Consider the following 48,508-nt stretch of genomic DNA (forward strand, 5'->3'; position numbering starts at 1 on the left):
ATGGTCCATTGCTAAATCTTCAAATACGCGTTCATATACAGTTGGTGGTACAAATGTAGCTACACCGTCAAATGATTGCACATCAATTGCAGCGTTATAAAATTTCTTTTCCTCTGTCGTCAATGTACGTATGCCTCGTGATGCTAATACAGCATTGTCCCATTGTTGCTCGTTTGCACGATTGGCCTCGCGAATTGTCGTGTTCATTAAATCTTGGAAATGTAGCATATTACTTTCATAATTCTCAACAATTCGAGCTGCTACTTCGTTTGGATCAGCGCTTTCAAATGCTGCTTTTAGAGCGGCCACTTGAGCTTCTTTATTTTCGATAACTTTTGGTTCATTATCTAAATTTTTAATACCTGTCATATAAATGACCTCCTATTTTTGAGTAAAATAAAAACGCCTACTCATCTGAGTTGCGTTGGAATTTTGTTAAAATATTTTGTTTTTGCGCTGGCTCTTGCTTAAAACGGGCAAGAACACTATTTTTAAATGCTTCTGCATCTGTTTTGGTTTTGTCGTCATCGGTTACGTCTTCCACAATTGATGTTGCGGCGAAGCCGATAGCGATAGCTTCATCAGCAGTAAACCATGTCTCATTATTGACCATTTGTTCAATTTCTTCACGTTCTACAATTGCCTTTGTCATATATATGTCTACTAAAGATTTATCAAGCTTAGATAATAACTCCGCTTCTTTTTCTAAATCTTTCTTAGTTCCCCAAATGCCTGTAGATGCTTCGTGAATCATCAACATTGAGCCGGTATTCATCACAAGTTCATCCGCTGCCATCGCTATAATAGATGCTGCAGAACAAGCCCAACCATCCACAATAATTTTTACTTCAGCATTATGATCCTTCAAGCGATTGTAAATTGTAATACCGTCAAAAGCGTCACCGCCAGGACTGTTAATACGAACCGTAATATTGTCAGTCGTTACATCTTTTAATAATGAATCAATGTCACTTGCAGAAATAGAATCGTACCACCAGCTTTCCCCAATGTCGCCATAGATGACAATTTCAGTTGTGGACGCATCAATTTTTTTTGCTGATAGTTGCTTTTTAATTTCTGGAATTTGTTCAGCATATTGTTGATTTTTAAATTTCTTAAAACGATTTTTCATGTTAAGTTTCACCCCCTTTCAGTGCCTGTTCAACTGTTTGATAATTTTTAGTAATATGTCTTATATTCGCAATTGGATCATCTACCGTTTCGCGCCCCATTTCTTCAAAAATTTCATTTAGCGTAAATCCGATTGCAAACATTTTATCTAATGCGGTTGCTAGCTCTGTAATGTCCGATACTTTGATTTTCGACGTATCAATCTTTAAATACGTGCGGTTTAAATATTCTTCTTTGGAGTAAGCCTTGCGATTAATTTCGTCCTCCATCATCTCGGCAGGCGGATTGATGGCAAACATAATAAAATTGTCAGTTTGTTTATCAATATCCGCTAAGTCACCTTTCAACAAACCACGCGGCACATGAAATGCCATCGCTACATAATTAAAAATATCATCCACAAGGTTACTTATATCTCGACTATCTATTGTTAAACCTGTTTTTGAATCAGACATGTCTTCAATCTCAAAACCATCTTGTAATTGGAAAGCAACACTTTTCTTGTCTGGATCAAACCAATTTTTCAATTGATTTTCAAACATGTCATCTATTTTTTTCTGCGTTTCATCATCCTGCGCCCTTAAATAATCACCTTTAACTAATACCCGCTTATTATTTTTTAGCTTGTAATAGCTTTTAGCAGCTTCAATCATTTTTCCATGCGATTCATACAATTCATCGATTACCGATAATATTTTTGTATCTGTAAGTTTTAAACGAATTACTTCGGATTCTTTATATGTTCGGTTTAATGCGAGCTCACCAATTTGTATATTTGAATATACATTTTCATAAAAAGCATATTCCTTCACATCAAAACTATCAGCAATATAGAAGTTGTCATTTTCCATAATGATTAAGCATTCGTTTTCATAGATAAATTTCCGAATAGCTTTATGAAAAAATGCGGTTGCGTTTTGATTTTGATTTGGCTGCACATTCAAAGCATAGTACATGTTTCCCCGTTGTAATTTACCTTCTTTGTATGTTTTAATTTCACATCTGGATAAAGCATTAGCTATTAAGTTGACACATGTTTCTATAGCTAATTTTTTATAATAATACTCAGCTGATAATTCATAATAACAGTCTTTCATACTTTCCAATTGGCCATTTTTAAAAAAGCTTTTAATCCATTGCCACATACTCAAATTCCTCACCTCCTAATAGCTATACGACTTAATTACTTTTGCCACATTTTCTTTTGTAATAATTTTCGTGACGAGTAGTTCATCAGCCCTCCACACTCCTGTAACAAAACAGTCAAATCCGTCTGTCTTCCTACGAATTGGCTCTTTCTTTGAATACTCTTTATTGCCGTCCTTTTTGATAATGACAAGCACATTATTCGTATACCAACGCATTAGTGGGTTATCTCCAAAAATAATTTGTTTATTCGCAAATGCCGTTTCTATTCGAGGCGCAAGTAACGCATCAGCTGCCTTCGGATTACGTATAACTTCTACTTCAAAGCCAGCATCTTCTAACGCCGTTCGTACTAAGTCAGCTCTAAAATTATCAACGATAATCTTTTTAATTTTATAGATTTTCCGCGCTTCCACGAAATAATTCACGATATGGTTAACACCAATTGTCGGCTCGTCAACAACCGTAAGCAGCCCTTTTTCTTCCCATTCGCGAATAGGAGCTAATATTTTTTTGTTATCCTTTTCATTCCGTTTCTTTGAATAAGCATAAAAATTATCTACAAATTCTTTACGGACAAATGAATGGGTTTTAAATGCGTAATTACCTTCCGGTCTGAATAATAATCCACATGCTGCAAAATCTCTAATACTAGCGTAATCTAAACAAGCGATACATTCATGCCCCTTTAATTCAGGCATTTCATTTTCAGTTGCCGCCATGATTTCATCCCATGTAGCCACCGATTTTTGTAAATCAGTTATTGGACAATTCATGCGTTTGGTCATAAATTCTTCACGGTTTGAGGGATCTTCTTCTAAGTCGTCATATTCTTCATAAATTGTGTCGAGAAGACCTTGTGCATATTCACTCAGCGGCTTAGACAACATCGGATTAGCTTTTTCCCAAAGCTCTGGAATATCTACTTCTTTTTCATCATCCAACTTACAGATAAACGGAAATAAAGCATTAGATCGAGCTTCCCCATTTAATACATTCATAGCTCTTTCTTTGAGCTTGTCTAAAAAACCATCTCGAATATAACCATCTGTACCGATATAAAATTCTCGTGGATTCGCCTTTTTTCCAAGACCAGAAATGTGTACACGAACATCTTTATTTGTTTCAAAATAATGTATTTCATCAAATACGACTGCACCATCACGTAAACCGTCTTTTGTATTACCATTAGATGTCCTAAATCTAAAAACACTATCTGTTAATTTGGAAATTATTCTAGTAGCTGTTGCTTTGAAATATTTCTGTAGAGTACTATTCCGTTTGATTGTTTTTTCTGCTTCTTCCACAGATGTTTGTGCCTGTTCTTCAGAATTAGCCACGACTGAAATATTATATTCTCTAATACCATGTAAATCGCTAATCAAGAAATTGCAAATAACCGTGATTAATCCATTCTTACCGCCGCCACGACCAAGCATCCACAAATGTTTTCTGTAAAACACGCGGTCATTCTTTTTGAAAAATAAAAAAACGAAAGCAATTAAGAACTTCTGATAAGCATTCAGAGGAAAGTACCACTTCTCCCCAAAATTTATGCAGTCCTCAATCATTTCGTCATTGAAATACAAGTCATCACGTGACAAAATATCACGCTCTAAATATTTAATTAAAAGTTCTCGCTCTTTATTAAGCTTGATTTTACCCTCTCGATAAAGTGAAATATATTCATCTACATATTTTTGTCGCAACACGTTAAGTCAAATCACTTCTACTATCACTACCACTATTAGTTGTAGTCTGTGACGGTAATGGTTTATCCAAACCTAAATCTTTACCAAGAGCGATTAACGAAGCATTAATTTTATTTTTCTCTGCGATGGCCGGATTAGGTTTGGTGAATTTTTGCGAGCCATTTTCTGTTGTAATCATCACACCAAATTCTTCTATCGCTGCATCTAACATATAATATATCTCTATAAGATTAATATAACGTTCGACCTTCTCAACTTCGATATTTCTATTTTTATCGATGAGCGCCATCAACTCTTTTTTTATCGCATTTAATTTTCTTTTATTCACCATACCCCCCCTTACGCGAGAAAAATTCAAAAAAAAATTTGCGAGTACAGAACCCTACCCGTTGAACGAATCCCTTAAAAAAGCCGGAATTTTTTGACCGGGGGGTATTTATTTTACATATTTTAAATGCTGATCAGCGAAGTCAACGATGTACCAAATTTCTTCGGCCGAAATCGACAACAAATTACATGCGAAGTCAAGTTTGTTATTGTTTTTCAATTGTTCTCGTACCTTCTCAATCGTCATGTGCTTGCACTTACGAGCATTGACACAATCTCTTATCTGTTTGTATAGATAGTAAGCGTAACGAGTAAAGGCGTTCAGCATGTCTCGCTCATACCAATCACGACACTCATTTGTAACTGCAGCATTGATAACATCTGTATCATATGTCCATGTGCCATCAGAAAGTTGCACCCCTACCACCTCTCGTCATTTGCATATTTATTTTTACGTGTTAATTCCAAACGATCATGTACTTCGTTATGGCATTTAATGCATAAGCATTGTAAATTGTTTAGAGTCAATGACAGATGTGGATGAGTCTTTACTTCTTTTATATGATGAACATTCTCTGCTTTGTGATAACGTCCAGCTGCTTTACATAACTGACATTCATAGTTGTCACGCTTTAATGCATCAAGTCGTAAATCCATCCACTCTTTAGACTTATAGAACTTCATAAGCTCACCAGCAAGGATATGCTGTATCAGTTCTTGTTTACGTGCTTCTTTAATCAATCCTAGTCACTACCTTCTAATCGCGTTGGTAAATCATCTTCTGATAATAATGCAACTACATCTTCACGCATTGCAGGTAATGTTTCACCTTTGGCTAACAATCTAATCTCTAGCTCTTTAATATAATCAATCAGTCGTTCCATCTGATTGGACCTCCTTATTTTAGCCCATATTACAGATTGTTCTAAATTCGTTTGAGCAATAGATTTCTCACGACTTTCTGGACATAGTTCATCAATCATATGAGCCAATTCTTTTGCTTTGTCCCTAATTGCTTCATATCGTTGTGGTTGATCATTCTTTGGTGCATGATACGTGAAGCTATTTTCAAATTGAGAGTTGATATAATCTTTAGGTTTAATACCACCAGTCATTAAACATTCTGGACAAAACTCTGTTGTGGCTTCATTAGTACATCCTTTTGCAAAACATTTATTTGCCATCATTCATCCCTCCACAATAAATACTTTGTCATTTCGATCTATTTACTAACATACAATGGACTTGGGATAGCAAACTCTCACTTCGCCCATGTTTTTTTATACATTGCTGTCCCACCATTGCAAAATTAAAAGTCATACCCTTTTGGATACGACCTTTAGTTAACACTATTTTTAACCTATCATCTTTTAATTTTTTAAGACGACTCACTAAAAGGAGCAATCCCATCCTTATTCAATAGGATGAATACCTCCTTCACTTTCTATAACTATACATATTATAGAAATAGAAAGGAGGTATATACATGGGATACTTCGGAAATAATTTAGGCAATTACAACAACAATTGTTATTACGGAGGCTATAACGGCGGTGGCTATGGTGGCGGTTCAGCATTCGTACTAATTGTTGTTCTATTCATTCTTTTAATTATTGTCGGCGCTACTTTCTTGTATTAATCTCAAAACCTCTTTTGTTCACAACATAGGAATAAATAATAGGATAAAGTTAATTAGCCATACACCTCCTTATTTTAGGGTCACTTTTACCAGAGTGATCCTTTTCATTTTTTCCTGATATTGATTAGAAATCAGGTGAAAGTCTATCAGACTGTTCTTCGTTGTATTCCCAATGTCATAACATTTTTTTCAATTTATAAGACTTTATTTTTGTAAAATAGATAAATATCGCAATTCCTTTTGACAACTATTCATATTATAGATTATAGATTATAGAAAGGAGGGAAATTATTATGTCTCAGGAATATGGTGGTTATGGTGGCTGGGGTGGCGGTTCAGCATTTGCGCTCCTTATTGTTCTATTCATTCTTCTGATTATTATCGGCGCTACTTTCATGCGTTATTAATACCCAATACCGCCTCTAATGCTCATAATTATTAGGGTACTCCTACACCTTCAAATCTTTACTAAGGGTCACTATCCTCCGGGTGACCCTTTTAAATATTTTTCCTCTTTCAATGTCATGCTCAACCATTATAGGCATAATAAAAAGCCATACCCTATTGGATATGACTTAGCTAACATCTATTATTTTTTCTTGATAGTGTATACCTATTTTTAACATATTTATTTTTAAACATTTTTCTAACGCATCCTAAGATAAATATCGCAATCCCTTTTGAAAACTATACATATTATAGATTATAGATTATAGAAAGGAGGGATATTTTATGGAATACTGCGGAGAATTTCGCGAAGAGCGTCGCGAACGAAACCCATTCGCTTTAGTCGTTGTTCTATTCATTCTTCTGATTATTGTCGGCGCTACTTTCATGCATAGAGGTTACTAATACCCAATACCGCCTATAATGCTCATAACTACTGTAAGGTAATACTAATTTAACCTTACACTTTCAAACCTTTACTAAGGGTCACTATCCTCCGGGTGATCCTTTTAAATTTTCCTCTTTCAATTTTGCACTCAACTTCTCAAGGCATAAAAAAAGCCACACCTTGTTAGATGTGACTCAGTAGTGTTGACGTACCAGTGAACGTCTATTTAGTTGGAAGACTATAGATGTGAAGTAAATCCAATTACTCTACATTTACACTATACAATATTTAAAATACACTTAAAACGACATCTTTACGACACGACTATAATTGTAACCGCAACCCATCTGTACCAAATAAAAGTACTGACATCGAATGAATCGCCTCTTTCAGATCCCTTTGTGCTGTACGTTCATGGACATTATGCAAATCTGCTATTTCAACGTATGTCATTTTTTCATCTTTTATATAAAAATGCATTAGTGTTTCATATCTTCGTACCGCTTCTGCTCCTAAGTGTTTGCAATCCATTTCATAGACTTTAATCATATTATCTATGAACCGCATCATAGCAAGTGTACGAGCTTCGCTTCTTTTTATGGATTCTAATGTAAGGTATTCTTTATCAGGAGTGATTATTTCCTCTTGCTCCCCATCTTCTAAATCCATATTCTCTTTCATTTCATTACAGTACACTTTTAAATGACGATAATTTTTCAACAATATTCTCGTATTAAAAAGCCGTCTATCCAATCTCTTAGTTTTTTCTTCTTGTTGAAGTTCATTAAACTTTGCAATGGCTACCTCAGCTATTGCAGCTATTTGTTCTTGTGCGATACTACTCATTAGCACACCTCCAATTATTATAGCGTGTTACGATGCTACGGCTTTTTTATTTTTAAATTTATTTCACAGGCAATTCACTATACAAATATAGCTATCACGACATATTAATAGTAATGTAAAGCTAATTTAGCCTTACACCTCCTCTTATAGTTACTTTACTCAAAAGTACCCTATAGGATAGACATCGGTCTAGAAACAAAATGGCTAATTATAAGTATTGAAAAAATAATATTTACTATATCTTCACTCCACCTTCCTTTTTGTCCAAACAACTGTATTCGATATGAATACAATATTCTATAGAATAGGAGGTGAATATAAAATGGCATCATTTGTAATTGGAGCGAGAAGTCTTTTCAATTTTCGAAACGAACGCTTTTTCCTATTAGTTGAAGATGAAATTACAATTCCAGCTCAAGGTGTGGAGATTGATCCAGTTAATATCTATGAGATTGACCAACAAACTTTCAATTTTATCAGAGATGAAGGAGATACACCTGTGATTGTACCTGTATTTAAACTTCCAACTGTACCACCTGGATTTAAATTAGAACGAAAATGTATTTTTTCAGTAGATAATTCATACTTCGTAATCTATGATTTAGAAGATGGAACTGATAACAATGTTTTATTAAGAATCAGTGCAGCTTTATTTAACTCCTTGAGAAATTCTGGTGTTCGTGAATGTGTTCCTCAAAATTTCATTTAATTAATAAAATATCCAACCTGTCAGATGATGAGGTGTTGGAATTATATACGACGCTACGTTTTTTTATTTTTAAATCTATTTCACAGGCAATTCACTATACAAACATGGCTATCACATCATAATAATAGTAAGTTAAAGCTAATTTAGCCTTACACATCCGAAACTTTTTACCAAGGGTCACTCCTATCCCAAGTGACCCTTTTTTATTGTCTTATCTCACAAAAATATATTTTTTAATGCCGTTTAACACCCCACTCCTTCTCTACAGCTAACATATTATATATTGTAGAAAGGAGGGATATTTATGGGATACTATGGAAATGTTGGTGACATAAATGATGGCTGCTATTACGGTGGTGGACATCGTAATGGTTCAACATTTGCCTTAATTGTTGTTCTATTTATTCTTTTAATTATTATCGGCGCTACTTTCATGCATAGAGAGTATTAACATTTCAGATTTAAGGGTCGCCTCCAACCTGGTGACCCTTTTATAGTTTCTTTGCTCAAAATGTGCAGTAACCTTTATATAAATTATTTAAACCATGTTACCAATTTTCTGTAAAACAGAACATGATTAACCTATTGCCCTTTACTCCATTTTTCATACGAATACAATACTACAAATGGAGGTGAAAAAATGGATAACTGTAGTAACTGTAATAAACGTACCTGCTTATGCGGAAGCCAAATAGGACCATTCACAGCCGTAGATCTCTGTGGAATTACCGGCGCTATTCCTGTAACGCCAACAGCATGTAGTGGTCTTTGCGAATATGGTTATATCTATAATCTAGGTGCTGAAACTGTAGCTGTAGAGGCAGATATTATTTTTGATTCAACAGGTATAGTTACACCGGGGATTACGCATGCTCCAGGAACCTCTCAAATTTTTGTTACCACACCGGGAATCTACGAGGTTACTTTTATCGTATCAGGTGTTGAACCTAACCAATTCACACTATTTTTAAATGGTGCACCGGTTGCGCAAGCAGTCTATGGTTCAGGAGCTGGTACTCAACAAAACACAGGTCAGGTAATAATTTCTATACCATCCAGCGGGTTTCTTACACTTAGGAATCATTCTTCTGCCGCAGCAGTAATCCTTCAAACTTTAGCAGGAGGCACACAAACAAACGTAAATGCTTCTATTATCCTTAAAATGTTAAGTCCAATTGTCTAGAGATATAAAACTCTCTTTATTTCAAAACTACAATAGATTTCATAGTTAGGAGTGATTAACCTTTTGCGCAGGAATTACTCCTTTTTTCTTTTCATAATTATGCACTCTTCCTTTACTGAACGATATCTTTCGATTAATTCTCATATTGTTCAGAAAAAACATTTCACACACACTACCTTAGAACTGTAACGACCTCACCGTTATGGTTTTTTATTTTCAATTCGATTTCCTAGGTCATCCACTATACAAAACCTGCTATTACTACATATTTATAATAGTGTTAAGCAAATTAGCTTAGCTCTGCACCTTTTTATAAATTTATTGGCTTCGGGTCACTCTGCCTCAAGTGACCCTTTTGAATATAGTTATTTTTAATTAGATGGCAAAAACCTAGATATATTCATAGAGAAAGCATTTAATATAACACATCACACATTTTTCCAATTTTCAATTTGCTAATTTCGCCATTTCCCTTAAGGAGATGGTTTTTTTCATCGTTTTACACACATTTTTATTGTTGTTATGTTTTCAACTTAAATTACATATATTTATTTTGGGATAGCAACCTGTTGCATTGCATCGCCCCAAGTTGTACTTGCACAACACTATCCCGCTAATACATAATAAAGAGTTTGATTATGTGCCTTTGTTACAATAATCTTCATTAATGTTGATTTATTTATGAATTTTTTTTTTTATTTCATCCATACTATCCTTGTTTGAAAAATGGCGAAAAATTAGAAAAGGAAGTGTAGTATGGGTATACTTAGTGGAAATCCAAAAGATGAACCATTACATTATGGTGAAGTATTTAGTGTCTGGACAAATCTAGCAACAAATAATGGCTTAATTGCTGGATATCAAACATTTTATAATCACGCTGGTGATGAAGATTTAAGAAAAATTATTGAAGATATCATCCAACTTTTAAGAGACGAAGTGAAGCCGTTAGAAAAGGTATTAAAAACTAACGGCGTTGGCTTACCTCCTGCACCACCCGAGCGTCCGGTAGCAAGAATTGAAGACATTCCTCCTGGAGCAAAATTTAATGATCCAGAAATTAGTGCTGCACTGTCAGTAGACCTTGCTGCTGGATTAGTTGCATGCAGTCAAGCAATGGGCACTTCAACTCGAGAAGATATTGCTTTAATGTATGGTCAATTCCATGCAGCAAAAGCTCTACTCGGTGCTAAACTACTACGTCTTAATAAGACTAAAGGTTGGCTAGTTCTACCACCATTACATGTAGATTATCCAGAAAAATAATATTTATTAAATCTGACAAACCGTCTCCCCAGTATAAAAAACTGGGGTTTTTTCGGTGTATTAATGCCCGCCCACTACTGAATTTGTTCTTTTGATACAACCACCTTCATGTACATTCATCCTCCCAAATCCTTTTGTAGACCCTAAAAAGTTCTACATAAGTCATTTTGCGTTTTTGTAATAAACGATCCGATAAATTCTCATAAACGATGTTTCCATCTAAATCCTCGTAACATACATGAATTAACTCTTTTGTGCTTTCATGTTCAAATAGACAGTTATAAATTTTCTTAACCTTTAAATTCTCACCTTCACAGTTTGTTGCAGGATTCCCCATAATTCTACCTCCCACAAACAAACGGCAATTCTTCCGAGGAAAAATCAATTGCTTTTAATCCCTCTGTGGTTTTCTCCGCATCTTTTATACATCCTTTATAAAGACCGCTTCCAGCAAACCATTGATCTTTTACGATAGTTTTATTGCATTCCTCATGAAGATGGAATTGAAATGCGTTTTTCGTCTTCCTTCGCATTAACATAAACCGCACTTTTTCCTTTCTCGATTTCCACTACGCAAGCAAAACACATATGAGTCTTTCGTGTTGTGACCATTTTTTTATTTCGAATATCTATCATATTCGACTCCCTCTTTCCTTCATTTTTTCGATTTGTTTTCGATTAAGTTTGGATACATTCTTCGGGAATCCGTATTTCTTCCGCACTTCCTCACGAGTCATCCTATGTACTAGGCGACAGTGAGCTTTTGTAATGACAATACCGATATGATTGCAATTAGGTACAGGACATTTGATATAAGCTCCATGTTTAGCATTCCAATATGGCTCAGTCATCACGAAGCACCCCCAACCACTTCTAGGTAATGCACCGTATATATGCCTGATTTAATTCGGGCGCAATGATCTCGGAAAAATTGGAGTGGTATGGACTTAGAACCCCCATTACTTTGACTAATCCATGCAGCTTCTAACTGTTCAAATTTGAGATAATAGATTTCAGGTTCGTTTTTGTTCTTTATCCAAAAGCAGACTAATAAAAATGCTTTTGCTCCATTGCAATGCCATGAATGCAGTAATTTATATTGTTCGTCAGTCAAATTTTTCAAAGGGAGTCTTCCTTGCTTTGTTTCCTTTGCATCAAAAATAATGGCTTGTCCCTTGTAGATACCGCTATAATCTACCCATGTTGCCTTTTCTAGCTTTGCATCTACCTGATCTTTGTTTACCTCTAAGATTGTTAACGGAGGAGGCACTTTACGGACATCTGCAAAATTGTTGTTTCGGTATTGATTGTTTGTCATATCAATTAAATTTTCGAAAAGCTTCCCTCTGTTAGCATGACTTCGTGAATACTGTCGTTTTCGTGTTCTCATTCTCTTTTAACCCCTTTCGTTTTAAGCAACCCACTGTAATTCCTTCGAATCAAAAATTATTGACTCGTCACCAATTCGCACCAACACCGATTGACCATCAACTTTCTGCACAACACCTTTTTTACCTATCACATGACTAAAATAATATTTGCGATATTCATAGATTTCAGGATTGTCTTTAACCTCTATGACTTTCACCATCTCATGCACTCTAAAAAATGCACGAGACGATTGTGAATAATCATCAAATAGACTTAACTGACGTAAACTGCTTTCCATCCGCTTTTCCTCCTTTTGAAATTGCTTTTATCTAATTTTTTTAATACTCATGATGACGTAATCTTGGGGGATGTCATTTTCTCCTCCTTCTTGCAAATAGATAACCCTGACCTCAACAAATCTTCCTGTGTATACTAATTTGTCATTGTCAAATTCATTTATTTTCAACTTGTCACCCACTCGAAAGCTTTGATTATTAAAGCCACACATAAACGTCTTCAATCCTGCTTTTACCGCTTCAAATTGTTCTGGATAGCTGTCTAATTCATGTGTCATAGGCTTTTCTTTTTGCTCTGATTCAATGATTTCTTGGCGCTTCTCTTTTGCGATAGTTGGGGTTAGCGGTTTACCTTCTTTGTATTCCTGTACCGCTTCTTGTTGCTGTTTTTCAGGGAGTCTTGAATACTCATACGCAGTCGTGATATTAATGTTCTCTTTGCTAAATTCTTCTTTTAACTCAGGTGTCAGCTTTTTATTAATACTTTCCATGCGCGCAACTTGTGTAGGTGATACTTTCATGAGCTGTGCAACAATTTCACGTTTTCGCCCTGAAATTTGATAACCACTTTCCTTAAGATCATTTAGCAACTCTTGTAGTCTTGCTGCTTGATATGTTTTTTCATAGTCTGTCATTTCCCTAGCTGTCGAATTTGCTAGTATTAGTTGCAATTCAGCTTGAATGTCGTCTACTGATTTCATAATCTTGCAAGGTATCTTTTTAAATTGTTCATTACCTTCCACAAACAGTTCTTTCATGGCTTTTAAACGCCTGTGTCCACTTATGACCTCATAGTCGTTTTCCGCTTCACGCACCAACAAATTTTGTTGAAGTCCCATCAACTCAATACTTACTTTTAACTCTTCGACATCTTCAACAGTGTACTTATTCATTTCGGAAGGTCTTAGTTTTTCAATTGAAATATGTTCTATCTTGAAGGCTAGTCCTTCATTCTCCACCGCTTCTTTTGACTTCTCATTCATTAATTGGCTTAGATTAAATTTCATGTGTTCGTCCCTCCATTTTTGTGTCCGAAACTAACACATTTGTAGGTATTCTTTGACCAATTTTTCATAGTCTTGTCCAGCAGTTGACTTCTTGTAATCTAAAAGCGGTTTTCCTACGAATGTCGTTTCATCAACCTTTACCGTTTTCCTAATTACAGTGTGGAAAAGTGGATAACTTGTGGATGAAAACAAGTATTCGCATCCTTGTACATTTACGCCATTCTTCTGGAACATCGTAACGAAGCATCCTTTGAATGCGATGTTTTCGTTAAATTCTTTAACATCTTCTATTTGCTCCACAAGTAGCTCTAAACCATCAAATGCAAACTTATCCACCTTGATTGGTACTAAAACATCGTCAGAAGCCACAAGAGCATTAATAACCGTCATATTTACATCTGGTGCATTATCGATAATGCAATAATCATATTCATTATTTAACTGCGACAATGCTTTTCGTAGTCGTGTTTGCTGCGGGCGTGAGACATCAAGCAATATCTCTTTGTTAGCACGTAATAGATTCATATTTGCAGGAATAATGTCCAACCCTTCGTATGCTGTAGGTTTAATAACGCTCTCAATGCTGCAATTTCTATCAGTCAATAAATCCGCTAAACTTTTGTCATCATAACTGTGTAAGCCAAAAAATTTAGAGGTATTCCCTTGTTTATCGTTATCAATAAGCAGCACCCTTTTTCCATGCACTTTTACTAATGTGTAGGCTATATTGATAGAAGAAATAGTCTTTGCTACCCCGCCCTTCAAATTAATAATGCTGATTGTCTTCATCGTCATATGTTGTTTTTCTCCTTTTACGATTTATTGGTGTGTCTATCCGCTTCATTTGCACATATAAATATGCACCACTTACGTAATCTGAAAATGACACATTCATTTGTTTGAACTGATAATTCTTATACATTTTTTCAAAGATCTCTTGTGCACCAATTTCCTCGGTTGCTATTTTGGCAGCACGTCTACGCGTTAACTTCGTGTCTGAAACTGTCACTTTTGAATGTTGTTTCAAATTGCGTGAAGGTGTATATCCCTTTCTTGTATTTGACCCCTTTTCCTTAACTAGGTACTCCCCCAACTTCTTAAACCCAAAATCATCCTCTACCAAACGTTTTGAATGAGCCATCCCTCTGTTCCATAGCTCTTCAGCTACCTCTCGATTAGGGAAGTTCGTGACCATGTGATGATGCACTCGCACTTTTTCGCCATTTCTTGTATGTTCTGTTGTATAAATATATTTCAGCTCAAAATCTGCATACTTCTCCTGTTTCTTTAACCAATGTTTCATACGTCTGACGAGATTGACCATATCCCTTTTGGCTTGCTCGTAGTCTTTTGGTACATACTTGTTCGTATACGTATACGTCATGTATAAATCGTTAGGACGAAAATTCGTATTGAGCATTCTCACTACACGCTTCTGCCTGTTTTTTTCATTTAATCTTTCTTGTGCCTTACTGCTGTTTTTGTCTCTTTTCACACGTTTTCCTTGTGGTATATGCCAATACGGGTACGCTTCTACCTCTAAAACTGGACCACACCAAATACTTTTCACACGATAGCCTGCAATAGCCCTATCCATTAAGCTATCTTCATGCATTTTCGTTAATTCTGACTCACCAAATGCTTCTTCATATGCTGCTAAAACATGTTTCACCTTATGCTGTTTATTCTTCATGGCTACTCTCTCCCGAATCATTAATAATCTATTAGCCTTGTTAATTTCTGGTTGTGGTCGTAAATCTAATATCCAATACAAGGCCGTAATTGACTGGTTGCCATGAAGGTTGCTATACTAGCAATAAGGTGTTTGGCAATAGTCAAACGAGCCGTGTTAACTGTCCAGAGTTGATACGGCTTTTTTATTGTCTAAAATCAAAGCCTTTGCGGTATTTTGCAAAGGCTTGTCTTATGGTGCTGGAATAGTACGCGAACGTCCAGTTTCACGATGAACAATCAACCAACTATCTGTTAGCTTTTTGCTAATAAGCCAGTTAAAAGGATTCAAACGGAAACTAGCTATATAATCTTTTTCTTGTCTTGTTAAATTGCGCGGTCTTTTCAACGGAAGATACCCCCTTAATTTTTGACGGATTGCCCATCATTTTGATAATCCTAGACACTTAATCCGCTTCTTGTTATAATCGGATTAATCTAAATCTGACGTTTTAGACCGTACTGTTTAATCGCTCCAACGATTAAGCAGTTTTTTATGTCATAAACTTGGATTTGCATTTAATTTCACTACTTTCGCCGATCTACCTTGATTGCATAATCCACTAGCAATCTCATATAAATTGTTACGACGTTGTGCTTTAATCTGATTTTCTAAGTGTTCGATTTTAGAAATACTTTTTTCTAAAGAAGCTATACGTTCCCTCACCGAGTCATAGTCACCATCACGCAAATGCCAATTAATCGCCGTCATTACATCCTCACAACACGCTAACTCTTTTGAAAGTTCCAATTCTGATATATCCATCCCTTTCACCTCTCTAATAAAAGACTTACTTGAAAAATTCACGAACACTAGATTTTTCAGACCTACTTTATACGCTTGTTCTAATTGTTCTATCATTCTTTTCCCTCCAATAAATCTACTTTCAGAGTCATCTACTTAACTTGAAATATTTGTTATACTCCTTATAAAGGAGGTGATAAAATATGCCATTTACTAAAGAAGAACTTACATCTGATTTTTATAATTTTGGAGAACTGTACGAACATCTTCATAACCTTTATAAGAAAACTAAAAGTCTATCTGATGAAATTTTTAACGAAGATGTTGACAGTATTAAACTTGTTGAATTAAGACTTTCTGAAATTTATAGCCTCTTTAATACAGCAAAACTTTTTTTAAGTGTTAAAGGAGACTTAAATCATTACGAAATATCATCTCTATTAAGCTTTTGGGAAAGAGCATACTTCCAAATGTATTTAGTCGTTCGCGACAACGATCAAAATACATCATGGATGCATAGTGAAGTTGAAAATTACTTGGGTCAACATGCAATCGTTGAAAGTATGCTAGATTCAAAAATCAAAGAATTAAAGAATATGATTTGAATGGATACCGCTGATTAATTCAGCGGTTTTTCAATTGATGACTTCAACACTTTTTTCTCCACCAAATCAATCATTAGACTTGATGTTTGTTTGTCCTGTTTCCAAATGTGTCATTTCCATATTTATTCTCATCCACTTTTTAAATTTATCTAACGTCGCTACCGTCATATCAGCTATAAGGACCTATTTATACTGTCATCCGCTTGGTATAACGGCGCTTTGAGTTTTTGGTTATACAAATGTTATTTTTTCGATGGAGTAGGAGAAACCATACAATCAATGTTTAATGGCTTCATATTTTTAAATTGCTTCATTTAATTGCTTTTCATTATAAATACCGTATTTAGCTAATGCCTTTTTAAGTTTTTCTACTTGCACTTCGTCTGATCTACGATTTACTGTAGCCATTTTTTCACCTCACTCTAAAAAATTAATTTGACGTTGCTACCGTCTTAGAAGCTATAAGTTACGTATACCTTCGTTGGCTAGGTATCACAGCGCTTTAGTTTTTGTTATGTATGAAGATGACTTCACATCAAGCAGCTTGTAAATTCCTGTCATAGAGGATACGGCCAACCAAACTTTTACAAACTGCTTGACGTGAGCGAGTTTTGTATTCGCAAACGTCTGTTTTCGCTTGGGCATCATAGTGGTTTTCTTCACTCAAAAATCAAATATCGATGTTAGTTCGGTATCACAGCTCCTTGTTTTTTTCTTTCTTCCTCAAATAATACAGAAACACTAACATCGAATAATTTTGCCAAAGCAATAGCTTCATTTAGTTCAAATTTAGAAATCATTCGTTCTTTTTTGCTGTATGTTTGCCTTGTCATATTCAAAGTAGCCGCTACTTCTTCTTGAGAAATATCAGCCTTCTTTCTATAAGCAATCAATTTGTAATGCATTTTTATCACTCCCACATTTTAAAAAGGTAATCGATCTCTAAATCTGGAAAAAATGTATTTCTAATTGAAATAGCTTCTTTTATTGTTAATTCAGACTTTCCATTTAGTCTTTCTGAGACGGTCGGAATCCGATCTCCAAATAAAAAAGCTAAATCTTTTCGTTTTAGTCCTTTTTTCCTCATTTCTAAATCTAGGTTAGGAAACAAGTCCGTCCACTCCTTTTCACAATATTGTATTTTTGTTAATTTCCAACTACTTAATTACGAAATTTCGTAGTTTATAAGAAACATGATATACGAAATTTCGCACTTATTCAACAATATATTTCCAACAAATTTTGATATATCGTAAAAATGTTGTTTATAGTCAATAGAATATGTTATTATATCTTTGGAAGTTACGATATATCGTAATTAACTAATAAAAAAGGGAGGTGAATGTAATGAAAAACAGTGAAAAGTTACTAGCATTAATTAGTAGTCGAGGATGGAAGGTTGCCACTCTAGCAGAGAAAGCTGATATAAAATATACGACATTAAAATCGTTAATCGATAGGGATTTGAGGAATATTACAGTTGCACAAGCTTTATCAATATCACAAGCACTTGATGTAAAAGTATCCGATTTTATTCAAGAGGCAGCTCCTATGACTGATGAAAATTCATATCTTAATCCTTCCAATGGATTTAAGATAAAAGAAGCTAAGAGTGTTTATGAGACTACCCCCTCTAACAAACGGAGTCTTTCAATACTAAATTATTATGGTCAAATATCTGCAGGTGAACTAACATCCATTAATAGTATTGAAAAAGAAGACGTTATTGAATTGCCGAAATCGATGTTAGGTAAATATGCTGATCGCCCTGGTGCATTCATGATGAGAGTAAACGGCGATAGTATGGATAAAATTATTCCAAACAATAGTTATGTTGTTTGTATTCCGGTGGAAGAACATGAATTACATGATAATGACATCGTTATCTATTCTTATAATAATGAATCATCAATGAAACGTTTTAGTGTGCGTGGTGATTATGTAGTCTTTAGCCCTGAATCTAATAATCCGAAATATTTTGATTTCGCCATTTCTAAAGACACCGAGAGTGAAGTTGAAATTTTAGCAAAAGTAATTTTATACGCGGTCACTTTGGGGTAGCTAGATGCTACTCTCTTTTTTAAATAGGAGGGATATTATGCCTGTATATAAAGGGGAAAAACGAGGAACATATTGGGTTAAAATGCAAATTGAATTACCTGATGGTACAAAGAAGCAGCATAAGAAAACAGGATTCACAAGTAAAGGGGAAGCCCAAGAGTACGAGGCAAAGATGAAAGCCGGTGTACTTGAAAATGTATCTAAATTGACTTTCGAAGCAGTTGCCATCAAGTATCTAAATTGGTATGAGACTAGAAGAAAACCAGCTTCTTTTGCAAAAGTAGAACCAATAGCAAGAAAATATCTAATTCCTTATTTCGGCAAAAAAAAAATAGAACGCATTAGTACAGCCGATATTATAGAATGGCAAGATTACATGATGAAAACTAAATTTGAACAACGTTGGGGAACCAAAAAAATATTAGCGAATGACACATTGTTATCTATTCACACTAGGCTATCGGCCATTTTTAATTTTGGTATGAAACATCACAATTTAAAAACGAATCCCGCAGCTGTTGTTGGTAATTTTGAATTAAAACCAGTTAAAAGGCTTAATTTTTGGGAAGTACATGAATTTGAGGATTTTTATAACGCCATCGACAACATAAAATACAAAATCGCATTTCTATTACTGTTTTATGGCGGTATACGAAAAGGTGAATTATTGGGGTTACAATGGAAAAATGTTGATGATAAGAAAAGAGAAATTTTTATCGAAGTTAGTGCTGGTAAATTCGGTGTAGATGACACAAAAACTGAAGCTTCGGAGCGTGTTGTTTCAATACCTGAAAGTTTAGTAAAGTTAATGATGGACTACAAAGAAAGTTTGCCAGAGGCTTTTAAGGAAGATGATTGTTTTATATTAGGTGAAATAGGCACTAGACCTTTATCGCCAACACAACTTGATCGTATGTATGATAAATATCTAAAAAAATCGAACGTCCGTAGAATTCACATTCATGAATTTAGACATTCGCACGCTTCATATTTGATTAATAAAAAATGTACAATAACTGTTGTTGCTGCTCGATTAGGTCATAAAGATGTAGCTGAAACATTAAATACTTATGCTCACCTTTACCCTAATTCACAAGATGAAGCTATAAAAATAATAGAGCAAGACATCAAAATATGATGCCTGCTCTATTGATTTAGTACAATTTGTACTTTTCGTGTACTCGATTATCTTAAAACCTTGATATATCAACATTTTTCGAGTGAATATGGAGACGGCGGGAGTCGAACCCGCGTCCAGAAACTCCAATACTTCAGCTTCTACGCGTGTAGTTTGCCTATTTACAATTCACGTAACATTATGCCGACAAACAGGCGTCTTGTACGCTAACCTGGAAATCTCTTGTCGGTGACTCAGGTGGCACCATCGACCGTATCCCACTAAAGTTGGGCCCCACGTTCTCTACATGGGCGATAGAGAGGCAGAGCGCTTACGAGCTTACGCTGCGAAAGCTAAGTTTTGTTGTTTGCCAGTTATTATATAACTTCCGTTGATGACGGAGCCGAGACCTCCGACGCGCGACCAAAGCTTGAACCATCCCTGTCGAATCCGTAACGTCCCCTTGAATATGAATCGAAGCACGTAGCCTCGTTCAAGCAAAGGAGCTAGAATTTCTTCTAGTACGGCGGGAGCTAAAAGTACGCTTCCATGTAATCTGGCATTCAGTAATACTTATTATAAAGCAAATCTAGCTATAGTTCAAGTGTCCCGCAATGATAGAAAAAATTGGCTAGCTCACAATGATTTTCTTATTTCATAATCACTTTCTATTAGGGTTATTTATCTTGCTGTAGGATGATTTACAGTGTGTTTTGACTTTGGAGCAATTACGCAGATCGTTTTGTTTGATGGTAGCAAACTAGCTTTTTTCGATCGCTGACATTATTACGTTCCTCGAAAATAAATGCTCTCTATGTTCATAAACATAAATTTTCGTCCTATTGTAAGAATGCTGATTTCCTCCTATATATGCAGATAAGTTCTTTATTATATGTCCTTTAGAACTCGCCCTGAGAATTCTATCCGTCCAAATACCAAAAGCTCACCATCCAAAAATAGTGAGCTTTCTAACAATCTATTAATCTTGATTTTTTGCTTTGAAGGCACGTTCCATGTCGCGTTTTGCCTCTTTTTTACGCATATCGTTGCGTTTGTCGTAATCCTTTTTCCCTTTGCCGACACCGATTAAGAGCTTGGCGTAGCCGTCTTTGATGTACATTTTTAATGGGACGATTGTGTAGCCGTCACGTTTTACGGCACCGACTAGCTCGCCGATTTGCTTTTTATGAAGCAGTAGCTTGCGGGCGCGCAGTGGGTCATGGTTAAAGCGGTTGCCTTGTTCGAATGAGCTGACATGCATATTGTTGATCCATGCTTCACCGCTGCGGATTTGTACATAGGATTCTTTTAGTTGAACCCTTCCTGCACGGATGGATTTAATTTCTGTGCCTGTGAGCACCATGCCCGCTTCAATTGTTTCTTCAATGAAGTAGTCGTGCCCGGCTTTCTTGTTTTGCGCTAATACTTTGCCAGTACCTTTTGCCATAATATTCACCCTCTACTTAAAGGATAGCAGGGTCAACCTGCTCTTATTGATAAAGTGAAAGCACCCGCTTTAAATTGCTTTAAAGCGCTAAATGGTGCCTTCACCTATACTTTTACGTTATTTACGTTTTGATTTTTTCTTTTTGTTTTTCTTGGCGACGCCCTCGTAGAACTTTTGCTTTTGCTTCACGCCTTTTTTAGGGCCTGGGCTTGAGTTTGAGCCATCTTTGCGGCGTCCTCGTGGATCACGGTCGTTTTCACGTCGTTCTCCTTGTTCGCTTCGTCCTTCTTCATTGCGACCACTGTGACTGCCACGTCCACCTCGTTGTTCTTCGTTGCGACCACTGTGACTGCCACGTCCACCTCGTTGTTCTTCGTTGCGACCACCGCGATTGCCACGTCCGCCTCGCTCTTCCCCGTTGCGGCCACCTTTGCGGCCATTACGACCATCTTTGTTGTCGCTATAGTTTTTGCGTGCGTGAATAACAGTAGGTGCTGCTTTTCGTGTTCGTCCATAAGACGTTACCATTCCGACGATTTCAAAGTCAATCGATGACTCCTCAATAATAACATTTGCTACACGGACTGTAACTTCATCACCAATACGGAATTGACGATTTGTACGTTCACCAATCATGATCATTTGACGATCATCAAAACGGTAATAGTCATCTGTCATATTGCTAATATGGACAAGTCCTTCAATCGTGTTTGGTAGCTCCACGAAAATCCCGAAGTTTGTAATGGATGAAACGATCCCTTCAAACTCTTCACCAATTTTATCGGACATATATTGTGCTTTTTTCAGTGCATCTGTATCACGTTCTGCATCGACAGCACGGCGTTCACGTTCTGACGTATGGTCAGCAATTTCATCCATCGCCATACTCCACTGCGCAACCGTTTCTTTTGATGTATCTTTATTAATTAAATACGTACGAATTAAACGATGGACGATTAAGTCCGGATAACGTCGAATCGGTGACGTAAAGTGTGTATAGAAATCAGTTGATAAACCAAAGTGGCCTATGCTTTCAGGATAATATTTTGCCTGTTGCATAGAGCGTAGAAGCATCGTTGAAATAACAGGTTCCTCTGGCATGCCTTCAATGGCTTTTATTACATCCTGTAAAGCTTTCGGATGGACTGTGTTTCCTGTACCTTTGATTAAAATACCGAAGTTCGTGACAAATTCAAAGAAGCGTTGCAGCTTTTCTGGCTTCGGATCCTCGTGAATACGGTAAAGGAACGGTACATTCATCCAATGGAAATGCTCGGCTACTGTTTCATTGGCCGCTAGCATGAAATCTTCAATTAATTTCTCTGCTACTGTACGTTCACGTAATTCAATGTCTACTGGCCAGCCATCTTCGTCCACGATCACTTTAGATTCTTTAAAGTCAAAGTCAATAGCACCACGCATTTCACGTTTAGTACGTAAAATATTAGATAGCTCAGCCATATGTTTAAACATTGGCACTAATGGCTCATAGCGAGTAATTAGCTCTGCGTCCTGCTCCTCTAAAATTTTGTAAACGTCTCTATATGTCATACGCTCAGTTGTTTTAATGACACTTTGGAAAATTTCATGTGAAATCACATTACCATTTGCATCGATAATCATTTCACAAGACAGTACTAGACGATCAACCTGTGGATTTAATGAACAGATTCCATTCGATAATCGATGTGGAATCATTGGAATAACGCGGTCTGTTAAATAAACACTCGTCGCACGATCATAAGCTTCAACATCTATTACAGAGCCTTGTGTTACATAATAACTAACATCTGCAATATGTACGCCTAGTTTATAAGTACCGTCTACATTTTTCGTTACGGTTACAGCATCATCCAAATCCTTCGCATCAGCTCCATCGATTGTCACAATCGTTTCATGGCGTAAATCACGGCGGCCTTCTAAATCTGCCTCTGTAATTTCATCTGGCACTCGTTGCGCGGCAGCAACCACTTCTTCAGGGAATTCAGGTGGAATGTCGTGCTTATATAAAATAGATAAAATGTCCACACCTGGATCATTTTTATGCCCTAAAATTTTAGTGATATAGCCTGTTGCTGATTTTAAATCCTCTGGCCAAGTAGCTACCTCAACGACAACCTTGTGTCCGTCGACAGCCCCTAGCGTATCTCCTTTAGCAATGAAAATATCCATCGGTAGTTTTTTGTCATCTAAAACAACAAAGCCAAAGCCTCGATTTGCTTGGAACGTCCCAACAAAGCTCGTTTGTCCACGCTCTACTACCTTTGTCACTGTACCTTCGCGACGATCACCGAATGATTCCTTTAAAACACGTATTAAAACGATATCGCCGTTAATCGCACCATTTATTTCATGCGGTGGAATGAAAACATCATCCATCCCCTCAATATCAGGTGTCACAAAGCCAAAGCCTTTCGCGTGTCCGATAAATTTACCTCGAAGTAAATTCATGCGCTCTGGCAGGCCATAACGATTGGAGCGAGAACGCACAACTAAGCCTTGCCCCTCCATACGTACTAACGTTTTCACTAATTCTTTAAATTCGTCAGCATCTTTAAAACCAAATACATCCTCGATTTCGCCAACGGTTAATGGTTTATATTCTTCTTCACCGAAAAAGTCGAGTAAACGACTTTGTAGTGTATCTTTCTGGTCTTTCATAATTTCCCTCCTTCATGAGAAAATCCTAACTATATTTTTATTGTGCCCAATTTAGGCTTTCTAAAAAGCGATAAATATCTTCATGTAACTGATCTTTTTCTTGATCTAACGTAATAACATGTTTTGAGTTTTCATACCACTTGATCTGTTTTTCAAGTGACTCAGTTTGATTATATATAATGTTGGCAGATTCTGTCTCAATTACCTCATCATTTGTCGCCTGCACGACAAAAATTGGTGCATAAATCATGTCAATCTCTTGACGTGTCCGAGCAATAAACTCTCGTAACTCTTGTAAAGATGGCATGCCTTTTTCAGCAATTAACCCAACCTCAGCTTCGATTTGCTCCTCATCTTTACCTTGGAACTTTTTATAGTCCCTCGCATATTTCAGCACACCTTGAAACATAACATCTGTTGTACGCATCGTCATTGGAGCACACATTGTCACTATACCTTTCACTGGGTTATTCAGCGCAACATTTAAAGCCATCACACCACCCAATGACAAGCCAGCAACAGCAATCTCCTCATAGCCCGCATCCTGCAACTGTTTGTACGCGGCTACGACATCCTGCCACCAATCAGCAGGACCAGTTGTAATAAGTTCCTCAGGTTCCACACCGTGACCTTTATAATGAGGTGCTAATGTAGTATACCCTTTTTTCTCTAAAAATCTACCAAGCATCCGCACATCTGCTGAGCTTCCCGTAAACCCATGCAATAATAAAACTGCCCTAGGTCCTGCCTGAAAGAAAAAAGGCTGTGATAACGATTTTTTCATTGCGAGCTCTCCTTCATCCAAATACATATACTATAACCATTATAGCCATACTGAAGCTTCCTCAAAAGTTTTGGCGATTGTTACATCTTTTATGAGATTTTATCGGTTAATTCAGTGGTTTTTTTCAGCATTTTGATGGTCTTTCTGGCATTTTGGGATTCTATCCAAAGCTTTGAGGATTCTATCCACCATTTTGGCTTTTCTTCCACACTTTGAGGATTCTATCCACCATTTTGGCTCTTCTATCCACGATTTTGATGGTTCTATCCATCATTTTGGCTCTTCTTCCACACTTTGAGGATTCTATCCACGACTTCGAGGACTCTATCCACCATTTTGGCTCTTCTATCCACGAATTTGAGGATTCTATCCATCATTTTGGCTCTTCTTCCACACTTTGAGGATTTATCCACCATTTTGGCTCTTCTATCCACGAATTCGGGGATTCTATCCATCATTTTGGCTCTTCTATCCACGAATTCGGGGATTCTATCCATCATTTTGGCTCTTCTATCCACGAATTCGGGGATTCTATCCACCACTTTAGCTTTTCCATCTGTCATTTTGCGATTCGCGGGTATTCCCTTCCTCGCGCGAGTATTCGCTCCGCTTCCGCGGGTATTCGCTTCGCTTCCGCGAGTATTTCCCTGCTCCGCGCGAGTATTCGCCTTGCTCCACGCGCGGGTATTCACTTTACTGAACTAACTATGTATTGTCATCCAAATAATTAGTACCATAAAAGAAAACGCCCAACCAGTAAAGGTTAGGCGATATATCTTCAACTATTAGATTTTTGTAATAGCGAGTGCTAAAATAAAGAATAATATTGCTAACACAATTGTTACACGGTGAAGGATTAAATCCATACCACGTGCTTTTTGCTTTCCAAATAGTTGTTCAGCTCCACCCGAGATGGCACCTGACAAGCCTGCACTTTTACTAGATTGAAGTAATACTACAACGATCAACGCTATTGATACGATAACTAATGAAACTAATACTACTGTATGCATTCACTGCACCTCCCGAACTTCGAACATCACAACGTAATATATTATAACAAAAAAAGGTTCTCTTGACAAACTAAGATTAATAAATACCCTCATTCTCCCTCTGTTAGTTAGTTTTTCTAAAAATCAGCATACCATCTTGCTATCACATTATCCTATAATAGTTAAAAGTATAGTCATCACTAAAATTTCAAAAAAATGCCATTCATATAAGTTGATTGGCGCGGAGGCTAGATTACTCCTTGGGGATTAGCGACACAGAAGACACCCTGCAGAAAGAGGGACGAAGGTTAAGAGCATCACGTCCTGTGATAATGCCTTCGTAACTAACATCCTGCTGCTGCCGCTACGTTGCACTACGCTTTCGCACAGACAAAACACCATGCTTACCACTACGCTTTCACAAAAAAACATCTGTCGCTTTGCTTTCGCACAAAAAACATCTGTTGCCCTAGGCGGCTATCGAACGCCCTCAGGAAAGCTCTGAAATCAACCTCACGTTTTAGTGATGAGTTAAAAATGTAATGATAATGGGAGGAATTATGAAAAAGAGTATATTGCTGATTTTTTTACTTATTATTTTAAGCATGCTTAGCGCTTGCTCAGCTGCTATCAAGGCTGTCGAAGTATTATTACCAGAGAGAACTGAATCCGAAGAAGAGACTTCTATAGACCTTAAGGAGCCTACTAGTAAAGCTCAATCAGTTGAGTTTTCTGCGGAAGACCTTTTTTCAACGACATTATTTAAGAAAGATCCTGCTTTGCTTCAGTTTTCAAAAAAAGTTGAGAAGCATATAACAAAATTTGATACAAACTTTACAATAGTTTATAAAGGAAAACTAGCTTGGGATGCATTTGAAAGACAACTAAATGATATTTATAACATAATTAATTTCGTAAATCCTTATACAGCAGGATACGTCGAAAATTACAATTGGGAAGCATGGGAAATAGATAATGGTTATGAAGTAGAATTTGATTTTACATATTTAACAGATGCCAAGAAGGAAAAGAAAGTAGATGCTTATGTAGAGAATTTTGCAAATAAGTATATTACAAATGACATGGATGATTTTCATCGTGCTAAAGCCGTTAATGACTTTGTAGTACAACTAGCCACTTATTCTGGTGAAGATGCGTCAGAAGGTCAATCTGTTTATGAATTAGTCAGTAAAGAAACTGGTGTTTGCCAAGCTTATGCACTATTAGCCTACCGTTTATTTTTGGCGGCTGGTCTTGATGCTAAATATGTATATGGCTATAGCGATAATCAGCTTCATGCATGGAATTTAGTAAGTGTTAATGGTGATTGGTATCATGTTGATACGACTTGGAATGATGTTAATCCTGATGAACCATATGCTATTTCCTACGAATATTTTTTAGTGAATGACGAAAAACTAAGTGAAGATCATATATGGGCAAAAGATAACTATTTTGCGGCTACAAGCAATGCATATGATTTTATGCATGATATGTGGTACGCAGATACTGTTGGCAATGTTATTTATTATAATAGCATGACCGATAGCATGTTATACGCCTATGATTTAGCAACAAAACAAAATAGACAAGTTACAGAAACATCCTGCTATTACCTGGCTGCTGCTGAAGATGCGATTTATTGCAGTGATTATGATAATGACGGCTTTTTAACAAAAATATTTATAAATGATGGCTCAGAAGAAGTGTTATTAGAGGAAGAGGTTCTAAACTTGTTCATTGATGATAAAGGGGTTTTGTTATACGAAACCATTGACGGTGAAAAATATTCACAAAATTTATAGCCATTTCAAGAATCTGCATGCTTCCAACATCAATGGATAGTAAGCAGATTCTACTTTCACCTCTATTCTTTAGCTCATCACCAAACGTGGGGTAATCTCCATTCCGACTGGGTGCTTTACTGGGGTGGGCCACTATGTTGATCACGAAGGCTTTACCACAAGGCGTGATGCTTTTAGCCTTCGTTCCCCCTATTTGCTCGCTCCAGGGTCTCTCATTTTTGACGCTGTGACCTGTCCCCACTCCAATATTTAACAATATCCCCACAATATCATAACAATTAATTCATCGTAGCTTAACAACCTTCCTTTACACTTACTTGTGAATTGACCTTAAGGAGGAAAATCATGAAACACTCAAAAAAATGGAGTTCATTGTTGTTAGCAAGTGCAATTGCTTTATCTTCGATTAGTATCGCTCAACCGCAGGTACAAGCTGCTCAAGTAAAGAAGCCAACAAATGTGATTATGCTCGTGATGGATGGTAGTAGTAATAATGCCGTTACACTTTCTCGTTGGTATAAAGGTCAAAGTTTAGCGATGGATGAAATTTTATCAGGGGGCGTGCGTACATACTCTGCCGATTCAGCCATTACTGATTCAGCTCCTGCCGCTACTGCGTTAGCAACTGGCCATAAATCAAATGATAAATTTGTGGGTGTGTTACCGTCCGTTATTAATTCACCAGGGCTTAAGCAAATTCCCAAAGAGGATGCTTATAGACCAGTAGCCAATGTTTTAGAAGGAGCTAAACAACAGGGCAAGGCGACTGGATTGATTTCTACTTCGGAAATTCAGCATGCCACACCAGCAGGCTTTTCTGCACATGTTAATAATAGAAGCCAATATGATAACATCGCTGAGCAGCAAGTTTATCAAAACATTGATGTCGTATTAGGTGGTGGCTTTGAGTCTCTGGAACCCGGCACAACTAAAAATGCTCGAAAAGATGGCGAGAATTTAGTGGATGTCCTTAAAGAAAAAAATTATGACATCGTGAAAACGCGAAATGAGCTTCTAAATAGTAAATCGTCAAAAATTTGGGGAAGCTTTGCTCCAAGTGCTCTTGCCTACGATTTTGATCGTGCCACAACAAAAGCATCTGAGCCAACTCTTGCTGAGATGACTAGTAAAGCTATTGATACGCTCAAAAAGGATGATGATGGTTTCTTCTTATTTGTAGAAGGCAGTAAAGTGGACTGGGCGGCTCATGCCAATGACACAATTGGCATGATTAGCGATATTTTATCGTTTGATGCTGCAGTTAAGGAAGCGGTTGATTTTGCAAAAGAAGATGGTAATACTATGGTCATAGCTGTTACAGACCACGGCAATAGTGGGATTACAATGGGTAATGCTAACACGACAAGTACTTATTCCAACACACCTGTTTCTGCCTATATCGATCCTCTAAAGAAAGCTAAAATGACAGTTGAAGGTGCGCTAAGCCAATTAAAAGAAGATCATTCAAATATTGTAGAAATTGCTGCACTTTATGGATTAGATGATTTATCTGCAGACGAGCTTGCAACATTACAATTAGCTAAAGACCCCGGAGAAGAAATGGTAAAAATGCTTGCCAACCGTGCTAATATTGGCTTTACAACCGGTGGGCATACTGGTGATGATGTGTTTTTATACTCATTCGGACCATCTAAAATTACAGGCCTTGTAGAAAACACGGATTTAGCACATGCGATGGCAAAGTTTATGGACTTCGATTTAGATAAGCTTACAGATGATTTATATATACCGGCAACAAAAGCATTCACAGAAAAAGGCTACACATCTAAAATTGACTTAACTGATAAAGAAAACCCTAAATTTATTGCGCAAAAAAATAATGTAACCGTTACAATCCCAGTTAATAAGAACATTTTAATATACGAACAAGACAAGACAGCAAAAACGCATACCTTTGACACAATCAATGTCTACAACGGTACTGAATTTTACGTTTCTAAAAAAGTTTTAAATGTAATCAAATAAGGACTTTTACGAGGAGTTATTAACCACAAGCTTTCGCTGTAAGTTTCTTGTACTCGTTAAAGTGGGATAAAAATAAGGGTGCTATCATAAGTTGAGATGTTTAACTTGATGGTGGCACTTTTCTTTTTGCTCAAATTTGTTTTTGCAACAGTCCTCAAAAGATTACCACTTCCATCATCTGCTTAACATTTTGTAGCTTCCATTTTGGTTATCCCCTTTTATATCTCATCACATTTTATACCAATATTTTCCGTGCGATTTACTTTGATTTTACTTTCATTTATTATGCTTTAAGTAATGAAAAAACGGATTGCTTCCGATGCCCTATAACGAAATTTAAGGATTTCTTAAGTACCAATGAAGCGGAAAAACAGCGATAATAAAGGTGGTTGTAATTTTAGTAAACTTCAAGTTGGGATGAGGAAATGTGTTTTTAAGATCATTTTCTTCCCTTATTTTAGTTACGTTCTCCTAAACCTTAATTTTACCTTAAATTAATCTTATGATTTTATGAATATCTAGTAATTTAGCAACATTTTTATCTACAATCCGTCAAAACAGTGTTAAAAATTTTATTAGGGTTTAAAATTAAATTTTAGAAAAAACTTGAAAAAATATCTATTTATTTAGTATATTTACAAAGTTATAATCTTTTTTCATTTTTAATTGGGGGTGGACCTATGCAATCCATTAAAAATAATGAGGTTTTACGTTTTATAGGCTTTACGTTATTTTACTTCATCATTTTAGCGCTCTTGTTTTTTATCCATGGCTTCCATGATATGAACGCAGGACCATTTATATATACGGAATTTTAAGAAAAGGAGATATAAACTATGTTAAGTATTTTAGAGGCTATTCAAAAAGTGGCACAACAGCATCCTCATCGAACTGCATATCAAACTAATAGTGATTCCTTAACGTATGGTGAGCTTTGGCATCTTTCTGATTGTGTAGCACAGTATTTAATGGCTCTTGATTTAAAAAGACAACAACCAATCGTCGTCTACGGGCATATGTCCCCTTTACAAATCGTTGCCTTTTTAGGAGCTGTAAAGGCAGGTCATCCTTATGTACCGGTTGATTCTTCTACACCGTCTGAAAGGTTACAAATTATAATAGAAGCTTCTCAGGCTTGTTTACTACTAAAAACTGAAGCACTAGGCTCAAACCAATCAGTCCCTGTAGTGGAAGTAAGTGATTTAGTTGCTCAAGCTACTAGCATTTCGACAGAACCTTCAACATGGGTTAAGGATCAAGAAATTCATTATATTATTTACACATCTGGTTCTACTGGTAAGCCAAAAGGTGTTCAAATTACAGCCGATAATTTAGCACATTTTGTTGCTTGGATGCATGAGCATTTCCCTTTACAGGAATCTGGTGTGTTTCTAAATCAAGCGCCTTATTCCTTTGATTTATCTGTGATGGATTTATATCCTGCACTCGTTAGTGGGCAAACACTATACGCAATTACGCAAGAGCAAATTGCTAATCCAAAAGCGTTATTTGAGTCATTAGCTTCATCTGGTATTCGCGTTTGGACTTCGACACCTTCCTTTGCGAAGATATGTTTAATGAACAAAGAATGGAATCAAGCGTTAATGCCTTCGTTAAATACGTTTTTATTCTGCGGAGAGGTTTTACCAGTATCCGTATCGAAAGAATTAATGCAACGCTTCCCACAAGCTTCTATTTTTAACTTATACGGTCCTACCGAAACAACCGTTGCCGTATCTTATGTAGAAGTAACAAAGGAACTTTTGGAGCAATTTGACCAATTACCAATCGCTCCTCTATCTGAGCCTAATCTATCCTTGCAAGAAGATGGCGAGATTATTATTTCTGGACCGACTGTAAGTGCAGGTTATCTTGGGGCACCTGATTTAACACTTAAAGCGTTTCCTACAATAGGGGATCAACGTATTTATAAAACTGGGGACGTTGGTTATGAAAAAGATGGCTATCTATTCTTTTCTGGCCGAAAAGATTTTCAGGTAAAACTGCACGGTTATCGTTTAGAAATCGAGGAGATTGAAAAACAAATTGGCAATCTTCCAGCTGTTGCTAGCTGTGTTGTTATACCTATTTCAAAAGATGGTGAAATTGTTTCACTAAGTGCGTTTGTTGTTCTTCGCGAGCCATTGACGGACTCTGCCTTCAAAATGACGAAGCAGCTTAAAGCATTGTTAGCAGAGTATTTACCATCTTATATGATTCCGAAAACGTTCAAATACATTGACGCTTTACCTTTAAATACTAACGGTAAAGTTGATCGTAAAGGATTGGCGGTTATGGAAACAGTATGACGGCATATGGAAATATAATTTTTTTCATCATCATTGGTATTTTATTAATGCCAACCATTATTTTAGGACTACGTGGGAAATCAGCTAAACGCTATAATATCTTTATTTCGATTATCGTATTAGCTCTTATTTTTGGTAACTCCCCGCATGGCTCAATTTCTCTTATACTATTTACAGTATTTCAGTTATTATTAATTGTCGTTTACCAAAAATATCGCTCACAGAAGAATAGCACGTCCGTATTCGTAATTGCTGTACTGCTGTCCATTTTGCCACTTGTACTTGTGAAGGTTCTGCCTATGCTTGGCCTTAATAATTTATTTGGATTTTTAGGGGTATCCTATATTACCTTTAAATCGGTACAAATGATTTTAGAAACACGTGATGGCTTAATTAAGGATAAAATTTCAGTAGTTGAGCTTGCTTATTTCTTACTGTTCTTCCCAACAATAACTTCGGGACCTATTGATCGTTGGAGACGCTTTTATAAAGATATGCACACAGTGCCATCTGGTCAAGACTATCAAAAGCTACTGTTAAGTGGGATCAATTATATATTTGTAGGCTTTTTATATAAATTTATTTTGGCTTATTTAATATACAATTACACACTTATTTATTTACCAAATCAAACTTATAACTATTTGACACCTTTTCAAGGGCAAATAGCGTATATGTATATGTATAGTTTTTATCTATTTTTTGACTTTGCAGGTTATAGTGCTTTTGCAGTTGGTGTCAGTCGCATTATGGGTGTTCAAACGCCAATTAACTTTAACCGTCCATTCACGAGTCGCAATATTAAAGACTTTTGGAATCGTTGGCATATGAGTCTTTCATTCTGGTTCAGGGATTATGTTTATATGCGCTTTGTGCTTTGGATGACTAAGAAAAAATGGATTAAAAACAAATATACAGTTTCTTATCTTGGCTTCTTCTTACTGTTCTTTTTAATGGGTATTTGGCACGGTTTAGAATTGCACTATATTGTCTATGGTCTCTACCATGCCTTATTAATTATCTGTTTCGATAAATTTGAACGTTGGAATAAAAAGCGCAAGATTTGGCCGAAAAATAAATGGACTCATGCAATCGGCGTATTTATTACGTTTAATGCCATTTGCTTTGGTTTCTATATTTTTTCAGGAACATTATTTTAATTAATGGCTCTGTTCATGTTTTTATGAATACCGCAGCCTAAACAATAAAGGAGATTTATAATATGGATAAACAACAAGTTTTAGAAATGTTAGTAGAATTATGCGAGGACGATATCATTTTAGAAAACCCAGATATCGATTTATTTGAAGAAGGACTTCTTGATTCATTCGGTACAATTAATTTATTAGTGGAAATTGAAAGCCGCTTTAATATCTCAGTGCCAATTACTGATTTCAACCGTGAGGAATGGAACACGCCAAATCGTATTGTAGCGGAATTAGCTGAAAGACAATGATTAAGAAAGGCTTTCTATCAATATTAATTGCTTTTGCTCTTTTTGCTGCCTTGATATTCTTCCCTAATTCCTGGATAAAAGCTTGGATTTCAGATGAAGATGTAGAGCAGGCAAAGACAAGTATGTCTCCATTAGTGTTCCAAGGGATGTATTTCCAGGAGCGAATGTTACAGGAGCCTAAAACTATGCCTTTATATGGCTCCTCAGAATTAAATCGTTTCGACCCTTTCCACCCTTATAATTACACTCGAGCTACAGATGCTCCGTATACGACATTTATGGTCGGGCGTGGTGGAATGCAGTCTATTACACACTTTTTAAACTTTGCTGCACAGGAAAAGAATTTAAAGGATAAGAAAATTGTTTTCATCATTTCTCCTCAATGGTTTACGAAAAAGGGAATGAATGAATTACACTTCTCTCCTAACTATTCGATGTTGCATGCTTATGATTTAGCATACAATAAGGACATTGACGAAGATCTTCGAAATCGAGGAATGAAACGCCTTCTTGAATTCGATACTGTTAATCGAGATGAGCTGCTTAAAACAATTTATGAATATAAATTATCTGGCGGTAAGGAAAAACCAATCATCGGACGACTTGCCCTGATGGCTGGCCATGTCCAAAAGGCACTTTTAGAGAAAAAAGATTTATATTACTCGCTCTTCCCTCGAGAAGGAAGTAACTTAAAAAGCAATGACAAACTAGTTGCGGGTCAAACATTCGAGCAGCAAATAGAAAATGCCGAAAAATATGGCGAGAAACGTGTTTCCAATGATTTAATGATTGAAAACAAATTTTATAAACGTCTTGTAAATGCTAATATTAAAAAGTTTGAAGGAATGCGCAAAAACGAAGATTATACGACTTCACCCGAATATGAGGATTTACAGCTTGTAATTGATATTTTAAAAGATGCTGGTGCAAAGCCACTATTTGTCTCTATTCCAGTAAATGGTCATTGGTATGACTACACTGAATATCCTGCGGATCGCCGTGAAAAATATTACGAAAAAATGGATCAGATATTGACTAAAAATGATGTTCCATATGTTGATTTCTCAGGCCATGACTATGATCCTTATTTCATTATGGATACGATTCATATCGCATGGAAAGGCTGGGTCTATCTAGACCAAGAGCTAGACAAATATTGGGCACAGAAATAATTGCATTGTTCTCATTTAAAGAACGTAGAGACAGTCTAAAGTGTTAATCACTGAAGACTGTCTTTTTTTATGGCAATCAATATCCCTCCGGTACCCTCTTCTAACAACCCCTCTATATTTCCCTTGACTCTCCCCTTAACTGGACAGATATACTCATAAAGACAATAGGATAAAAAAGTATTGGAGATGAATCGATGTTTAAAATTAGCGAGTTTTCAAAGCTTAGCCAAGTATCTGTAAAGACATTACGTTACTATGATCAATTGAATTTGCTTAAGCCTGCTTATACTGACAAATTTACGGGATATCGGTATTACTCAGCTGACCAAATGTTTCAAATCCATCGTATTTTAGCGTTCAAAGAATTGGGGTTCTCCTTAGAGCAAATTCGTCAAATGATGGGAGAGAATATCTCTCTTGAGCAAATTAGAGGTATGTTCAGAATTAAGCAAAATGAGATTCAATCCATTTTGGATGCCGAAAACGCTAGACTGGCTCGCATAAAGGAAAGTCTGTGTAATATCGAGAACGAGGGAAAAGATGTAGCTTCACTTGATGTCGTTCTAAAAGAAATTAAGCCACAGCTCGTATTGTCTTATCGTAAAAAAGCATCGTTTAGACAAATCCCTGAGATGTTTCAAGAGCTGGATGATTATTTAGGAGTCTCTGGGCATTCTTCCTTGTCCCAAATGGTACTTTGGCATGGCTGTGAAGAGTGTGAGGATGCTATTGATATAGAGGTAGCTCGTTCGTTGACGTTCGATATACCGAGTTCCCCCCCTTTTACAGTAAAAAGATTGCCAGAAGCTCCGATGATGGCCACACTTGTCCATCATTGCTCGACAACAAGCCGCTGCACAGCAAGTACAGAGTTAGCATTATGGATTGAACGAAATGGATATCGCTTGAAGGACAATGAACCTCGCCGTGAAATCTGCATTCCTCATAAAAAATTAGACAATCCAGAATCCTACGTTGCAGAAGTTCAGATTGCTGTTGAAAGAGCTTAATTTTTGAATGGTAAGGAAGGAGATATTGCTTTGACTAAACATCAGAAGCTTTTGACTTTAAATTTATTTTTATTGACCTTTGTCCTTGGAACGAGTGAATTTGTCATTGTCGGGCTGCTATCCGAAGTGTCAACCGACTTAAATATCTCCATCTCTACAGCTGGCGCTCTCGTATCTACTTTCGCCATATCCTTTGCAATCGGCACGCCCATTTTAACAGCAATATCCAGTCGATTCTCAAAGTATCCGCTCATGCTTACATTAATCGTACTATTTATTGCAGGTAATAGTTTATCCGCTTTATCGGCAACGTATGGGCTACTTATTGTATCGAGAATACTTACAGCTGTTGTGACAGGGATTTTAATTGCACTTGCAATGGCAGTCGCTAGCGAGGTAATGCCAACTGAAAAGAGGGGGCCTGTTATTTCGATCATCTTTACCGGCTTTACTATAGCTAGTGTAATTGGAGTGCCGATTGGTACCTATATTGGACAATTAGGCGGCTGGCGAATGTCCTTTTGGTTTACCGCCCTTTTGGGAATTATTTCGTTCATTGCTAGCTCTGCTACAATACCTAAAGGACTAATAGGAGCAAAAAGCTCTTTTAAAAAACAACTTGGCTTATTAACTAATTCGCGTATTATCATAGCATTCTTTATTCCAGCTTTAAGTATTGGAGCTACATATACCGTATACACTTATCTAACCCCTCTATTACTTGACGTACTAGTTGTCCCGGAACGATCTATTAGTCTAGTATTCTTGCTTTACGGGGTAGTATCTATCTTTAGTACGATAATAGGTGGAAAATTGGTAACGCGTAATGGAATCGGCAAGCTTCGATATATATTTCTTATACAAGCTGTGATTCTTGGGTTATTTTATATTTCATCAACGTCCATTGTTTTTGGACTGTTGAACATATCTTTTATAGCCCTTATTGTATATACAATGAACTCCACCATGCAATTGTATTTTATTGATTTGGCAGATAAGCACTATCCATCTGCGAAAGATTTAGCTTCATCGTTAACTCCTGTCTCTGTAAACGTTGGTATTGCAATTGGTTCAACTCTTGGAGGATTTGTCACAACGAATATGAAACTTATTGATGTATCCTGGTTCGGGGGAATTGTAGCAATCGTTGCCTCATTGCTAACATTTATCAGCTATCATTTAGATCAAAAAAGTTCTATTCAAACGAAATGTAATGTTTAACAAAATAACCCTTCCTTAAAAACAATTAAGGAAAGGTTATTCTTACATGAATTCATTTTAACTTGCTTCACCATAGAAAGTTAGAGATGATATTTTATTAAACGCATATCATGTAGAAAAGTTGATTGGAGTGGAGACTGGGCGACTCCTTGGGGATTAGCAATAGCGGAACGAAGGCTAAAACCATCACCTCCTGTGATAACGCCTTCGTGACCAACATCGTGCTGTTGCTGTCGCTTCGTTGCACTACGCTTTCGCACAGAATGAAACCCTTTTGCTGACGCTTCGTTAGAACTACGCTTTCGCGCAAAAAACATCTGTTGCCCCAAGCGGCTCATTGGACGCCCCCAGGAAGCTTTGCTCTGTGCGAAAGCGAAGCGGCAGCAACAAATGTTTATCTGTGCGAAAGCGCAGCGGCAGCAACAAATGTTTATCTGTGCGAAAGCGAAGCGGCAGCAACAGCCATCCATCTGATAATCCAATCAAAAAATACTCCAACGTTTGCGGTGTACGCTCCAGAATTTCAATAGCTTCCTTCATATTAAAATTCATGCTACTGCCCCCCCTTCTTCGTTACAAATGAACTCGAAGCCCTTCTTGTTTAAGGCTATTTCAAGACCTTCTTAATCCGTTATTCATATATCATAACCCAATATTTTTCCTTATCCCCTTCTTCATTTACCTTCTTCCAACCATTCTTCTCATAAAATTTCAACGCTTTATGATTTTCGGATACACATTTTAATCTTAACGGTTTATTCATTTTTTTAATGGAGGCATTTAGTAAGTGACCCCCTACACCTTTACCTAAGAAATCTGGATGAATAAATAAATTATGAATGAAGTTATCTGGCAAGTATAATGAAGCAAATCCAAGTATATGATGGTCCTCTTCCGCTACAATTATATGCTCTCCTATAGTATCTTTATCAAAATCGTCTAAAGTCAATTCTTCTAAAGCAGCCCAATGGAAATTTTTACGCCGCGATTCCAGATAGATTATTCTTAATTCTGGGTAATCTAATTCATTCGCTTCTCTAATATTCACATGCTCACCTTTGCTTTCATAATAATTTTAAGTGACTAATCAATTAAGCCTCGGCATAATTGCGTCCTGAGGCTTTTGGCAAACAAATGTTTTTTGTGTGAAAGCGAAGCGACAGCACGATGTTGGTCACTAAGTCGTGTGTTGTTGCTGTCGCTACAAAAGACATTTGCTAAAAGGAGTCAAATGAAAAAAGTCTAAGTTCATCAGCATCATCGGAAAACTGGATTAATCTCTCAAACTTCAAACCTACTTTTTCAAGTAGCTTGGCTGAAGCGTCATTATCTTGAGTTGTGATAGCTACAATACGATTTAACCCTAGTATATCTATACCATATGCCAATGTTGCTGAGGCTGCTTCATAGGCGTATCCTTTTCCCCAATACTTAGGTAGAAAAGCGAAGCCAATATCCACATCTTCTAGCGACTCTCTTTTAACTAAACCACAAATTCCAAGGGGGGTTTGATCTTCTTTTCTTTCAACTAAATAAAGACAAAATCCAAATTGCTCATACATGCGAATTGGTCCGTTTTCTATATATTCACATGCATCCTCTACTGTTCTCAATCCGCGATCACCGATGAACTGCAACCATGAAGGATCATTCATTAACTCAAGGATAAAATCCGCATCATCTGTTGTTTGTAAGCGAAGGGTAAGTCGTTCAGTTTCAAAAATTTTCATCGTAATTCTCCTTTCAGTATTGTTTTCCCCTATATGTAATTTATGTTTTGAATTAAATATATAATAACGGACTAAACATTGCACTTGCATTGCCTTTCAGAAGAGTAGATCCATTTTCTCTGGTTTATCGTATATAAATGAAATAAACACATCCATTCCAGTAAAAGCATTTCAAGGACTTTACCAATTTTTGTCGAATAATAATCTATAGAGCAATTTGCCTTTTTTATTAAAGGCAGCAAATTTATAAAAGGTGAGGTTGTTTTTTTGAGAAATAAATATTTAATTTTTAGTATCCTATCAATATTATTTTTGTCATTTCTTTCAGGCTGTGCTAATCAAAATGATACAGAATCAGCGACTATTTCAACTAATACTGATTCTAAATATGTGAGTACTTTCAAAGATTTAAATTTAGGTATACTATTTGACTATAATTTCAAATTAAATAATGCTGATAAAAGTTGGGTTGATCTTTGGGTTGAAAGTTACAAGGATGGGCAATTGGAATCTGATTCACTAATGACACTATCTTATGGGCAAAGTCCAAACAAAGTAGAGAAAGGTAATATTGGGTTTGGAATAATAAAGAATGATGATGCTGAATCATTTGCTTTTCTTTATGCACCAAGTGTTAAATCATTCCCTCAAAAAATCGACAAAATTCAATCCACTGAAGGTATTGTTAGTGGATGGTACTCTGCACTTGGAGATGAAACCGTAAAATTAAAATTAAATGAAACTTATGTATTGGCTGTATACAGAGAATCAAAAGGAAACTCTTTACAAACATATGACTTGCAGGACGAGAATGAAGTAAAGAAAATGATAGATGATGTCCGTCTTGTATATTTATTAAAATTAAAAATTCATAATGAATCTAATTAAAGCTAATTTCAAGAGCATCTAAGGTGCAGTTTTAATCATAGTTTGAATTTTATCCTGCCTGAGCGGTTCTCTCGGGACCTGATCACTTCTCTTTGGAACCCGATCACTTTTTCACACTACCCGAGCAGCTTCTCACGCTACCCGATCACTTTGCCAAAATCTACCCCAACCAACAACAAAAAATCGCCTCAAAAGTATATAAATACTTTTGAGGCGATACCAGTAAAGCTACTAAGTAATAGCTTATTTTAAGTTATAGAATGAATTTAAACCAAGGTACTCAGCTGTTGCACCAAGTTGATCTTCGATGCGAAGAAGTTGGTTGTATTTAGCTACGCGGTCTGTACGAGATGGAGCACCTGTTTTAATTTGACCAGCGTTAGTTGCAACTGCGATATCAGCAATTGTTGCATCCTCAGATTCACCAGAACGATGTGAGATAACTGCTGTGTAACCAGCGCGTTTTGCCATTTCGATTGCTTCGAATGTTTCTGTTAACGTACCGATTTGGTTTACTTTGATAAGGATTGCATTACCAACACCTTGCTCAATACCAGCCGCTAATTTTTTCGTATTTGTTACGAATAGATCGTCGCCTACTAATTGTACGCGAGCGCCGATACGATCTGTTAATAATTTGTGTCCTGCCCAGTCGTTTTCGTCTAAGCCATCTTCAATTGAGATGATTGGGTATTTAGCAGTTAATTCCTCGTACCAGTCAACCATTTCTTCAGAAGTTTTGACAACACCTTCACCGTCTAAGTGATATTTGCCATCTTCTTTATTGAATAATTCAGATGACGCAACGTCCATTGCAAGTTTTACTTCTTCACCTGGTTTATAGCCAGCTTTTTCGATTGCTTCTAAAATTACAGTAATGGCTTCTTCGTTAGAACCAAGGTTTGGTGCGAAACCACCTTCGTCACCTACAGCTGTGTTATAGCCTTTCGCTTTAAGCACTGCTTTTAAGTTGTGGAAGATTTCAGCGCCCATACGTAATGCATGGCGGAATGATTCTGCTCCTACAGGCATTACCATGAATTCTTGAATGTCTACGTTGTTGTCAGCGTGAGCGCCACCATTTATGATGTTCATCATTGGTACTGGTAGTTGTTTTGCGTTAAATCCACCAAGATATTGATAAAGAGGTACATCTAAATAATCTGCCGCAGCATGTGCAACTGCCATTGATACACCTAGAATGGCGTTGGCACCTAGTTTACCTTTGTTTTCTGTGCCATCTAGCTCGATTAAAGCTTTGTCGATGACTACTTGATCAAGAACTGAGTAGTTACCTTCTAGCTCTTGAGCAATAATTGTGTTTACATTTTCAACTGCTTTTAATACACCTTTGCCTAGGTAACGAGATTTGTCACCGTCGCGTAATTCTACTGCCTCATATTCACCTGTAGATGCACCTGATGGTACGATTGAGCGTCCAAAAGCGCCTGATTCTGTAAATACTTCAACTTCTACCGTTGGATTCCCACGTGAGTCTAAAACTTCGCGCGCATAAATTTGTGTAATAAATGGCATAATTAATTCTCCTCTTTTTCAATTAATGATTGACCTGTCATTTCAGAAGGTTGTGACACCTCTAATAATTCTAACATGGTTGGCGCCAAATCGGCTAAAATGCCACCATTTCTTAACATTAAATTTGGTTTTGTCACAATTACTGGAACAGGATTTGTTGTATGAGCTGTCATTGGAGCCCCTTCTAAAGTAAGAACTTCATCAGAGTTACCATGGTCAGCTGTAATAATAGCTGCGCCACCTTTTGCAAGGAGTGCATCTACTACTTTACCAAGACATTCATCGACTGTTTCAATGGCCTTGATTGTTGGCTCTAACATTCCGCTATGCCCAACCATATCAGGGTTAGCGAAATTAAGAATAATGCCATCAAATTTATCGGCCGCAATCTCTGCAAGCAATGCTTCTGTTACCTCGTAAGCACTCATTTCAGGTTTTAAATCGTATGTTGCAACTTTTGGAGATGCAATTAAAATACGCTCTTCCCCTTCAAATTTCTCCTCACGGCCACCACTCATAAAGAATGTAACATGGGGATACTTTTCTGTTTCTGCAATACGAAGCTGTGTTTTGCCATTAGAAGCTAACACTTCACCAATCGTATTTTTTAAGTTGTCGTTTTCATACGCAACTTGCGCATGCACTTCATCACTGTAGTGTGTGAATGATACAAATTTTAAATTCTTTGGTTGCTTATCTGATAATGCAAAGCCATCAAATTCATTATTTGTAAACACTTTCGACAGCTGAATTGCACGGTCAGGGCGGAAGTTGAAGAAAATAACAGCGTCATTATCGTCAATTGTTGCCACTGCTTCTCCATGCTCTTGAACGCTAAATGGAATAACAAACTCATCTGTTACATCATGCTCATATGATGCCGCTACGCCACTTGCCGCGCTGTCAGCTGTTTGACCAACACCATCTACTAGTACATTGTACGTAAGGGCTACACGATCCCAACGTTTATCACGATCCATTGCATAATAACGACCATGAATAGAAGCAAATTGACCTACGCCAATGTCCTTCATTTGTTTTTCAGTTTCTTCAATATAGCCTAGAGCTGTTGATGGTCCAACATCACGACCATCTAAGAAACCATGTACAAAGACTTTGTCTAAGCCTTGTTGTTTAGCAAGCTTTAATAGTGCAAACATATGCTCATAATGGCTATGTACGCCACCGTCTGAAAGTAAGCCCATAATATGAAGCTTAGATTGATGAGCTTTAGCATGTGCTATTGCATCCAAAAATGCTTTATTCGTAAAGAAATCTCCTTCACGAATAGATTTGTTTAAGCGTGTTAAGCTTTGGTAGACAATACGTCCAGCACCTATATTTAGGTGTCCAACTTCAGAGTTCCCCATTTGACCTTCAGGTAACCCCACTGCTTCACCAGCTGCAGTTAATGTTGAATGCGAGAACTCATTCCAAAAACGATCGAAGTTAGGTTTGTTAGCTTGGGCTACTGCATTTCCGAACGTTTCGTCGCGAAATGCAAAGCCATCTAGAATAATTAATGCTACTGGCTTTTTAGGCATTAGCTGCCGCCTCCAATAATTTTAAATATGATTCTGGTTGTAAACTTGCTCCACCAACTAAAGCGCCATCGATATGTTCTTTTGATAATAATTCCTGAATGTTTTCAGGTTTTACGCTACCGCCGTATTGAATACGTACAGCATTGGCCGTTTCAGCATTATATAATTCCTTCACTACTGCACGAATTGCTCCACATACTTGGTTAGCATCTTCTGCTGTAGCTGTTTTACCTGTACCGATTGCCCAAATAGGTTCATAAGCGATCACCATATGCTCTACTTCTTGTGCTCCAAATCCTGCAAGTGCTGCTGTAATTTGATGAGCAACCTTTTGCTCAGTAGTCCCCGCTTCACGTTCCTCAAGCGTTTCTCCACAGCAAATAATTGGTACGATATTATGCGCCAATGCTGCAGCAACCTTTTTATTGATGGCTTCATCTGTTTCGTTATAATATTCACGTCGTTCAGAGTGTCCTAAAATAACATAGTCTACTTCCACGCTTGCTAGCTGAGCTGGACTAATTTCCCCAGTGAATGCACCTTCGTTTTCATAGTGCATCGTTTGAGCACCAATTGCTAGCTCAGATTCACTAGCAACTTGCACAAGCGTAGGTAGGTAAAGTGCTGGTGCACAAACAACAGCGTCTACTTTATCATTTGAAGGAAGTTTGTCCTGTACCGCATCGACAAATTGGATAGCCTCTTCAAATGATTTATACATTTTCCAGTTACCTGCAATAATTGGTTTACGCATCGTTATTGCCTCCTATGTTTTTTTATTTTAAACAGTTTTACTTATCGTTTAATGCCACAATTCCAGGAAGCTCTTTCCCTTCCATTAATTCAAGTGAGGCACCGCCACCTGTAGAAATATGGTCCATTTTATCGGCAACTTCAAATTTTTCTACTGCCGCTGCAGAATCCCCGCCACCAATAACTGTATAACCAGTTGTTATTGCCATAGCGTCAGCTACAGTTTTTGTACCATTCGCGAATTTATCCATTTCAAAGACACCCATTGGTCCATTCCAAATGATTAATTTAGAATTTTTAATAACTTCTGCATAGTTAGCAGCTGTTTTTGGACCGATATCTAAGCCCATCCAGTCAGCTGGAATAGCGTCTACATCGACAATTTGTGTTTCAGCATCTTTTGAAAATTCGCTTGCGACTACGGCATCGATTGGCATATGTAATTGCACGCCTTTTGCCTTTGCTTTTTCAATAAAGGATTTTGCTAAATCGATTTTATCTTCTTCTAATAAAGATTTACCGATATCATAGCCTTGCGCTTTAATGAATGTGAATGATAAACCGCCACCGATAATTAGGTGGTCTACTTTTTCTAATAAGCTTTCAATCACACCAATTTTGTCTTTAACTTTGGCACCACCAATAATTGCTGTAAATGGACGCTCTGGGTTAGATAATGCTTTACCTAGCACATCTAATTCCTTTTGCATAAGGAAACCAGATACTGCTGGTACATACTTGGCAATTCCTTCAGTTGACGCGTGTGCACGGTGAGCTGCACCGAACGCATCATTGACATAAACGTCCGCTAATTTTGCAAATTGCTCTGCTAATGCTGGATCATTTTTCTCTTCGCCAGCGTGGAAGCGAACATTTTCAAGAAGAATAATGTCACCATTTTGCATATTTGCAACCGCTTCTTCTACCTCTTGACCAATTGACTCATCTAATTTCGTAACAGGTTTACCCATTAATTCAGCTAAACGTACACCGACTGCAGTTAGGCGCATATCCTCTTTTACTTCACCCTTTGGACGTCCTAAGTGAGAAGCTAAAATTACTTTGGCACCTTGTTCCACTAAATATTCAATTGTAGGAATTGCTGCTCGAATACGTGTTTCGTCAGTAATCGCACCATCTGCCATCGGTACATTAAAATCAACACGTACAAATACACGCTTACCTTTTACATCAATATCTTTCATCGTCTTCTTATTTAACATGAAGAAACCCCCTTCAAAGTTCTTAGTCATGAATTACCTGGATTCACCCATCTTGGCTCCTCACATCATTCACTTAACTGTATTAGATAAAAATAGTTGATCCATCATCACATAGGATTAATTCTGTTTAATACGCCTTTTCAAATAAAGCGCTCAGAACGGAAATCAACCCACGTTATGGTGAAGTACCCTTTTACTTGCTTATATAGTAGCAAAAGTCACGTTCTATGTCTTGCGATTACATAACCAGTCACATGACCGCCTTATATTTCGTATCAATTTCGCCTTGGCGTAATTGCGTCCGGATTTTGAATTGTGCCCGCACAATTCATTCCTTTCAAAATCCGTGACATCCGCCGGAGGCTTTATCTTCATTCAGTAAGTGTTTGGACACCTACTAAAAAGGAAGCACATCTCCATTCATCACCACCTTCTGAGGTGGGTGTATTCTGTAACTGACGTTTCACTTACGTTACAAAAGACATTTGCTGAATGAAGATAAAAAGGAGTAAGGGTAAATTTCCCTTACTCCCATTACCCTTGTATATTATATCTTCTAGATATTATAAAGGCTATACTTTTTGTGCGCAAAAAGCAGTATTATGTCACACTTTTTACTTAAGTTATCGAATTATGACACTTATTTAGTGTTTAATCCTTTATCTGCGATATATAAAGCTAAGTCCATTAAACGAGTAGAGTAACCAATTTCGTTATCATACCATGCTAGAACTTTTACCATACTATTTTCTAATACCATTGTAGAAAGACCATCTACAGTCGAAGAGTTATGGTTACCATTGTAGTCAATTGAAACTAATGGTAATTCATTGTAACCTAAAATGCCTTTAAGTTCGTTTTCTGAAGCTTCTTTTAACGCCGCATTAATGGCTTCTTTTGTTACTTCTGCTTTTAGCTCCACTACTAAGTCAACACATGAAACGTTTGGTGTCGGTACACGCATAGAGAAGCCATCTAGTTTACCTTTTAAGTGAGGTAATACTTTTGAAACTGCAACTGCTGCACCTGTTGTTGTTGGAATCATTGACACTGCACCAGCACGTGCGCGACGTGGGTCAGAGTGCGGGAAGTCAAGGATACGTTGATCGTTTGTATATGAGTGAATTGTTGTCATCATACCACGCTCAATGCCAAATTTTTCATCAAGTATTTTTGCAACTGGCGCTAGACAGTTCGTTGTACAAGAAGCGTTTGAAATAACATCGTCTGTTTCAGGGTTGTAATCCTCATGGTTAACACCCATAACAAACGTTGGCATTTCGCCTTTCGCTGGGGCTGAAAGAATAGCTTTTTTAGCACCTGCTTGAATATGTTTACCTACTTCTTCCATTGAGCGGAATCTACCTGTACATTCAAGTACTACATCAACACCTAGTTCGCCCCAAGGTAAATTAGCAGGATCTTTCTCAGCATAAACTTTAATGTTTTTTCCATTTACTACGAAAGAATCGCCGTCTGCATAAACATCAGCATCGTAGATACCATGTACTGAATCATAAGTTAATAAGTGTGCAAGTTGACCTGCATCTGTTAGGTCATTTACTGCCACCACTTCGAATTCATCGTGCTTCATAGCTTCACGAAATACTAATCGTCCAATACGTCCAAATCCATTAATCGCTAATTTTAATGCCATTGTCAATTCCTCCAATATTGTTTAAATAATTAATTTTGCCTCGGACATTTATAATATCCGCAATTGGCTTTATTCTCATTCAGAGAGTGTTGTAGCACCCGCTGAAATATGAGTTCCAAGTTAATTTATTAAGAAGATAAACTTTCAGCGATAGCTTTTGCCGCTACCTCATCCGTTATAAAAATGGTTTGCTTTGGTGCTACCTTAAAGTACGATAGCATCGCCTTCACTTTTTGTTTACCAGCAGCGACTGCAATGACTTGCTTACTTCTTTGCACTTGCTCAAACTGAATACCGATTGTTCGAATTCGATGTACAATTTCGCCTTCTGCATTGAAATAATAACCAAATGCTTCACTAACTGCACCCATTTCTTCGAGTATCCGTAAATCCTCCGGCGATGAATTACGACGAACAGCCATTTCTTCTGCCGAGCCAATACCATGAATAACACAATCTGCATGATCATAATAATTCATCATTTCAGTTACCATTGGCTCTGTTAACATTGCTTGATAGGCCTGCTCACTTAAATGCTCCGGTAAAAATAATGTGCGATACTGTGCATCCATCTGCATGGCAAATGTTGAGACAAGTGTATTGGCTTGCATTTGCATTTCATGCCCAATACCTCCACGAGCAGCAACAAATGTGATGTTGTTTGCGTCAGCTGGCTGTAAAAATTGCGCGAGTGATGCAACCGACTTGCCACCAGTAACAGCTACTATTTGATCATCAAAGGTTGTTGACATAAATTGCTGTGCTGCCTCTTTTCCAAGCAATGTTAATATCGTATCGTCTTCATTGTAATCACCTGGAACAACAATTACATGCTGGAAGCCGAAATGGTTTTTCAATGATTTAGCTAGCTGTGTAAGACCAGACCATTCATAGACTAGTGCTCGTAGCTTATCTATAACTACTTCACCTTCGTCTGTACATACCATGCCCGACTTTTGAGAATCTAATAACCCTTGCTCACGCAAAATATCCGTTTCTTTACGAATTTCTCGTTCAGTCATTTTAAGTGAATCAGCAAGTGTCCGACGCCCAATTGGCTGCATAAGCTGAACTGTTTGCAAAATACGATATCTCGATTGTAGAAGCGGATACATTTCTGGAAGTAGCCTTTGCTGTGCCTCAGGTACAGATAACATATTAATCTACTCCCTTTTTAATAGCGGTGGGTTATTTTCCATCCCACCATTTAAAATTATGTCCCACTTACAATTTCATTATAATACGCTTTATAAATAATGTAAAGTAACAAAAAACTTGTTTAATTTACAATAAAGCCGTTTAGTAAGAGAAGAATTATTAGACGTGACATGAAGCTCTCTATTATTCAATTATGAAAACGTTGAATAAAATGGAACCATTTTACAATTGATTCGTATTAATAGACAATAGGATATATCAGAAAAATAGTTGGCTCACATATATAAGGGAGGGTTTCTAATTGAAGAATTCTATTTCGAAAGCATTAGAATGTCCAAAATGCGGAGGGAAGGAATTGGGGAAAGGTAAGCAAAATGGATATGGAGTTATCCATCCTGAAAATAAGATGAGTATAGGTTCAGCTGTAGAATTCATTATTTGCACAGAATGTGGATTTATAATCGAAAGCTATGTAAAAAAACCGGAGAAATTTAAGGGTACAATTTTTTGAGGAAATATTGTAAATAAAACCTAAAAGGAATTTTTTTATTAAAACACTCTGGAATTAGCGTTCATTGTATGTAGACACATAAAGGACTATTTATTTTATGTATAGTGGCCTAATTGTGAATACGCTAAAGTTTAAATTAGCTTTTTTTGCAAAAGACAATTGCAAAAAGAAAGGATTAGGTGATTGGAGTGGAGGCTGGGCGACTCCTTGGGGATCAGCAATAGAGGAACGAAGGCTAAAACCATCACCTCCTGTGATAACGCCTTCGTGACCAACATCGTGTTGGCCCGAGACCCTGGAGCGAGCAACGCGAGTGAAGCGGCTCATCGGACGCCCCCAGGAAAGCGCCCAGCCGGAACGGAAATCAACCACAGGTTATGCTGATGAGTCTGATAAATATAAATATCGTGTTGTTTCTAGTATTAATGAAAAACTCGTAGCCAATTAGACATGGCTACGAGTTTTTTGTTAGCTTATTTTGTGTAAGATAAAATTGCGTTTTTCTTAAATCCGCATAAAGCTTTTGTTGCTTCACTTTTATTTGTGTATTCAAAAATACGAACGTCCTTTTTCTCAAATACTGTAATAACCCACATGGTGAATTCTCCCTTCAACTATACGTTTTTGTAATATAACAATCACTAAAAATGTGATGCAATTGATAAACTGTTTTATAACAACCTCTTACTGATTCCTATTCTACTCTTATTTTTTTAAAAATAAAGCCGAATGTGAAGGTCTTCACAAACTGTTCAAATTCTAAACGCTTTCATTGAACAATTTGTGAATTGTGGTTATTACCGCTAAAAATTCGGGTAAAGTAACTATCAATTTTGTCGATGCTGGTCACTCAGTCTTTTGTTGTTGTTGTTGTTGTTGTTGTTGTTGTTGTTGTTGTTGTTGTTGTTGTTGTTGCTTTTGCTTTCGCACAGATAAAT

Annotated in this window: 58 protein-coding genes, 1 other RNA gene and 1 pseudogene (1 of these 60 cut by a window edge); 21 read left to right on the forward strand and 39 right to left on the reverse strand. The window is 36.9% G+C overall.

The genetic code is table 11. The features are described from left to right. The 8 genes from ACIQ7T_RS07450 to ACIQ7T_RS07485 form a co-directional block, all read right to left on the reverse strand. A protein-coding gene (locus ACIQ7T_RS07450) for a phage major capsid protein (protein WP_402869451.1) crosses the window boundary here: on the reverse strand, positions 1-369 show its 5' portion. Its footprint begins 819 nt before the window's first position; the window shows 369 of its 1,188 coding nt (coding positions 1-369); the start codon lies at positions 367-369; its stop codon lies off the left edge, out of view. Between the two features lie 37 nt (positions 370-406). Then, entirely contained in the window at positions 407-1,132 is a 726-nt protein-coding gene (locus ACIQ7T_RS07455) for a head maturation protease, ClpP-related (RefSeq protein ID WP_402869453.1), read from the reverse strand. A 1-nt stretch (position 1,133) separates the two neighbouring features. Beyond that, positions 1,134-2,282: a phage portal protein gene (locus tag ACIQ7T_RS07460; protein ID WP_402869455.1), complete on the reverse strand. Its 1,149-nt coding sequence runs from the start codon at positions 2,280-2,282 to the stop codon at positions 1,134-1,136. 12 nt (positions 2,283-2,294) lie between these two features. Beyond that, a complete protein-coding gene (locus tag ACIQ7T_RS07465) occupies positions 2,295-3,989 on the reverse strand; it encodes a terminase TerL endonuclease subunit (protein ID WP_402869457.1) in 1,695 nt (564 codons plus the stop codon). A 1-nt stretch (position 3,990) separates the two neighbouring features. After that, a complete protein-coding gene (locus ACIQ7T_RS07470; protein WP_376077218.1) occupies positions 3,991-4,320 on the reverse strand; it encodes a P27 family phage terminase small subunit in 330 nt (109 codons plus the stop codon). Between the two features lie 105 nt (positions 4,321-4,425). Further along, positions 4,426-4,734, reverse strand: a complete 309-nt coding sequence (locus tag ACIQ7T_RS07475) for a hypothetical protein (protein ID WP_402869459.1) — start codon at positions 4,732-4,734, stop codon at positions 4,426-4,428. A 2-nt stretch (positions 4,735-4,736) separates the two neighbouring features. Continuing rightward, a complete protein-coding gene (locus ACIQ7T_RS07480) occupies positions 4,737-5,000 on the reverse strand; it encodes an HNH endonuclease (protein WP_402869537.1) in 264 nt (87 codons plus the stop codon). Positions 5,001-5,059: 59 nt separating this feature from the next. Beyond that, positions 5,060-5,500, reverse strand: coding sequence for an Acb2/Tad1 domain-containing protein (locus ACIQ7T_RS07485; protein ID WP_402869461.1), 441 nt, complete (start codon positions 5,498-5,500; stop codon positions 5,060-5,062). Between the two features lie 302 nt (positions 5,501-5,802). Here ACIQ7T_RS07485 and ACIQ7T_RS07490 point away from each other — a divergent pair, with 302 nt between their 5' ends. The 3 genes from ACIQ7T_RS07490 (at position 5,803) to ACIQ7T_RS07500 (ending at position 6,807) form a co-directional block, all read left to right on the forward strand. Beyond that, complete coding sequence (locus ACIQ7T_RS07490; protein WP_370079061.1) at positions 5,803-5,955, forward strand: YjcZ family sporulation protein; 153 nt, start codon at positions 5,803-5,805, stop codon at positions 5,953-5,955. Positions 5,956-6,248: 293 nt separating this feature from the next. Next, the gene (locus ACIQ7T_RS07495; protein WP_402869463.1) at positions 6,249-6,362 is read left to right on the forward strand and encodes a YjcZ family sporulation protein; all 114 of its coding nucleotides are present in this window, start codon (positions 6,249-6,251) and stop codon (positions 6,360-6,362) included. Between the two features lie 325 nt (positions 6,363-6,687). Beyond that, complete coding sequence (locus tag ACIQ7T_RS07500; protein ID WP_370041794.1) at positions 6,688-6,807, forward strand: YjcZ family sporulation protein; 120 nt, start codon at positions 6,688-6,690, stop codon at positions 6,805-6,807. A gap of 307 nt (positions 6,808-7,114) precedes the next feature. Here the strand turns inward: ACIQ7T_RS07500 and ACIQ7T_RS07505 are convergent, their stop codons facing one another. After that, positions 7,115-7,636, reverse strand: a complete 522-nt coding sequence (locus tag ACIQ7T_RS07505; protein WP_370041792.1) for a hypothetical protein — start codon at positions 7,634-7,636, stop codon at positions 7,115-7,117. A 322-nt stretch (positions 7,637-7,958) separates the two neighbouring features. Between ACIQ7T_RS07505 and ACIQ7T_RS07510 the strand changes: the two genes are divergently transcribed. The 4 genes from ACIQ7T_RS07510 (at position 7,959) to ACIQ7T_RS07525 (ending at position 10,794) form a co-directional block, all read left to right on the forward strand. Beyond that, positions 7,959-8,345, forward strand: coding sequence for a spore coat protein (locus tag ACIQ7T_RS07510; RefSeq protein WP_402869466.1), 387 nt, complete (start codon positions 7,959-7,961; stop codon positions 8,343-8,345). Between the two features lie 304 nt (positions 8,346-8,649). Further along, a complete protein-coding gene (locus ACIQ7T_RS07515; RefSeq protein ID WP_402869468.1) occupies positions 8,650-8,796 on the forward strand; it encodes a YjcZ family sporulation protein in 147 nt (48 codons plus the stop codon). Positions 8,797-8,985: 189 nt separating this feature from the next. Then, on the forward strand, positions 8,986-9,528 hold the full coding sequence (locus ACIQ7T_RS07520; protein WP_402869470.1) for a collagen-like protein: 543 nt from the start codon (positions 8,986-8,988) through the stop codon (positions 9,526-9,528). A 756-nt stretch (positions 9,529-10,284) separates the two neighbouring features. Beyond that, on the forward strand, positions 10,285-10,794 hold the full coding sequence (locus tag ACIQ7T_RS07525; protein WP_402869472.1) for a DUF3231 family protein: 510 nt from the start codon (positions 10,285-10,287) through the stop codon (positions 10,792-10,794). 106 nt (positions 10,795-10,900) lie between these two features. On the opposite strand, the gene ACIQ7T_RS07530 is transcribed toward ACIQ7T_RS07525, so the two are convergent. The 10 genes from ACIQ7T_RS07530 to ACIQ7T_RS07575 all read right to left on the reverse strand — a co-directional run bounded on the left by ACIQ7T_RS07530 (position 10,901) and on the right by ACIQ7T_RS07575 (position 16,061). Further along, on the reverse strand, positions 10,901-11,131 hold the full coding sequence (locus tag ACIQ7T_RS07530; RefSeq protein ID WP_402869474.1) for a hypothetical protein: 231 nt from the start codon (positions 11,129-11,131) through the stop codon (positions 10,901-10,903). A gap of 152 nt (positions 11,132-11,283) precedes the next feature. Next, entirely contained in the window at positions 11,284-11,430 is a 147-nt protein-coding gene (locus ACIQ7T_RS07535; RefSeq protein WP_402869476.1) for a hypothetical protein, read from the reverse strand. Further along, on the reverse strand, positions 11,427-11,645 hold the full coding sequence (locus ACIQ7T_RS07540) for a Ros/MucR family transcriptional regulator (RefSeq protein ID WP_402869478.1): 219 nt from the start codon (positions 11,643-11,645) through the stop codon (positions 11,427-11,429). The genes ACIQ7T_RS07535 and ACIQ7T_RS07540 overlap by 4 nt, the downstream gene beginning before the upstream one ends. Further along, positions 11,645-12,184, reverse strand: coding sequence for a Holliday junction resolvase RecU (locus ACIQ7T_RS07545; protein ID WP_402869480.1), 540 nt, complete (start codon positions 12,182-12,184; stop codon positions 11,645-11,647). The genes ACIQ7T_RS07540 and ACIQ7T_RS07545 overlap by 1 nt, the downstream gene beginning before the upstream one ends. 21 nt (positions 12,185-12,205) lie before the next feature. After that, a complete protein-coding gene (locus ACIQ7T_RS07550) occupies positions 12,206-12,463 on the reverse strand; it encodes a hypothetical protein (RefSeq protein WP_402869482.1) in 258 nt (85 codons plus the stop codon). A gap of 27 nt (positions 12,464-12,490) precedes the next feature. Continuing rightward, positions 12,491-13,468, reverse strand: a complete 978-nt coding sequence (locus ACIQ7T_RS07555) for a ParB/RepB/Spo0J family partition protein (RefSeq protein ID WP_402869484.1) — start codon at positions 13,466-13,468, stop codon at positions 12,491-12,493. A 30-nt stretch (positions 13,469-13,498) separates the two neighbouring features. Next, a complete protein-coding gene (locus ACIQ7T_RS07560) occupies positions 13,499-14,263 on the reverse strand; it encodes a ParA family protein (RefSeq protein ID WP_402869486.1) in 765 nt (254 codons plus the stop codon). Then, positions 14,235-15,161 (reverse strand): rolling circle replication-associated protein, encoded by a 927-nt coding sequence (locus tag ACIQ7T_RS07565; protein ID WP_402869488.1) that lies wholly within the window; start codon positions 15,159-15,161, stop codon positions 14,235-14,237. The genes ACIQ7T_RS07560 and ACIQ7T_RS07565 overlap by 29 nt, the downstream gene beginning before the upstream one ends. 231 nt (positions 15,162-15,392) lie before the next feature. Further along, positions 15,393-15,548 carry a DUF6906 family protein gene (locus ACIQ7T_RS07570; RefSeq protein WP_402869490.1) on the reverse strand — a complete coding sequence of 52 codons (156 nt, stop codon included), beginning with the start codon at positions 15,546-15,548 and terminating at the stop codon, positions 15,393-15,395. A gap of 150 nt (positions 15,549-15,698) precedes the next feature. Further along, positions 15,699-16,061, reverse strand: coding sequence for a hypothetical protein (locus ACIQ7T_RS07575; RefSeq protein WP_402869492.1), 363 nt, complete (start codon positions 16,059-16,061; stop codon positions 15,699-15,701). A gap of 86 nt (positions 16,062-16,147) precedes the next feature. Between ACIQ7T_RS07575 and ACIQ7T_RS07580 the strand changes: the two genes are divergently transcribed. After that, positions 16,148-16,549: a hypothetical protein gene (locus ACIQ7T_RS07580; protein WP_402869494.1), complete on the forward strand. Its 402-nt coding sequence runs from the start codon at positions 16,148-16,150 to the stop codon at positions 16,547-16,549. A 683-nt stretch (positions 16,550-17,232) separates the two neighbouring features. Here ACIQ7T_RS07580 and ACIQ7T_RS07585 read toward each other — a convergent pair. Together ACIQ7T_RS07585 and ACIQ7T_RS07590 are read right to left on the reverse strand one after the other, a co-directional pair. Beyond that, positions 17,233-17,454 (reverse strand): helix-turn-helix transcriptional regulator, encoded by a 222-nt coding sequence (locus ACIQ7T_RS07585; RefSeq protein WP_402869496.1) that lies wholly within the window; start codon positions 17,452-17,454, stop codon positions 17,233-17,235. A 5-nt stretch (positions 17,455-17,459) separates the two neighbouring features. Further along, positions 17,460-17,660 carry an XRE family transcriptional regulator gene (locus ACIQ7T_RS07590; protein ID WP_402869498.1) on the reverse strand — a complete coding sequence of 67 codons (201 nt, stop codon included), beginning with the start codon at positions 17,658-17,660 and terminating at the stop codon, positions 17,460-17,462. A gap of 236 nt (positions 17,661-17,896) precedes the next feature. Here ACIQ7T_RS07590 and ACIQ7T_RS07595 point away from each other — a divergent pair, with 236 nt between their 5' ends. Both ACIQ7T_RS07595 and ACIQ7T_RS07600 read left to right on the forward strand, forming a co-directional pair. Further along, on the forward strand, positions 17,897-18,610 hold the full coding sequence (locus ACIQ7T_RS07595; RefSeq protein WP_402869500.1) for a helix-turn-helix domain-containing protein: 714 nt from the start codon (positions 17,897-17,899) through the stop codon (positions 18,608-18,610). 37 nt (positions 18,611-18,647) lie between these two features. Beyond that, entirely contained in the window at positions 18,648-19,748 is a 1,101-nt protein-coding gene (locus ACIQ7T_RS07600) for a tyrosine-type recombinase/integrase (protein ID WP_402869502.1), read from the forward strand. Between the two features lie 86 nt (positions 19,749-19,834). On the opposite strand, the gene ssrA is transcribed toward ACIQ7T_RS07600, so the two are convergent. From ssrA to secG, 6 genes are all read right to left on the reverse strand, one after another. Next, positions 19,835-20,190, reverse strand: a transfer-messenger RNA (tmRNA) gene (ssrA, locus tag ACIQ7T_RS07605). Between the two features lie 516 nt (positions 20,191-20,706). Then, complete coding sequence (smpB, locus tag ACIQ7T_RS07610; RefSeq protein WP_049669013.1) at positions 20,707-21,174, reverse strand: SsrA-binding protein SmpB; 468 nt, start codon at positions 21,172-21,174, stop codon at positions 20,707-20,709. Positions 21,175-21,291: 117 nt separating this feature from the next. Further along, positions 21,292-23,835 carry a ribonuclease R gene (rnr, locus tag ACIQ7T_RS07615; protein ID WP_402869504.1) on the reverse strand — a complete coding sequence of 848 codons (2,544 nt, stop codon included), beginning with the start codon at positions 23,833-23,835 and terminating at the stop codon, positions 21,292-21,294. 37 nt (positions 23,836-23,872) lie between these two features. Beyond that, positions 23,873-24,619: an alpha/beta hydrolase gene (locus tag ACIQ7T_RS07620; RefSeq protein WP_370081786.1), complete on the reverse strand. Its 747-nt coding sequence runs from the start codon at positions 24,617-24,619 to the stop codon at positions 23,873-23,875. Positions 24,620-24,882: 263 nt separating this feature from the next. Then, the gene (locus tag ACIQ7T_RS07625) at positions 24,883-25,182 is read right to left on the reverse strand and encodes a hypothetical protein (protein ID WP_402869506.1); all 300 of its coding nucleotides are present in this window, start codon (positions 25,180-25,182) and stop codon (positions 24,883-24,885) included. Between the two features lie 222 nt (positions 25,183-25,404). Then, a complete protein-coding gene (secG, locus tag ACIQ7T_RS07630; protein ID WP_053593102.1) occupies positions 25,405-25,632 on the reverse strand; it encodes a preprotein translocase subunit SecG in 228 nt (75 codons plus the stop codon). 539 nt (positions 25,633-26,171) lie between these two features. On the opposite strand from secG, the gene ACIQ7T_RS07635 reads away from it, so the two are divergent. The 9 genes from ACIQ7T_RS07635 (at position 26,172) to ACIQ7T_RS07675 (ending at position 36,570) form a co-directional block, all read left to right on the forward strand. Further along, positions 26,172-27,416 (forward strand): transglutaminase domain-containing protein, encoded by a 1,245-nt coding sequence (locus ACIQ7T_RS07635; protein WP_402869508.1) that lies wholly within the window; start codon positions 26,172-26,174, stop codon positions 27,414-27,416. Between the two features lie 345 nt (positions 27,417-27,761). After that, on the forward strand, positions 27,762-29,402 hold the full coding sequence (locus ACIQ7T_RS07640) for an alkaline phosphatase (protein ID WP_402869510.1): 1,641 nt from the start codon (positions 27,762-27,764) through the stop codon (positions 29,400-29,402). Between the two features lie 680 nt (positions 29,403-30,082). After that, positions 30,083-30,220, forward strand: a complete 138-nt coding sequence (locus tag ACIQ7T_RS07645) for a teichoic acid D-Ala incorporation-associated protein DltX (RefSeq protein ID WP_370081792.1) — start codon at positions 30,083-30,085, stop codon at positions 30,218-30,220. Positions 30,221-30,238: 18 nt separating this feature from the next. After that, entirely contained in the window at positions 30,239-31,711 is a 1,473-nt protein-coding gene (gene dltA, locus ACIQ7T_RS07650; protein WP_402869512.1) for a D-alanine--poly(phosphoribitol) ligase subunit DltA, read from the forward strand. Further along, the gene (dltB, locus tag ACIQ7T_RS07655) at positions 31,708-32,871 is read left to right on the forward strand and encodes a D-alanyl-lipoteichoic acid biosynthesis protein DltB (RefSeq protein ID WP_402869514.1); all 1,164 of its coding nucleotides are present in this window, start codon (positions 31,708-31,710) and stop codon (positions 32,869-32,871) included. Before dltA ends, dltB begins: the two co-directional genes overlap by 4 nt. Positions 32,872-32,933: 62 nt before the next feature. Further along, entirely contained in the window at positions 32,934-33,167 is a 234-nt protein-coding gene (gene dltC, locus ACIQ7T_RS07660) for a D-alanine--poly(phosphoribitol) ligase subunit 2 (RefSeq protein WP_370081798.1), read from the forward strand. Further along, positions 33,164-34,339: a D-alanyl-lipoteichoic acid biosynthesis protein DltD gene (dltD, locus tag ACIQ7T_RS07665; protein ID WP_402869516.1), complete on the forward strand. Its 1,176-nt coding sequence runs from the start codon at positions 33,164-33,166 to the stop codon at positions 34,337-34,339. The genes dltC and dltD overlap by 4 nt, the downstream gene beginning before the upstream one ends. 194 nt (positions 34,340-34,533) lie before the next feature. Next, complete coding sequence (locus tag ACIQ7T_RS07670) at positions 34,534-35,349, forward strand: MerR family transcriptional regulator (RefSeq protein WP_370081802.1); 816 nt, start codon at positions 34,534-34,536, stop codon at positions 35,347-35,349. Positions 35,350-35,379: 30 nt separating this feature from the next. Beyond that, on the forward strand, positions 35,380-36,570 hold the full coding sequence (locus tag ACIQ7T_RS07675; protein WP_402869519.1) for an MFS transporter: 1,191 nt from the start codon (positions 35,380-35,382) through the stop codon (positions 36,568-36,570). 80 nt (positions 36,571-36,650) lie between these two features. Here ACIQ7T_RS07675 and ACIQ7T_RS07680 read toward each other — a convergent pair whose 3' ends face one another. From ACIQ7T_RS07680 to ACIQ7T_RS07695, 4 genes and pseudogenes are all read right to left on the reverse strand, one after another. Next, complete coding sequence (locus ACIQ7T_RS07680; RefSeq protein WP_402869539.1) at positions 36,651-36,908, reverse strand: hypothetical protein; 258 nt, start codon at positions 36,906-36,908, stop codon at positions 36,651-36,653. A 121-nt stretch (positions 36,909-37,029) separates the two neighbouring features. Continuing rightward, positions 37,030-37,122: pseudogene (locus tag ACIQ7T_RS07685) on the reverse strand (DinB family protein); the annotation flags it as partial. Between the two features lie 79 nt (positions 37,123-37,201). Then, a complete protein-coding gene (locus ACIQ7T_RS07690) occupies positions 37,202-37,618 on the reverse strand; it encodes a GNAT family N-acetyltransferase (protein WP_370081808.1) in 417 nt (138 codons plus the stop codon). Between the two features lie 169 nt (positions 37,619-37,787). Further along, a complete protein-coding gene (locus tag ACIQ7T_RS07695) occupies positions 37,788-38,300 on the reverse strand; it encodes a GNAT family N-acetyltransferase (protein WP_370081810.1) in 513 nt (170 codons plus the stop codon). Between the two features lie 267 nt (positions 38,301-38,567). On the opposite strand from ACIQ7T_RS07695, the gene ACIQ7T_RS07700 reads away from it, so the two are divergent. Continuing rightward, the gene (locus ACIQ7T_RS07700) at positions 38,568-39,188 is read left to right on the forward strand and encodes a hypothetical protein (RefSeq protein ID WP_370081812.1); all 621 of its coding nucleotides are present in this window, start codon (positions 38,568-38,570) and stop codon (positions 39,186-39,188) included. A gap of 243 nt (positions 39,189-39,431) precedes the next feature. Here the strand turns inward: ACIQ7T_RS07700 and eno are convergent, their stop codons facing one another. From eno to ACIQ7T_RS07730, 6 genes are all read right to left on the reverse strand, one after another. Further along, complete coding sequence (eno, locus tag ACIQ7T_RS07705) at positions 39,432-40,724, reverse strand: phosphopyruvate hydratase (protein WP_370081814.1); 1,293 nt, start codon at positions 40,722-40,724, stop codon at positions 39,432-39,434. Between the two features lie 2 nt (positions 40,725-40,726). Further along, complete coding sequence (gene gpmI / locus ACIQ7T_RS07710; RefSeq protein ID WP_402869522.1) at positions 40,727-42,268, reverse strand: 2,3-bisphosphoglycerate-independent phosphoglycerate mutase; 1,542 nt, start codon at positions 42,266-42,268, stop codon at positions 40,727-40,729. Continuing rightward, positions 42,261-43,022, reverse strand: coding sequence for a triose-phosphate isomerase (gene tpiA / locus ACIQ7T_RS07715; protein WP_370081817.1), 762 nt, complete (start codon positions 43,020-43,022; stop codon positions 42,261-42,263). The genes gpmI and tpiA overlap by 8 nt, the downstream gene beginning before the upstream one ends. Positions 43,023-43,059: 37 nt before the next feature. Further along, complete coding sequence (locus tag ACIQ7T_RS07720) at positions 43,060-44,244, reverse strand: phosphoglycerate kinase (protein ID WP_402869524.1); 1,185 nt, start codon at positions 44,242-44,244, stop codon at positions 43,060-43,062. Positions 44,245-44,884: 640 nt separating this feature from the next. Beyond that, positions 44,885-45,901 carry a type I glyceraldehyde-3-phosphate dehydrogenase gene (gene gap / locus ACIQ7T_RS07725; RefSeq protein WP_370081821.1) on the reverse strand — a complete coding sequence of 339 codons (1,017 nt, stop codon included), beginning with the start codon at positions 45,899-45,901 and terminating at the stop codon, positions 44,885-44,887. A gap of 128 nt (positions 45,902-46,029) precedes the next feature. Continuing rightward, positions 46,030-47,058, reverse strand: coding sequence for a sugar-binding transcriptional regulator (locus ACIQ7T_RS07730; protein WP_370081823.1), 1,029 nt, complete (start codon positions 47,056-47,058; stop codon positions 46,030-46,032). Positions 47,059-47,360: 302 nt separating this feature from the next. Between ACIQ7T_RS07730 and ACIQ7T_RS07735 the strand changes: the two genes are divergently transcribed. Next, on the forward strand, positions 47,361-47,570 hold the full coding sequence (locus ACIQ7T_RS07735) for a transcription initiation factor TFIIIB (RefSeq protein WP_387083525.1): 210 nt from the start codon (positions 47,361-47,363) through the stop codon (positions 47,568-47,570). A 90-nt stretch (positions 47,571-47,660) separates the two neighbouring features. Here the strand turns inward: ACIQ7T_RS07735 and ACIQ7T_RS07740 are convergent, their stop codons facing one another. Together ACIQ7T_RS07740 and ACIQ7T_RS07745 are read right to left on the reverse strand one after the other, a co-directional pair. Then, positions 47,661-47,897: a hypothetical protein gene (locus ACIQ7T_RS07740; RefSeq protein ID WP_402869527.1), complete on the reverse strand. Its 237-nt coding sequence runs from the start codon at positions 47,895-47,897 to the stop codon at positions 47,661-47,663. Positions 47,898-48,043: 146 nt separating this feature from the next. Beyond that, complete coding sequence (locus ACIQ7T_RS07745; protein WP_269799745.1) at positions 48,044-48,166, reverse strand: hypothetical protein; 123 nt, start codon at positions 48,164-48,166, stop codon at positions 48,044-48,046. Positions 48,167-48,508: the final 342 nt, after the last annotated feature.

Origin of the sequence: Lysinibacillus sp. NPDC096212 (assembly GCF_044763105.1) — a bacterium.
GTDB lineage: Bacteria > Bacillota > Bacilli > Bacillales_A > Planococcaceae > Lysinibacillus.

Bases quoted from the DNA above. Each gene is read 5' to 3' on its own strand.
- rnr (WP_402869504.1), bottom strand. From the start codon at position 23,835: ATGAAAGACCAGAAAGATACACTACAAAGTCGTTTACTCGACTTTTTC.
- ACIQ7T_RS07510 (WP_402869466.1), top strand. From the start codon at position 7,959: ATGGCATCATTTGTAATTGGAGCGAGAAGTCTTTTCAATTTTCGAAAC.
- dltB (WP_402869514.1), top strand. From the start codon at position 31,708: ATGACGGCATATGGAAATATAATTTTTTTCATCATCATTGGTATTTTA.
- smpB (WP_049669013.1), bottom strand. From the start codon at position 21,174: ATGGCAAAAGGTACTGGCAAAGTATTAGCGCAAAACAAGAAAGCCGGG.
- ACIQ7T_RS07640 (WP_402869510.1), top strand. From the start codon at position 27,762: ATGAAACACTCAAAAAAATGGAGTTCATTGTTGTTAGCAAGTGCAATT.
- ACIQ7T_RS07495 (WP_402869463.1), top strand. From the start codon at position 6,249: ATGTCTCAGGAATATGGTGGTTATGGTGGCTGGGGTGGCGGTTCAGCA.
- ACIQ7T_RS07550 (WP_402869482.1), bottom strand. From the start codon at position 12,463: ATGGAAAGCAGTTTACGTCAGTTAAGTCTATTTGATGATTATTCACAA.
- gap (WP_370081821.1), bottom strand. From the start codon at position 45,901: ATGGCATTAAAATTAGCGATTAATGGATTTGGACGTATTGGACGATTA.
- ACIQ7T_RS07530 (WP_402869474.1), bottom strand. From the start codon at position 11,131: ATGGGGAATCCTGCAACAAACTGTGAAGGTGAGAATTTAAAGGTTAAG.
- ACIQ7T_RS07730 (WP_370081823.1), bottom strand. From the start codon at position 47,058: ATGTTATCTGTACCTGAGGCACAGCAAAGGCTACTTCCAGAAATGTAT.
- ACIQ7T_RS07455 (WP_402869453.1), bottom strand. From the start codon at position 1,132: ATGAAAAATCGTTTTAAGAAATTTAAAAATCAACAATATGCTGAACAA.
- dltD (WP_402869516.1), top strand. From the start codon at position 33,164: ATGATTAAGAAAGGCTTTCTATCAATATTAATTGCTTTTGCTCTTTTT.
- ACIQ7T_RS07480 (WP_402869537.1), bottom strand. From the start codon at position 5,000: ATGAAGTTCTATAAGTCTAAAGAGTGGATGGATTTACGACTTGATGCA.
- ACIQ7T_RS07695 (WP_370081810.1), bottom strand. From the start codon at position 38,300: ATGAAAATTTTTGAAACTGAACGACTTACCCTTCGCTTACAAACAACA.
- ACIQ7T_RS07470 (WP_376077218.1), bottom strand. From the start codon at position 4,320: ATGGTGAATAAAAGAAAATTAAATGCGATAAAAAAAGAGTTGATGGCG.
- tpiA (WP_370081817.1), bottom strand. From the start codon at position 43,022: ATGCGTAAACCAATTATTGCAGGTAACTGGAAAATGTATAAATCATTT.
- ACIQ7T_RS07540 (WP_402869478.1), bottom strand. From the start codon at position 11,645: ATGACTGAGCCATATTGGAATGCTAAACATGGAGCTTATATCAAATGT.
- ACIQ7T_RS07620 (WP_370081786.1), bottom strand. From the start codon at position 24,619: ATGAAAAAATCGTTATCACAGCCTTTTTTCTTTCAGGCAGGACCTAGG.
- ACIQ7T_RS07515 (WP_402869468.1), top strand. From the start codon at position 8,650: ATGGGATACTATGGAAATGTTGGTGACATAAATGATGGCTGCTATTAC.
- ACIQ7T_RS07525 (WP_402869472.1), top strand. From the start codon at position 10,285: ATGGGTATACTTAGTGGAAATCCAAAAGATGAACCATTACATTATGGT.
- ACIQ7T_RS07600 (WP_402869502.1), top strand. From the start codon at position 18,648: ATGCCTGTATATAAAGGGGAAAAACGAGGAACATATTGGGTTAAAATG.
- ACIQ7T_RS07740 (WP_402869527.1), bottom strand. From the start codon at position 47,897: ATGAGCCGCTTCACTCGCGTTGCTCGCTCCAGGGTCTCGGGCCAACAC.
- ACIQ7T_RS07535 (WP_402869476.1), bottom strand. From the start codon at position 11,430: ATGATAGATATTCGAAATAAAAAAATGGTCACAACACGAAAGACTCAT.
- secG (WP_053593102.1), bottom strand. From the start codon at position 25,632: ATGCATACAGTAGTATTAGTTTCATTAGTTATCGTATCAATAGCGTTG.
- ACIQ7T_RS07555 (WP_402869484.1), bottom strand. From the start codon at position 13,468: ATGAAATTTAATCTAAGCCAATTAATGAATGAGAAGTCAAAAGAAGCG.
- ACIQ7T_RS07720 (WP_402869524.1), bottom strand. From the start codon at position 44,244: ATGTTAAATAAGAAGACGATGAAAGATATTGATGTAAAAGGTAAGCGT.
- ACIQ7T_RS07635 (WP_402869508.1), top strand. From the start codon at position 26,172: ATGAAAAAGAGTATATTGCTGATTTTTTTACTTATTATTTTAAGCATG.
- ACIQ7T_RS07645 (WP_370081792.1), top strand. From the start codon at position 30,083: ATGCAATCCATTAAAAATAATGAGGTTTTACGTTTTATAGGCTTTACG.
- ACIQ7T_RS07745 (WP_269799745.1), bottom strand. From the start codon at position 48,166: ATGTGGGTTATTACAGTATTTGAGAAAAAGGACGTTCGTATTTTTGAA.
- gpmI (WP_402869522.1), bottom strand. From the start codon at position 42,268: ATGCCTAAAAAGCCAGTAGCATTAATTATTCTAGATGGCTTTGCATTT.
- eno (WP_370081814.1), bottom strand. From the start codon at position 40,724: ATGCCATTTATTACACAAATTTATGCGCGCGAAGTTTTAGACTCACGT.
- ACIQ7T_RS07595 (WP_402869500.1), top strand. From the start codon at position 17,897: ATGAAAAACAGTGAAAAGTTACTAGCATTAATTAGTAGTCGAGGATGG.
- ACIQ7T_RS07575 (WP_402869492.1), bottom strand. From the start codon at position 16,061: ATGATAGAACAATTAGAACAAGCGTATAAAGTAGGTCTGAAAAATCTA.
- ACIQ7T_RS07625 (WP_402869506.1), bottom strand. From the start codon at position 25,182: ATGACAGATGGAAAAGCTAAAGTGGTGGATAGAATCCCCGAATTCGTG.
- ACIQ7T_RS07580 (WP_402869494.1), top strand. From the start codon at position 16,148: ATGCCATTTACTAAAGAAGAACTTACATCTGATTTTTATAATTTTGGA.
- ACIQ7T_RS07670 (WP_370081802.1), top strand. From the start codon at position 34,534: ATGTTTAAAATTAGCGAGTTTTCAAAGCTTAGCCAAGTATCTGTAAAG.
- ACIQ7T_RS07560 (WP_402869486.1), bottom strand. From the start codon at position 14,263: ATGACGATGAAGACAATCAGCATTATTAATTTGAAGGGCGGGGTAGCA.
- ACIQ7T_RS07545 (WP_402869480.1), bottom strand. From the start codon at position 12,184: ATGAGAACACGAAAACGACAGTATTCACGAAGTCATGCTAACAGAGGG.
- dltC (WP_370081798.1), top strand. From the start codon at position 32,934: ATGGATAAACAACAAGTTTTAGAAATGTTAGTAGAATTATGCGAGGAC.
- ACIQ7T_RS07585 (WP_402869496.1), bottom strand. From the start codon at position 17,454: ATGCATTACAAATTGATTGCTTATAGAAAGAAGGCTGATATTTCTCAA.
- ACIQ7T_RS07680 (WP_402869539.1), bottom strand. From the start codon at position 36,908: ATGAGCCGCTTGGGGCAACAGATGTTTTTTGCGCGAAAGCGTAGTTCT.
- ACIQ7T_RS07485 (WP_402869461.1), bottom strand. From the start codon at position 5,500: ATGGCAAATAAATGTTTTGCAAAAGGATGTACTAATGAAGCCACAACA.
- ACIQ7T_RS07500 (WP_370041794.1), top strand. From the start codon at position 6,688: ATGGAATACTGCGGAGAATTTCGCGAAGAGCGTCGCGAACGAAACCCA.
- ACIQ7T_RS07565 (WP_402869488.1), bottom strand. From the start codon at position 15,161: ATGAAGAATAAACAGCATAAGGTGAAACATGTTTTAGCAGCATATGAA.
- ACIQ7T_RS07490 (WP_370079061.1), top strand. From the start codon at position 5,803: ATGGGATACTTCGGAAATAATTTAGGCAATTACAACAACAATTGTTAT.
- dltA (WP_402869512.1), top strand. From the start codon at position 30,239: ATGTTAAGTATTTTAGAGGCTATTCAAAAAGTGGCACAACAGCATCCT.
- ACIQ7T_RS07505 (WP_370041792.1), bottom strand. From the start codon at position 7,636: ATGAGTAGTATCGCACAAGAACAAATAGCTGCAATAGCTGAGGTAGCC.
- ACIQ7T_RS07520 (WP_402869470.1), top strand. From the start codon at position 8,986: ATGGATAACTGTAGTAACTGTAATAAACGTACCTGCTTATGCGGAAGC.